The sequence below is a fragment of the Aurantibacter aestuarii genome, from assembly GCF_003008425.1.
Lineage (GTDB): Bacteria > Bacteroidota > Bacteroidia > Flavobacteriales > Flavobacteriaceae > Aurantibacter > Aurantibacter aestuarii.
Window position 1 is genome coordinate 57,672 of record NZ_PXOQ01000015.1, and the last position, 57,671, is coordinate 115,342.

Annotated in this window: 55 protein-coding genes, 1 other RNA gene and 1 pseudogene (2 of these 57 cut by a window edge); 22 read left to right on the top strand and 35 right to left on the bottom strand. The window is 31.4% G+C overall.

Translation table 11 applies throughout. The features are described from left to right. The 4 genes from C7H52_RS11515 to C7H52_RS11530 all read left to right on the top strand — a co-directional run. Window positions 1-758, top strand: the 3' portion of a protein-coding gene (locus tag C7H52_RS11515; protein ID WP_106464056.1) for a PPK2 family polyphosphate kinase. 115 nt of this gene lie to the left of the window's left edge; 758 of the gene's 873 nt are visible here — the last part of the coding sequence; its start codon lies beyond the left edge, outside the window; the stop codon is at window positions 756-758. Between the two features lie 197 nt (window positions 759-955). Beyond that, window positions 956-2,356, top strand: coding sequence for a M20/M25/M40 family metallo-hydrolase (locus C7H52_RS11520; protein ID WP_106464057.1), 1,401 nt, complete (start codon window positions 956-958; stop codon window positions 2,354-2,356). Window positions 2,357-2,361: 5 nt separating this feature from the next. Continuing rightward, window positions 2,362-2,775, top strand: a complete 414-nt coding sequence (locus C7H52_RS11525) for a hypothetical protein (RefSeq protein WP_106464058.1) — start codon at window positions 2,362-2,364, stop codon at window positions 2,773-2,775. After that, on the top strand, window positions 2,772-3,335 hold the full coding sequence (locus C7H52_RS11530) for a hypothetical protein (RefSeq protein ID WP_106464059.1): 564 nt from the start codon (window positions 2,772-2,774) through the stop codon (window positions 3,333-3,335). Before C7H52_RS11525 ends, C7H52_RS11530 begins: the two co-directional genes overlap by 4 nt. Window positions 3,336-3,352: 17 nt before the next feature. Here C7H52_RS11530 and C7H52_RS11535 read toward each other — a convergent pair whose 3' ends face one another. Together C7H52_RS11535 and lysA are read right to left on the bottom strand one after the other, a co-directional pair. Further along, complete coding sequence (locus C7H52_RS11535) at window positions 3,353-3,571, bottom strand: hypothetical protein (RefSeq protein WP_106464060.1); 219 nt, start codon at window positions 3,569-3,571, stop codon at window positions 3,353-3,355. 59 nt (window positions 3,572-3,630) lie between these two features. Continuing rightward, window positions 3,631-4,872, bottom strand: a complete 1,242-nt coding sequence (gene lysA, locus C7H52_RS11540; RefSeq protein ID WP_106464061.1) for a diaminopimelate decarboxylase — start codon at window positions 4,870-4,872, stop codon at window positions 3,631-3,633. Window positions 4,873-5,102: 230 nt separating this feature from the next. Between lysA and sucC the strand changes: the two genes are divergently transcribed. Continuing rightward, window positions 5,103-6,296, top strand: coding sequence for an ADP-forming succinate--CoA ligase subunit beta (sucC, locus tag C7H52_RS11545; protein ID WP_106464062.1), 1,194 nt, complete (start codon window positions 5,103-5,105; stop codon window positions 6,294-6,296). A gap of 68 nt (window positions 6,297-6,364) precedes the next feature. Here the strand turns inward: sucC and C7H52_RS11550 are convergent, their stop codons facing one another. The 5 genes from C7H52_RS11550 to C7H52_RS11570 form a co-directional block, all read right to left on the bottom strand. Next, complete coding sequence (locus C7H52_RS11550) at window positions 6,365-6,727, bottom strand: DUF1456 family protein (protein ID WP_106464063.1); 363 nt, start codon at window positions 6,725-6,727, stop codon at window positions 6,365-6,367. 146 nt (window positions 6,728-6,873) lie between these two features. Beyond that, window positions 6,874-8,877: an excinuclease ABC subunit UvrB gene (gene uvrB / locus C7H52_RS11555; protein ID WP_106464064.1), complete on the bottom strand. Its 2,004-nt coding sequence runs from the start codon at window positions 8,875-8,877 to the stop codon at window positions 6,874-6,876. 84 nt (window positions 8,878-8,961) lie between these two features. Then, window positions 8,962-9,543, bottom strand: a complete 582-nt coding sequence (locus tag C7H52_RS11560; protein WP_106464065.1) for a hypothetical protein — start codon at window positions 9,541-9,543, stop codon at window positions 8,962-8,964. Window positions 9,544-9,615: 72 nt separating this feature from the next. Next, window positions 9,616-10,293: a DUF2490 domain-containing protein gene (locus tag C7H52_RS11565; RefSeq protein ID WP_181256240.1), complete on the bottom strand. Its 678-nt coding sequence runs from the start codon at window positions 10,291-10,293 to the stop codon at window positions 9,616-9,618. A gap of 1 nt (window position 10,294) precedes the next feature. After that, on the bottom strand, window positions 10,295-10,861 hold the full coding sequence (locus C7H52_RS11570) for a hypothetical protein (RefSeq protein WP_106464067.1): 567 nt from the start codon (window positions 10,859-10,861) through the stop codon (window positions 10,295-10,297). Window positions 10,862-10,905: 44 nt separating this feature from the next. Here C7H52_RS11570 and C7H52_RS11575 point away from each other — a divergent pair, with 44 nt between their 5' ends. Beyond that, window positions 10,906-11,241, top strand: coding sequence for a tRNA-binding protein (locus C7H52_RS11575; protein WP_106464068.1), 336 nt, complete (start codon window positions 10,906-10,908; stop codon window positions 11,239-11,241). Between the two features lie 53 nt (window positions 11,242-11,294). Here C7H52_RS11575 and C7H52_RS11580 read toward each other — a convergent pair whose 3' ends face one another. Next, window positions 11,295-11,681, bottom strand: coding sequence for a PUR family DNA/RNA-binding protein (locus C7H52_RS11580; protein WP_106464069.1), 387 nt, complete (start codon window positions 11,679-11,681; stop codon window positions 11,295-11,297). Window positions 11,682-11,757: 76 nt separating this feature from the next. Continuing rightward, entirely contained in the window at window positions 11,758-13,512 is a 1,755-nt protein-coding gene (locus C7H52_RS11585; protein WP_106464070.1) for an ABC transporter ATP-binding protein, read from the bottom strand. Window positions 13,513-13,646: 134 nt separating this feature from the next. Here C7H52_RS11585 and C7H52_RS11590 point away from each other — a divergent pair, with 134 nt between their 5' ends. From C7H52_RS11590 to yajC, 4 genes are all read left to right on the top strand, one after another. Continuing rightward, window positions 13,647-14,747 (top strand): Glu/Leu/Phe/Val family dehydrogenase, encoded by a 1,101-nt coding sequence (locus tag C7H52_RS11590; RefSeq protein WP_106464071.1) that lies wholly within the window; start codon window positions 13,647-13,649, stop codon window positions 14,745-14,747. 115 nt (window positions 14,748-14,862) lie between these two features. Continuing rightward, entirely contained in the window at window positions 14,863-15,774 is a 912-nt protein-coding gene (gene nusB / locus C7H52_RS11595) for a transcription antitermination factor NusB (RefSeq protein ID WP_106464318.1), read from the top strand. 49 nt (window positions 15,775-15,823) lie between these two features. Beyond that, window positions 15,824-16,324 (top strand): DUF1573 domain-containing protein, encoded by a 501-nt coding sequence (locus C7H52_RS11600; protein ID WP_106464072.1) that lies wholly within the window; start codon window positions 15,824-15,826, stop codon window positions 16,322-16,324. Then, on the top strand, window positions 16,324-16,614 hold the full coding sequence (gene yajC / locus C7H52_RS11605; RefSeq protein WP_106464073.1) for a preprotein translocase subunit YajC: 291 nt from the start codon (window positions 16,324-16,326) through the stop codon (window positions 16,612-16,614). The genes C7H52_RS11600 and yajC overlap by 1 nt, the downstream gene beginning before the upstream one ends. A 63-nt stretch (window positions 16,615-16,677) precedes the next feature. Here yajC and C7H52_RS11610 read toward each other — a convergent pair whose 3' ends face one another. From C7H52_RS11610 to C7H52_RS11640, 7 genes are all read right to left on the bottom strand, one after another. After that, a complete protein-coding gene (locus C7H52_RS11610) occupies window positions 16,678-17,277 on the bottom strand; it encodes a YdeI/OmpD-associated family protein (protein ID WP_106464074.1) in 600 nt (199 codons plus the stop codon). A 131-nt stretch (window positions 17,278-17,408) separates the two neighbouring features. After that, on the bottom strand, window positions 17,409-18,980 hold the full coding sequence (locus C7H52_RS11615; protein WP_106464075.1) for a M28 family peptidase: 1,572 nt from the start codon (window positions 18,978-18,980) through the stop codon (window positions 17,409-17,411). 86 nt (window positions 18,981-19,066) lie between these two features. Further along, window positions 19,067-19,396 (bottom strand): FUSC family protein, encoded by a 330-nt coding sequence (locus C7H52_RS11620; RefSeq protein ID WP_106464076.1) that lies wholly within the window; start codon window positions 19,394-19,396, stop codon window positions 19,067-19,069. 7 nt (window positions 19,397-19,403) lie between these two features. After that, a complete protein-coding gene (locus C7H52_RS11625) occupies window positions 19,404-20,189 on the bottom strand; it encodes a DUF3108 domain-containing protein (protein ID WP_106464077.1) in 786 nt (261 codons plus the stop codon). Between the two features lie 44 nt (window positions 20,190-20,233). Continuing rightward, a complete protein-coding gene (locus tag C7H52_RS11630; RefSeq protein ID WP_106464078.1) occupies window positions 20,234-20,782 on the bottom strand; it encodes an RsmD family RNA methyltransferase in 549 nt (182 codons plus the stop codon). Next, window positions 20,779-21,603, bottom strand: coding sequence for a DUF3822 family protein (locus C7H52_RS11635; RefSeq protein ID WP_106464079.1), 825 nt, complete (start codon window positions 21,601-21,603; stop codon window positions 20,779-20,781). Before C7H52_RS11635 ends, C7H52_RS11630 begins: the two co-directional genes overlap by 4 nt. Beyond that, window positions 21,587-22,318 carry a hypothetical protein gene (locus C7H52_RS11640; protein WP_106464080.1) on the bottom strand — a complete coding sequence of 244 codons (732 nt, stop codon included), beginning with the start codon at window positions 22,316-22,318 and terminating at the stop codon, window positions 21,587-21,589. The genes C7H52_RS11635 and C7H52_RS11640 overlap by 17 nt, the downstream gene beginning before the upstream one ends. A 113-nt stretch (window positions 22,319-22,431) precedes the next feature. On the opposite strand from C7H52_RS11640, the gene C7H52_RS11645 reads away from it, so the two are divergent. From C7H52_RS11645 to C7H52_RS11675, 7 genes are all read left to right on the top strand, one after another. Continuing rightward, a complete protein-coding gene (locus C7H52_RS11645; protein WP_106464081.1) occupies window positions 22,432-23,859 on the top strand; it encodes an ATP-dependent DNA helicase in 1,428 nt (475 codons plus the stop codon). 76 nt (window positions 23,860-23,935) lie between these two features. Beyond that, window positions 23,936-24,664 (top strand): 3-deoxy-manno-octulosonate cytidylyltransferase, encoded by a 729-nt coding sequence (kdsB, locus tag C7H52_RS11650; protein ID WP_106464082.1) that lies wholly within the window; start codon window positions 23,936-23,938, stop codon window positions 24,662-24,664. Window positions 24,665-24,676: 12 nt separating this feature from the next. Further along, a complete protein-coding gene (locus C7H52_RS11655; RefSeq protein WP_106464083.1) occupies window positions 24,677-25,381 on the top strand; it encodes an HAD family hydrolase in 705 nt (234 codons plus the stop codon). Window positions 25,382-25,420: 39 nt separating this feature from the next. Beyond that, window positions 25,421-26,503 (top strand): iron-containing alcohol dehydrogenase family protein, encoded by a 1,083-nt coding sequence (locus C7H52_RS11660; RefSeq protein WP_106464084.1) that lies wholly within the window; start codon window positions 25,421-25,423, stop codon window positions 26,501-26,503. Window position 26,504: 1 nt separating this feature from the next. Then, the gene (locus C7H52_RS11665; protein WP_106464085.1) at window positions 26,505-27,053 is read left to right on the top strand and encodes a 1-acyl-sn-glycerol-3-phosphate acyltransferase; all 549 of its coding nucleotides are present in this window, start codon (window positions 26,505-26,507) and stop codon (window positions 27,051-27,053) included. Between the two features lie 203 nt (window positions 27,054-27,256). After that, window positions 27,257-28,306, top strand: a complete 1,050-nt coding sequence (locus C7H52_RS11670; protein WP_106464086.1) for a hypothetical protein — start codon at window positions 27,257-27,259, stop codon at window positions 28,304-28,306. Window positions 28,307-28,448: 142 nt separating this feature from the next. After that, entirely contained in the window at window positions 28,449-30,167 is a 1,719-nt protein-coding gene (locus tag C7H52_RS11675) for an FG-GAP-like repeat-containing protein (protein ID WP_106464087.1), read from the top strand. 4 nt (window positions 30,168-30,171) lie between these two features. On the opposite strand, the gene C7H52_RS11680 is transcribed toward C7H52_RS11675, so the two are convergent. The 3 genes from C7H52_RS11680 to C7H52_RS11690 are packed head-to-tail and all read right to left on the bottom strand — an operon-like array spanning window position 30,172 to window position 33,237. Then, window positions 30,172-31,725, bottom strand: a complete 1,554-nt coding sequence (locus C7H52_RS11680) for a hypothetical protein (protein ID WP_106464088.1) — start codon at window positions 31,723-31,725, stop codon at window positions 30,172-30,174. 57 nt (window positions 31,726-31,782) lie between these two features. Beyond that, entirely contained in the window at window positions 31,783-32,172 is a 390-nt protein-coding gene (locus C7H52_RS11685; protein ID WP_106464089.1) for an acyl-CoA thioesterase, read from the bottom strand. 33 nt (window positions 32,173-32,205) lie between these two features. Continuing rightward, window positions 32,206-33,237, bottom strand: coding sequence for a glutaminyl-peptide cyclotransferase (locus C7H52_RS11690; RefSeq protein WP_106464090.1), 1,032 nt, complete (start codon window positions 33,235-33,237; stop codon window positions 32,206-32,208). 88 nt (window positions 33,238-33,325) lie between these two features. Here C7H52_RS11690 and ffs point away from each other — a divergent pair. The 3 genes from ffs (at window position 33,326) to fsa (ending at window position 35,052) form a co-directional block, all read left to right on the top strand. Further along, window positions 33,326-33,424, top strand: an RNA gene (ffs, locus tag C7H52_RS11695) — signal recognition particle sRNA small type. Between the two features lie 136 nt (window positions 33,425-33,560). After that, window positions 33,561-34,367, top strand: coding sequence for an SDR family oxidoreductase (locus C7H52_RS11700; RefSeq protein ID WP_106464091.1), 807 nt, complete (start codon window positions 33,561-33,563; stop codon window positions 34,365-34,367). Window positions 34,368-34,395: 28 nt separating this feature from the next. Continuing rightward, window positions 34,396-35,052, top strand: a complete 657-nt coding sequence (fsa, locus tag C7H52_RS11705) for a fructose-6-phosphate aldolase (RefSeq protein WP_106464092.1) — start codon at window positions 34,396-34,398, stop codon at window positions 35,050-35,052. 82 nt (window positions 35,053-35,134) lie between these two features. On the opposite strand, the gene C7H52_RS11710 is transcribed toward fsa, so the two are convergent. After that, on the bottom strand, window positions 35,135-36,562 hold the full coding sequence (locus C7H52_RS11710) for a TlpA family protein disulfide reductase (RefSeq protein ID WP_106464093.1): 1,428 nt from the start codon (window positions 36,560-36,562) through the stop codon (window positions 35,135-35,137). Window positions 36,563-36,781: 219 nt separating this feature from the next. Between C7H52_RS11710 and C7H52_RS11715 the strand changes: the two genes are divergently transcribed. Next, window positions 36,782-38,401 (top strand): ABC-F family ATP-binding cassette domain-containing protein, encoded by a 1,620-nt coding sequence (locus tag C7H52_RS11715; protein ID WP_106464094.1) that lies wholly within the window; start codon window positions 36,782-36,784, stop codon window positions 38,399-38,401. A 51-nt stretch (window positions 38,402-38,452) separates the two neighbouring features. On the opposite strand, the gene C7H52_RS11720 is transcribed toward C7H52_RS11715, so the two are convergent. The 4 genes from C7H52_RS11720 to pheT form a co-directional block, all read right to left on the bottom strand. Next, window positions 38,453-38,698, bottom strand: coding sequence for a putative signal transducing protein (locus C7H52_RS11720; protein WP_106464095.1), 246 nt, complete (start codon window positions 38,696-38,698; stop codon window positions 38,453-38,455). A gap of 70 nt (window positions 38,699-38,768) precedes the next feature. Then, window positions 38,769-39,485 (bottom strand): hypothetical protein, encoded by a 717-nt coding sequence (locus tag C7H52_RS11725; protein WP_106464096.1) that lies wholly within the window; start codon window positions 39,483-39,485, stop codon window positions 38,769-38,771. A gap of 147 nt (window positions 39,486-39,632) precedes the next feature. Continuing rightward, a complete protein-coding gene (locus C7H52_RS11730) occupies window positions 39,633-39,833 on the bottom strand; it encodes a hypothetical protein (RefSeq protein WP_106464097.1) in 201 nt (66 codons plus the stop codon). Continuing rightward, complete coding sequence (gene pheT / locus C7H52_RS11735) at window positions 39,833-42,286, bottom strand: phenylalanine--tRNA ligase subunit beta (protein ID WP_394336022.1); 2,454 nt, start codon at window positions 42,284-42,286, stop codon at window positions 39,833-39,835. The genes C7H52_RS11730 and pheT overlap by 1 nt, the downstream gene beginning before the upstream one ends. 90 nt (window positions 42,287-42,376) lie before the next feature. On the opposite strand from pheT, the gene C7H52_RS11740 reads away from it, so the two are divergent. Then, entirely contained in the window at window positions 42,377-43,612 is a 1,236-nt protein-coding gene (locus C7H52_RS11740) for a peroxiredoxin family protein (RefSeq protein ID WP_106464099.1), read from the top strand. Window positions 43,613-43,685: 73 nt separating this feature from the next. On the opposite strand, the gene C7H52_RS11745 is transcribed toward C7H52_RS11740, so the two are convergent. From C7H52_RS11745 to C7H52_RS11795, 11 genes and pseudogenes are all read right to left on the bottom strand, one after another. Further along, the gene (locus C7H52_RS11745; RefSeq protein ID WP_106464100.1) at window positions 43,686-45,587 is read right to left on the bottom strand and encodes a DUF349 domain-containing protein; all 1,902 of its coding nucleotides are present in this window, start codon (window positions 45,585-45,587) and stop codon (window positions 43,686-43,688) included. An 85-nt stretch (window positions 45,588-45,672) separates the two neighbouring features. Then, window positions 45,673-46,404 carry a shikimate dehydrogenase family protein gene (locus C7H52_RS11750; RefSeq protein ID WP_106464319.1) on the bottom strand — a complete coding sequence of 244 codons (732 nt, stop codon included), beginning with the start codon at window positions 46,402-46,404 and terminating at the stop codon, window positions 45,673-45,675. A gap of 6 nt (window positions 46,405-46,410) precedes the next feature. Next, window positions 46,411-47,415 (bottom strand): annotated as a pseudogene (locus C7H52_RS11755) (DUF368 domain-containing protein); the annotation flags it as partial. After that, window positions 47,416-48,426, bottom strand: a complete 1,011-nt coding sequence (locus tag C7H52_RS11760) for a DUF368 domain-containing protein (RefSeq protein WP_106464101.1) — start codon at window positions 48,424-48,426, stop codon at window positions 47,416-47,418. A gap of 46 nt (window positions 48,427-48,472) precedes the next feature. After that, window positions 48,473-49,870 (bottom strand): tetratricopeptide repeat protein, encoded by a 1,398-nt coding sequence (locus tag C7H52_RS11765; protein WP_106464102.1) that lies wholly within the window; start codon window positions 49,868-49,870, stop codon window positions 48,473-48,475. A gap of 142 nt (window positions 49,871-50,012) precedes the next feature. Further along, window positions 50,013-51,197, bottom strand: coding sequence for an aspartate aminotransferase family protein (locus tag C7H52_RS11770; protein ID WP_106464103.1), 1,185 nt, complete (start codon window positions 51,195-51,197; stop codon window positions 50,013-50,015). 12 nt (window positions 51,198-51,209) lie between these two features. Continuing rightward, window positions 51,210-53,048, bottom strand: a complete 1,839-nt coding sequence (locus C7H52_RS11775; RefSeq protein WP_245918619.1) for an OstA-like protein — start codon at window positions 53,046-53,048, stop codon at window positions 51,210-51,212. Window positions 53,049-53,174: 126 nt separating this feature from the next. Beyond that, entirely contained in the window at window positions 53,175-54,449 is a 1,275-nt protein-coding gene (locus C7H52_RS11780) for an adenylosuccinate synthase (RefSeq protein ID WP_106464105.1), read from the bottom strand. Between the two features lie 7 nt (window positions 54,450-54,456). Continuing rightward, the gene (locus C7H52_RS11785) at window positions 54,457-54,909 is read right to left on the bottom strand and encodes a Fur family transcriptional regulator (protein WP_106464106.1); all 453 of its coding nucleotides are present in this window, start codon (window positions 54,907-54,909) and stop codon (window positions 54,457-54,459) included. A gap of 27 nt (window positions 54,910-54,936) precedes the next feature. Next, window positions 54,937-57,150 carry a RelA/SpoT family protein gene (locus C7H52_RS11790; protein WP_106464107.1) on the bottom strand — a complete coding sequence of 738 codons (2,214 nt, stop codon included), beginning with the start codon at window positions 57,148-57,150 and terminating at the stop codon, window positions 54,937-54,939. Between the two features lie 71 nt (window positions 57,151-57,221). After that, window positions 57,222-57,671, bottom strand: partial view of a hypothetical protein gene (locus C7H52_RS11795; RefSeq protein ID WP_106464108.1) — the final stretch only. 537 nt of this gene lie beyond the right edge of the window; only the last 450 of its 987 coding nucleotides appear in the window; its start codon lies off the right edge, out of view; its stop codon occupies window positions 57,222-57,224.

The following is a 57,671-nucleotide window of genomic DNA, read 5'->3' on the forward strand; positions in this document are numbered from 1 at the left end:
AAAAACTGGGCGAATTACAGGATACGCTATATGCACACGGCAAATATGCAGTGCTTATATGTATTCAAGGTATGGATACCGCAGGTAAAGATAGTTTAATCCGTGAAGTGTTTAAAGATTTTAACGCACGTGGCGTTGTGGTACACAGCTTCAAAGTACCAACCGAACTGGAATTAAATCACGACTACTTATGGCGTCATTATATCGCTTTACCAGAAAAGGGGAAATTTGGTGTGTTTAATAGAACACATTACGAAAATGTTTTGGTTACTCGCGTACATCCAGGATACATTTTAAATGAAGATTTGCCGGAAATTAAAAATGTTGGAGATATTACACCAAAATTCTGGACAAAACGTTTTGAACAAATCAATAATTTTGAAAAGCACATTGCAGAAAATGGCACTATAATATTTAAATTCTTTTTAAACCTTTCTAAAGACGAGCAAAAAAACAGATTGTTACGCCGCCTAGATAAAAAAGAAAAAAATTGGAAGTTTTCTGCTGGAGATTTAAAAGAACGAAAACTTTGGGATTCATATCAACAATGTTACCAAGACGTTTTAAATCAAACCTCAAAAGATCATGCGCCATGGTATAGCATACCAGCCGACTCTAAAGAAGCAGCACGAGTTATTGTTGCAAATATCCTTTTAGACCGTTTAAGCGAATATAAAGATATTAAGGAACCGGAGCTAGATGCAGAAACCAAAGCAAATATAGAGTTGTACAAATCACAGTTAAATAACGAAGTTTAATTTTTTGGGCGTTTTTGTTTGTTTACCGCTATCGCTAAAAACAAACAACGGCGTTTTCCATTCTATCTTTTTTTGCCATTTATTAAAGCAAAAAAAGGATGCCATTACAACCGCTAACGCAAAGAATACAAAACCTTAAAGTAATTTTAAGGTTTTTTTAATTTTAATAGTATCTTTAAACATATTCAATAAGACTTATGAAATTATTTACATTACTTCTACTTACTTCTTTTACAGTAGTCTTACATGCACAAACAGACAAAGAGAAAATCAGAACCATTTATACACAATCTTTAACTAATGGACAGAGTTACCAGTGGTTAGATCATTTATCTAACGCTATAGGAGGAAGACTTTCAGGCTCAGAAAATGCAGAAAAAGCGGTACAATACACCAAAGCTGAGTTAGAAAAATTAGGATTGGATAAAGTCTGGTTACAACCTGTTATGGTGCCAAAATGGGTAAGAGGAGAAAAGGAAGAAGCTTATTTTCAAATAGGTTCGGATATTGTAAATGTTAATATTTGTGCTTTAGGAGGTTCTATTCCAACGCCAAATCTTGGTGTTGAAGCTCAAGTCGTAGAAGTTCAAAATTTTGAAGAATTGGAAACCTTAGGTACTGATAATATTAAGGGGAAAATAGTATTTTTTAATCGTCCAATGCAAGCCGATCTTATACAAACTTTTAACGCGTATGGCGGTTGTGTCAATCAGAGATATTCTGGAGCGATGGAAGCGGCAAAATACGGAGCAGTTGGCGTTATTGTACGTTCAATGAATTTACGCGAAGACGATTTTCCTCACACTGGAAGCATGTCTTATGGCGATTTACCAAATCATCAGCGTATTCCTTCAGCAGCAATTAGTACTAATGATGCTAATAAATTATCTAAAGCTTTAAAAACGAATAAAAATCTTCAGTTTTATTTCAAACAAAGCTGCGAGCAATTAGAAGATGTACAGTCTTACAATGTCATAGGAGAAATTACAGGAAGTCAATTTCCGAATGAATATATTTTGGTAGGCGGACATTTAGACTCTTGGGATTTAGGAGATGGTTCTCATGACGATGGTGCAGGAGTAGTACAATCTATGGATGTCTTAAGGTTATTAAAAGAAAGTAATATTAAGCCAAAAAGAAGTATTCGTGTAGTGCTTTTTATGAATGAGGAAAATGGGTTACGTGGAGGAAACAAATATGCTCAAGTCGCTAAGCAAAATAATGAAAAACACATTTTTGCATTAGAAAGTGATTCAGGAGGTTTTACACCAAGAGGCTTTAGTTTCGATTGTGATCAGGCAAATTATAATCAAATATTAAGTTGGCAATATTTATTTAAGCCTTATTTAATTCATTATTTTGAAAAAGGAGGAAGTGGTGCAGACGTAGGACCATTAAAAACAGAAACTAATGTATTAGCGGGTTTAAGACCAGACTCTCAAAGATATTTCGATTACCATCATGCTGAAAATGATACATTTGATGCGGTAAATAAAAGAGAATTGGAGCTTGGTGCAGCAACAATGACCAGTTTAGTATATTTGATAGATACTTATGGAATTAAAACTATTAAAGAAGAAAAGCCTTTAAAGAAGTAAATGGTTTGAAGCAGTTTAAATTTCATAAATTAAATACATTAACTCAAGCAATTCCATTGGCTATTGCTATTACATTACTATTTATAAGTTACTTTGAAATTTTAGACGTTGAGTATTCAAAACTAAACAAACTTTGTAAAGTTTTAGCCTATGCAATTATAGCTTTACATTTTACTCAAACGTTATGGTATAAGCACTATGTAAGCTATAACAAAAAAGGTATAACCATCCGATTAAACAGAAATATTTTACAAGAGCGCACTTTTCAATTTAAATATTTAGAAACTATCAGTGTAACTAATGGTGTAATTTCGTTTCATTACAGACAGCAACCTGAAGAAATAGATTTATCCGATTTTCAAGAAAAAGATATTAATAAAGTATTCCAGCTTTTAACTAATTCCGGTAATTTAATATGAAAAACCTAATCATTCTTTTAATTTTATTAAGTGTAAGTAGTATAAGTGCTCAAGATAGCAAGCTGCCATTTTATGAACTGCCAGAACATCCTCAAAAATACACAGCAGGAACAGTTGCAGCTAGACAAGTTGAGGCTTTAGGATTTCGATTTTATCATGCTACTGAAAATTTATCTGTTGCCGATTTAAAGTATAAACCAAATGAAGAAGCTAGAACTACATTAGAAACAATTCAACACATCTACGATTTATCAAAAATTGTGTTGAATGCAACTCTTTATTCACCAAATAAAAATGAAGAGGTAAATTTGTCGTATTTAGATTTAAGGGAACAAACTTTAAGTAATCTAAAAAAGGCTTCTGAAGTTTTAAGAGAAACAGAAGATTTAAGTACAATGTTTATCATTTTTGGAGATAACAAAATTCCATTTTGGAACGCTATTAACGGTCCAATTTCAGATGCTATTTGGCACTGTGGACAAATTTCATCTAACAGACGAAGTTCTGAAAACCCGATTAACCCAAAAGTAAATCACTTTATGGGTACAGTCAGAAAATAAAATTAATTAGAATAATTCTAATCCTTAGATTTTTCGTCGTGAGTTAAATTATTATGGTCAATATTAGTGCTGTGTGTTCGTACGGCATCTTTATTTTTTGTTTTTTCATTTTTAATTTGTTGCTCTGTACGGTTTTTAGCGTCCTTTTTTGCTTTTAAGTTTTTATTAAAATAAACACCGTCATCATGCATATCTGCAGGAGCGGAGTGAGACTGGAAATGTGGTTTTTTAGACATAACTTTTATTTTAAAGATAATTTAATTTAAGTTATGGTCTTGTTAAGAGACTTGTAAAATTATAACACATTAACGGTTTCTAAGGGTTTAATAGTTCCAAAATCCACCTCGACTTGGTGTTTTATTAAATCTTCAAATCTTTCGCGTTCCCTAATCAAATGAGCTTGACCTTCATAAATTAAAACTTCAGCAGGTCTATATCTTGAATTATAGTTGCTAGCCATAGAGTAACAGTAAGCTCCAGCATTTTTAAAACACAAGATGTCATCTTCATTAATTTCATTAATGCGTCTATTGTTAGCAAAAGTATCTGTCTCACAAATATAACCAACCACACTATAAAAGCGTTCACGACCATTTGGGTTAGAAATATTAACAATATCGTGGCTGGAACCATAAAGCATTGGTCTTATTAGGTGATTGAAGCCAGAGTCTACTTGGGCAAAAACTGTTGAGGTCGTTTGTTTTACAGCATTTACTTTTGCTAAAAAGCAGCCAGCTTCACTAACTAAAAATTTTCCAGGTTCAAATGCTAAAGTCAATTCTTTGCCATAATTTTTACAAAATTCGTTAAAACGAAGTGATAGTTTCTCGCCTAATTCTTCAATATCTGTTTCAATGTCATTTTTGTGATACGGCACTTTAAAACCAGAGCCAAAATCTATAAACTCTAAGTTTTTAAAATGTAAAGCGGTATTAAATAATATTTCACTAGCATATAAAAATACGTCAATATCCAAAATATCGCTTCCTGTATGCATATGGATCCCATTTATAGTCATTTTAGTGTTTTCTATAATGCGTAAAATATGTGGAATTTGATGAATAGAAATACCAAATTTACTGTCAATATGACCTACCGAGATATTGGTGTTGCCACCAGCCATAACATGAGGATTAATACGGATACAAACTGGCGTATTGGGGTGTTTGGTACCAAACTGCTCCAATATGGAAAGATTATCTATGTTTATCTGTACCCCAAGTTGTGCAGCTGTTTCAATTTCATGCAAAGAGACTCCATTTGGTGTAAAAATAATTTCCTGAGCTTTAAAACCAGCATGTAAACCTAGCTGTACTTCTTGTATAGAAACCGTATCTAAACCAGCTCCAAATGATTTCATAAGTTTTAATATACTTACATTAGATAATGCTTTCACAGCATAGTTTATTTTTAAAGATTTTACCGATTGAAATGCGCTTGTAAGGCGTTGGTATTGTTTTTCAATTAACGCAGCATCATAAACATATGTTGGACTCCCGTAAGTATTTGCTATTTCTAATAATTGACTGTAAGACATAATTTTTTTTGTCAAAATTATCAGTTTTATATGTAAGCCAATGGGTTTATAGTAAAATTAGACATATTTATAACATATTGTTAATTATATAACAATTAAAACCTTTTCTTTTATTAAACTTATTTTAATAATTAAATATTAGGGTAAGTAAAACCGATTATTTACTTTTGTTTATCAAAATTTTTAGAGTTTTTTCGTTAAGAGAACACAACACATAAATCTATTTAAAGATGAATTTACACGAGTATCAAGGAAAAGAATTATTAAGCAGTTATGGTGTACGTATCCAAAGAGGTATTGTTGCTCAAAATGCTGATGAAGCAGTAACTGCAGCTAAAAAGTTAACCGAAGACACAGGAACGGGTTGGCACGTTATTAAAGCACAGGTTCACGCAGGTGGACGTGGTAAAGGTGGCGGAGTTAAATTAGCTAAAAACCTTGATGAAGTTAAAACTATTGCAGGTCAGATTATAGGTATGGATTTGGTAACACCTCAAACTTCTGCGGAAGGTAAGCGTGTACACCAGGTATTAGTTGCAGAAGATGTGTACTATCCTGGAGATAATGAGCCAGAAGAATATTATATGTCTGTATTACTAAATAGAGGTACAGGTCGTAATATGATTATGTATTCTACAGAAGGTGGAATGGATATCGAAACAGTTGCTGAAGAAACACCACATTTAATTTTTACAGAAGAAATAGATCCTTCAACAGGAATTTTACCTTTCCAAGCTAGAAAAATTGCTTTTAATTTAGGATTATCAGGTGTAGCATTTAAAGAAATGACCAAATTCGTAACGTCTTTATATACGGCTTATGTAAAATCAGATTCGTCTTTATTTGAAATTAATCCGGTTTTAAAAACAAGTGATGATAAAATCATGGCTGTAGATGCTAAAGTAACATTAGATGCGAATGCGTTATACAGACATAAAGATTTAGCAGAATTACGTGACTTACGTGAAGAAAGCCCGATTGAAGTTGAAGCTGGAGCTTTAGGGTTAAACTATGTAGACCTAGACGGAAATGTTGGTTGTATGGTAAATGGAGCTGGTTTAGCTATGGCAACTATGGATTTAATTAAGCAAGCAGGTGGAGAGCCAGCAAACTTTTTAGATGTTGGTGGTACAGCAGATGCAAAACGTGTAGAAGAAGCATTCCGTATTATATTAAAAGATGATGGAGTAAAAGCGATCTTAATTAATATTTTTGGTGGTATTGTACGTTGTGACCGTGTGGCACAAGGTGTAGTAGATGCTTATAAAAATATGGGAGACGCTATTAAAGTGCCAATTATTGTTCGTTTACAAGGAACAAACGCAGATATTGCAAAAGAGTTAATTGACAATTCTGGTTTAGATGTAATGTCGGCAACAGAGTTTCAAGAAGCAGCAGATAAAGTACAAGCGGTATTAGCTTAAGCTTTTAATTTTATAATATAAAAAAGCAACCTTTTTGGGTTGCTTTTTTTGTTTGTGAAATATAATTTCTAACTCTTTTTCTTTCCGTAGTTTTTAAATTCCGGTTTAAAAGGCTTTCCTTCTTTAGTTAAATCTTCTGATTGATTTTTATATAAATTTTTGGCATTCGAACCTAAAGGTTGATCCGTTCTTTTAGGTTTTTCACCCTTTTTAGGCATTGGTCCTCTTAAATGAATAATTAGTCCATTTAAAAAATTACGTAAAATCTGATCGCCACATTCCACGTAGTTAGGATGATCTTCACGCTGAAATAAAGCATTTAATTCACTTTTAGAAACTCTAAAATCAACAAGTTTTAAAATATCAATAATGTCCTGATCTTTTAATTTATGTGCTACTCGTAATTTTTTAAAAATGTCATTATTTGTCATAACGGTAAAGATAAATAAATTTCAATTTTATAGGTTCTCGATACCTTTTAATTTTCCGCTATCGCTTCAAATTAAAACACTCGAACTGACATCAAATTTAATTTCAGCATAAATAACCAACAACCAAAAACTAACGTCAATCACATCTATGATTTTAAGCTCTCAAGTTTTTCCTGATAGCCTTTAATCTTATCTCGTAGTTGTGCAGCCACCATAAAATCTAGTGCTTTTGCAGCTTTCTCCATTTCTTTTCGGTTTTCACGAATTTTCTTCTCTAATTCAGGCTTACTTAGATATTCGCTTTCCGGTTCTGCAGCTTTTAATGCCTCTAATTCGTAATGACCTGTACTTACAGAGTTTTTAGACAAAACACTGTCCAAGCTCTTATTAAGTGCCATAGGAATTAAGTTATGCTCTGTATTGTATTTGATTTGTTTTTCTCTTCTGTACTCAGTCTCATCTATGGTTTTTTGCATACTGTTGGTAATCTTATCGGCATACATAATAGCTTTACCATTTAGGTTTCTTGCTGCACGTCCAACGGTTTGAGTAAGGGAACGATTGCTACGTAAAAAACCTTCTTTATCGGCATCTAAAATGGCAACTAAGGATACTTCCGGTAAATCCAAACCTTCACGCAATAAGTTAACACCAACTAAGACATCATAAATTCCTTTTCGTAAATCCTGCATAATTTGTACACGCTCTAAAGTATCTACATCACTGTGAATATAGTTTACACGGATATTTATTCGGCTTAAGTATTTGGTTAATTCTTCTGCCATACGTTTGGTAAGTGTAGTGACTAAAATACGTTCGTCTTTTTCAATGCGTTGCTGCATTTCTTCAATTAAATCATCTATCTGATTTAAACTTGGGCGTACTTCAATGACCGGATCTAATAAGCCAGTAGGACGAATAACCTGCTCAACATAAACTCCATCGGTTTTTTCCAGCTCATAATCTGCAGGCGTTGCAGAAACATATATCACTTGATTTTGTAAAGCTTCAAACTCTTCAAATTTTAAAGGTCTGTTATCCATAGCAGCGGGTAATCGAAATCCATAATCCACAAGATTAACCTTACGACTATAATCTCCACCATACATGGCATGAACTTGAGAAACGGTAACGTGACTTTCGTCCACCACCATTAAATAATCGTCAGGGAAATAATCTAATAAACAGAATGGTCTTGTCCCTGGTTGTCTACCATCTAAATATCTCGAATAATTTTCAATACCAGAACAATAGCCTAATTCACGAATCATTTCTAAATCAAACTCGGTACGTTCTTTTAAACGTTTCGCTTCAAGATGTTTACCAATGTCTTTAAAATAATCATGTTGTTTGACTAAGTCATCCTGAATTTCTCTAATAGCACCTTTTAAGATGTCTGGAGAAGTTACAAACATATTTGCCGGATAGATATTCAAACGGTCATATTCTTCTATAACTTCATTGGTTTGAACGTCAAACTGTTCTATCATTTCAATTTCGTCTCCAAAAAAATGAATCCTAAAAGCATCATCTGCATAACTCGGGAACACATCTATAGTATCACCTTTTATTCTGAAATTACCATGTTTAAAATCGGCTTCTGTTCTAGAATAAAGACTTTGCACTAGGTTATGTAATAATTGGGTTCTAGAAATTTCCTGATCTCGTTCTATAGAAATTACATTTTTTTGAAATTCTATCGGGTTACCTATACCATATAAACATGACACTGAAGCCACCACAATAACATCGCGACGACCAGAAAGTAGGGAAGATGTAGTGCTTAAACGAAGCTTTTCAATTTCTTCATTTATACTTAAATCTTTTTCAATATAAACTCCAGAACTAGGTATAAAGGCTTCGGGCTGATAATAGTCGTAATAACTTACAAAATACTCGACTGCATTATCTGGAAAAAACTGTTTAAACTCACTGTACAGTTGAGCGGCTAAAGTTTTATTATGAGCTAAAACCAATGTGGGCTTTTGCACTTTTTCAATAACATTAGCTATCGTAAATGTTTTTCCAGAACCTGTAACGCCTAAAAGTGTTTGATATTTTTCTTTTTGATTTATACCATCCACCAATTGTTTTATGGCATTGGGCTGGTCTCCGGTTGGTTTAAATTCTGATTTTACAGTAAATTTCATGTAGGCAGTAAATTATATGCTAATTTACAGAATATATGAATGCTAAATTCTTGTAGAATTGTTAAGGTATTAGAGAAATATAAATTATTGCGCCTCTTTTTCTAAAGGAATACTAAAACCGATAGTTGCAGCACCATTGGCAACATCAATATTTGTATAGATTAGATATTTTATGGCAAGTTCAAAATTATGTCTTTTTCCTAAAGCTAACCCTAGAGAAACAGGGATATGTAAAAAAGCACCATTTTTATTTACGTTTTCAAATTGATTTACAGTTTCTACACTTCCAAATGAAAGTCCTATTCCAGATTCTATAAAAGGAGCTACATAAGGAATTGGTAAAACCAACCTAAATTTTCCACCAGTAAAAAATGCGGACATATTTATCCTAGATGCAGGAAAGGCAGGGTTGAAAAATTCTTTATCATCATCAAAATTGGTAGAAATATAACCTACATATGGTCTTATACCAAACCACCTAGAAATACCTATGACATATTCTCCTTGTACAAATAACCCGTTGGCTGTTGTTGGTACATCTTCATAAAGAGAAAAGGTATTTCCATATCCTAAATTTATATCTATAAACTTTCCCTCATTAGGTTGAGCTTGACTAAATTGAACTACTGTGAAAAGGAAAATGACAAAAAGAATAGCTGACTTCATACGTTTTAAAATAAAAAAGCAAATATAAAAAGTTTATAATTTTAACGCTTTAATAAAAAATAAGATTGTTTGTTAAATTTTCACATAATAATTCAAAACCACAAAATAACGTTGTCTGCTAGGTTGAATTAAAATTCCGTCGGTTCTGTAATCCAGACCTAATTCTATTTTATTAGAACTTTTAAAATTATAGCCTATGGTTGGTGTGGCTCGAAATTCTAAATCTTGAGTGTCTTCTTCTAAAATGAAAAGACTTTCAAAACCTATTTTAATGTAGAATTCTTTTGGGTTTATGACGTTACCACTTAATGGTTTATTATAAGTGAAGCGATACCTAAAACGATAACTGTCTGGAGTGTTTGGAGCAAATGTCTGATCTGCAGCAAAGCGGTGAGCAAGCTGAAAACTATAATAATCTATGACCATATTAAACTGCTGAATACTCCTTTTTTCAATAACAGTACCAAACCGAAATTGAAAACCTGCCGATAACTGATTACTTAAGCCAACTTTTTTAGAGCCAATAAAAGCAGCATCAGTATGGATGTAGTCTAAACCGGTTTTTTTTTCTAGACCAGAGTTATCATAAAAGAAAAGTCTGTTTTCAATTTTTGAAGTTAATTGCCAGTCTTTTTTCAACTCTTTAGAAATGGTTAGCGCAGGTAAGGTACCCCCTTGTAAACGCTCTTGTGAAATGAGTTGACCAATAGATAAACTTATAAATAATATATATAGTAAAAAGCTTTTCATTTTAAAACTGCAAAAATAATTGGTTCTGTTCTTTGAGTTGTTGCATTGAAACTTTTTCGCCATTAGAATTTATTAAAATCTCATACCGATTTTTAGAAGTCTCTGTTTTTCCTAAAATAATTAACTCTAAAAAACAGTCCTTGGGAACCGTATTTGTTTCAAAAAACAATTGGAGTTGTTCGGGATGATATTTGCGAAAATGAAGCTGTGTTTTTAAGATTCTAAAGTTACTAAACTCTTCTCCTAAAGTTTGTTTAATTTTAGTTTCTAATTGTTTTTCTAGTTGTTTAAATCTTATTTGAACTTCAACATCTTCAAGAGTACCATCGGTCGAAAACTCTACACTAATATGTTTTTTAAACTCACAAAATTTAGCTTCAAAGCTGGAATGATTTTGATTTTTTTCAAAATACCATTTTAGACGTTTGGCTTTAAAATGTTTTTTAATAAAATGTTGTGCGTTTTCTGGGACAGAATCTGCAGGGATGCGTTTTTCTACTTCTATTTTGGTTTGTGCTATACCACTTGTTGTGAAAAGAATTAAAGCGATGAACAAAACAGACTTCATATTATGGAAATTATTATATTTAGTTGTACAAATATAAAAGGTTCATGAAAACTTCTATAACATTTGAAGACTTTAAAAAAGTAGATATTCGTGTGGGTACAGTGGTAAAAGTTGAAAAATTTGAAAAGGCTAAAAAGCCAGCTTTTCAAATTTATGTAGATTTTGGAACTCTTGGGGTATTAAAGACATCTGCTCAATTAACTGTTCTATATAAGGAAGACGATTTATTACACCAACAGGTTTTGGCGGTTGTTAATTTTCCTAAAAAGCAAATAGCAAATTTTATGAGTGAGTGCTTAATTCTAGGAGCTGTTAATGGTGCTGAGGTGACTATTTTAAATCCTGAGTTTAAAGTTCCAAACGGAACAGTAGTGTCATAAAAAAAGCGTTTCAGTTTAAATTGAAACGCTTTTGAAGTTATAATGGTTTAGAATTAGATGTCGTCAAAATCTACATCTGTAAATCGGCTTGTTGTAGTGTTTGCTGAGGTAGTTGCTTCAGGACTATCCACATCAGATTCTTTTTTGTAATCTTTTTGATGTCTTTCACTAATCACTTCATCTCCTTTTTCAGAAATAACGTAGTCAGTCATTTCTTTTAAAATTTCATTAAACTCAGTGAAATCTTCTTTGTATAAATAGATTTTATGCTTTTTATAATGAAATGAACCATCGTCATTAGTAAATTTTTTACTTTCAGTAATGGTTAAATAATAATCACCAGCTTTTGTGGCTCTCACATCAAAAAAATAAGTACGTCTTCCTGCACGTAATACTTTTGAATAAATTTCCTCTTTCTCCATCATCTCATGGTTACTCATCGTAAAAATTGTTTTATAAGTTTAATCAAAAATCTAAAAAAAAAATACAGTAAACAATAATTTCCTTGAAAATCGACTAAGAATCTTTTTCGCTAAGTTGCTTCTCGTATAACTTATGGTAATAACCGCCTGCTTTTGTAAGCTCTTTATGAGTTCCTTTTTCGGCAATACGACCATGATCTAATACAATAATTTGATCGGCATTTTTAGCTGAAGAGATTCTATGTGTTACAATAATGGTGGTTGTTGCCGTGGTTAGTTCTTTAAGATTGTTTAAGATTTTTTCTTCGGTTTCCGTATCTACAGCCGACAAACAATCGTCAAACAACAACAGTTTAGGAGATTTAATTATAGCTCTGGCAATAGAGATGCGTTGTTTTTGTCCACCAGAAAGGGTAATTCCTCGTTCTCCTAAAATAGTATCATAACCATCCTTAAAATTGATGATGTTTTTATGCACATAAGCGTTTTTAGCCGCTTCAACAACTTCGGCTTCTGTAGCGTTTTCTTTACCAAATTTAACATTGTTATTTATAGTATCGCTAAACAAGAAGGCGTCTTGTGGGACGTAGCCTATATGCTCTCTAAGGTCATAAAGGTTTAAATCTGCTATATTTTTAGAGTCTATTAAGACTTCCCCTTGGTTAGTATCATACAATCTACTTACCAAATCTAATATGGTAGATTTTCCAGAACCTGTTTTGCCAATAATAGCAAGTGTTTCACCTTTTTTTAAATCGAAACTAATATCTTTTAAAGCAGTAATATTAGTGTCGTCATATGTAAAGGTTACATTTTTAAAAGAGATATCACCGTCAATTGGAGTGGATAATTTTGTGGTGTTTTTAATTTCAGGTTCCACCTGTAAAAATTCATTAATTCGTTTTTGAGAGGCTTCCGCTTGTTGTATAATAGAAGTTACCCAACCAACCGTAGCAACTGGCCAGGTTAGTAAATTTACATAGATAATAAACTCTGTAATAGTACCGAGAGAAATTTCATTATTCATGTACTGTTTTCCACCTATATAAATAACGATAATATTACTTATTCCAATTAATAACATCATTAAAGGAAAAAAGAACGCTTGTATTTGTACTAAACTTATTTGTTTCTCTTTACTTTCTTTTGAAAGTTCTGTAAAGTCCGTTAAAGTGTGGTTTTCGATATGGTAAGCTTTAATAACAGAAATCCCACTAAAGGTTTCTTGGCTAAATGTGGAAAGCTTCGAAAGGTATTGCTGTACTATTGTACTTCGTTTATGAATCTCTTTACTAATTTTATAGATTAAAAGAGATAGAATGGGTAAAGGTATTATGGTATATAATGTAAGAGTAGGTGCTGCTTTAAACATAAAGATTAATGCTACTAAAAATAGGGTGATTGTATTAATACTATACATAATTGCTGGACCAGTATACATCCTTACTTGGCTAACATCTTCACTAATCCGGTTCATTAAATCTCCGGTTCTATTTTTCTTATAAAAATTTAATGACAGTTTCTGGTATTGCTTATAAATTTCATTTTTTAAATCAAACTCAATATAGCGGGACATATTAATAATGTATTGTCTCATATAAAATGTCATAATTCCTGTAATAATGGCTGTTCCAATAATTAAAAGAATATTTTGTAAAAGTTCTGCTTTAAATATGGCAATGTCTTTTACATCGGACTTCAAATAGCGGTCTATAACATCTACAGTGCTACCAATTAATTTAGGTACAAAAACGGTGAATAATTTAGAAATAGCAGTAATTAAGATTCCAAGAATTAACTGCTTTTTGTAGGTTTTAAAAAATTTATTGAGGTATTGTAACTCTTTCATTAAAAAATTATATTAACAATATCTTATTTTAAGATGCATTTTTTTGTGTAAAAAGTAATATTACTTTAATTTTGCGTACATTTTTTTCAAATAATGTAAGTTTATAAATAATTTAACTTTAATATGCACTAAGTATGAGTTTAGAGGTTTTAACTCCAAATGAATTAACAAATATGGATCCTGTTTTTGGACAACTGTCTTTTGATGACCATGAACAAATTGTTTTTTGTAATGACAAAGATACAGGTTTAAAAGCAATTATAGGTATTCATAATACGGTTCTTGGACCAGCTTTAGGAGGCACCAGAATGTGGCAGTATAGCAATGAATATGAAGCTTTAAATGATGTGCTTCGACTATCTCGAGGTATGACTTATAAGTCTGCTATTACAGGTTTAAATCTTGGAGGAGGAAAAGCCGTAATTATTGGAGATGCCAAAACTCAAAAAACACCAGAATTAATGCGTCGCTTTGGTGAATTTGTTCACTCTTTAAGTGGTAAGTACATTACAGCTGAAGATGTAGGTATGGAAACTAGCGATATGGATACTGTAAGAGAAGTTACACCATACGTTACTGGAATATCAGAATCTAAAGGAGGCGCAGGAAATCCATCACCAATTACCGCTTATGGCGTTTTTATGGGAATGAAAGCTGCTGCAAAATTTAAATTTGGTTCAGACGATTTAGAAAATAAATCGGTGATTGTTCAAGGTATCGGACACGTTGGAGAAAGTCTTGTCGAGCACCTAACCAACGATGGAGCTAAAGTAATTATTTCTGATATTAATGAGGAGCGTTTAGAAGCTGTAAAAGCTAAGTATGGTGCAGAAATCTATACTGGAAATAATATTTATACAGAACCTGTAGATATTTATGCACCATGTGCATTAGGAGCAACTATAAATGATTTAACAGTAAATAAAATTCAAGCAAAAATTATTGCAGGTGCTGCAAATAACCAGTTGGCAAATGAATTATTTCACGGTAGAATTTTAAAAAATAGAGGTATAGTTTATGCTCCAGATTTTTTAATTAATGCTGGTGGAATTATAAATGTGTACGCAGAATTAGAAAACTACGGTAAAGCTGAAATTATGCGTAAAACTGAAAATATTTATAATACAACTTTGGAAATCTTAAATTCTGCAGAGGCAGATAAAGTAACTACTTTAGAAGCTGCTTTAAGTATTGCAAAAAATAGAATTGAAGAAAGAAAAAAAGAAAACCGTTAGTAAACACTAATTAAAGTATTATTTTTGCAAAGCGATAGTGATTTACTATCGCTTTTTTTACTAAAAAAAGATCTTTGAAAAGATGTTAAATAGAAGACACATTAGAATTAAAGTTATGCAGGTTCTTTACGCTTTTAGTGGAAGCGAGAGTGATGATTTTACTAAAGACCAGAAATTTTTAATGAATAGTATTGATAGTATGTATGAACTTTACGTATTGATGCTGTCGTTAATGGTTAAAGTTCAAGAAAAGGCAGCATTACAATTGGATAAAGATAAAGCCAAGCACTTTGCGTCTAATGAAGAGAAAAATCCAAATTTGAAATTTGTTTCCAATGAGGTTTTAACTGCGCTAAAAAACAATGTGGCTTTTAAATTGAAACAAGAGAATTTAAAAGTAAACCATTGGGATTTAGACGGAGAATATGTTGATATAATATATAGCGCTTTAATAACTAGTGATGTCTACAAAGAATATATGAAAACCAAAACAAGTAGCTTTAAAGAAGATAAGCTTTTTGTTGTTGACTTCTTTAAAGAAATTGTAGCGCCAAATGATAAGTTATACGACTATTTAGAAGATAAAAATTTAACATGGTTAGATGATTTGCCTATTGTTAACACAGCTATTGTAAAATTACTTAAAAAAGTAAAAGTAGACTCTCCAGATGTACACTTTACTCCAAGACTTTATAAGGATACTGAAGATAAAGAGTATGCTATAAACTTATTTAAACGCACATTATTAAATCAAAATGCTTTAAAAGTAGAGATTGGAGCTAAAACGAAAAACTGGGATGCCGATCGTATTGCAGCTATAGATAAAGTACTTATTAGTATGGCACTGTGCGAAATACAAAAATTCCCTTCTATACCAACAAAAGTAACTATAAATGAGTATTTAGAAATTGCAAAAGAATACTCTACACCAAAGAGTAGCATTTTTATAAATGGTATTTTAGATAAAATTGTTAAAGAATATCAAGCCGAAGGAAAGCTAAATAAAATAGGAAGAGGCTTGATGTAAACAAAAATATTATTATTTTTACAGTTCAATTAATTAAAAAATAAATAAAATGAAAAAAGTATTTTTAGTGTTAAGCGCAGTTTGTTTAATGGCTTTTACGTCTTGTAAAGACGATGCAGCATCTAAAATTGATGATAATAATGTAGCTGAAGCTGCTGAAAGAGATGCTCAAGCTGGAGATTTTCCTGTAATTACCTTTGATAAAATGGAGCATGATTTTGGAGAAATAATGGACGGTACTCCAGTTGAAACTGTTTTTAGCTATACAAACACAGGTAAATCACCTTTAGTTGTAACAAACATCAAAAGTACATGTGGATGTACAGTACCTCAAGATTGGTCTAAAGAGCCTTTAGCTCCAGGTGAGTCTGATAAATTTACAGTTAAATTTAACGGTAAAGGAAATGGTAACACTATGAAAGCAATTACAGTTACAGCAAATACTGAAACAGGAAGCGAAGTAGTTAAGATAAAAGCTTTTGTTAAGCCAGATCCAAATGCACCACAAAAGGGAGCAGCTACACCAATGCAAATGCCAGTTTCTAAGTAATGGACAGCATTCAACAGTTTTTACCAATTATAGCAATGTTTGCTGTGGTTTATCTTTTTATGATAGCACCGCAGATGAAGAAAGCTAAAAATGAAAAAAAGTTTGCTGCGGAATTAAAACGTGGCGATAAAGTGATATTAAAAAGTGGTTTACATGGAAAAGTAGCCGAGCTTTACGATAAGGACAACAGTTGTATTATTGAAACAATGTCTGGAAAGTTAAAGTACGATCGTTCTGCCATTTCTATGGAATTGAGTAAATCGCTAAATAAACCAGAAGCTAAGTCTTAATTACTACTTGTTTAAAAATTATAGAAAACGCTTTAAAATTAAATTTTAAAGCGTTTTTTGTATTTAACAGTTTTTGTATTTATCATGTAAACCTTCTCCATTAAGAATTTGCGGTATAATTTTTTCTAACCGGCTTTGTTTTGTGGCTTCTCGTTTGGCAGAAACTATATGGTCACAATATTCATTTTGTTTGCTTTGAGATAATTTTTCAAAAGCTTTTTGCAGCTCTTCATTATTGCTTAAAGCGTCCTTTAACTCTTTTGGTTGCGCTTTTTTAGTAGTGGTTCTTTTAGGCTTTAGTTCTTTACCTAATTCCTGATTTTTTATGGCTTCATCAATATAACTTTTAATAAGTGCTAAGTTAACGTCATCAGCACTATTAAAACGAACTTGTCGTAATGCTTTCGTTTTCTCTTCTTGTGCGTTGTATAATATATTGGCTTTATCTTTTAAGAAAACACCATTAAAAAACCATAAACAAAAGTGATTTTTAAAGGCGCCTAGACCAACTACATTTTTATTGTTTAAGCTGTAAACCGGAGCGTTCCACTTTATATGTTCCATTAATTGAGTGGACAGCAAAAGGGCTCTTAAAGTTTCTAATTCTGTTTTATAATGTGAATTGTTTTCGATATACTCTTCTACAGAAGTTACTTTTTTCATGAGTTTAGTTTTTATAAATATAAAAAAACCTCAAATTCTTTATATTGAATTTGAGGTTTTCTTTGTCCGATTGTGTTTCAAACAAATTTTTATTTACATCTATACAAAATAAATGTTCTAATAAAGAATTATTAATTTGCTTTATCTACAACTAAACGGTCTTCACGATTAGCAATTTCCCATGCGGTATAAAAAATTAAACGCGTACGGTTTTCTAATAAATCATATTGAATTTTATCTGGCGTATCACTTGGTTGGTGATAGTCATCATGTGTTCCATTAAAATAAAATATAACAGGAATGTTGTTTTTTGCAAAGTTGTAGTGGTCACTTCTGTAGTAAAAACGATTAGGATCATTCTCATCGTTAAAGGTGTAGTCTAACTCGATATTCATGTATTTTTTGTTAGCTTCTTCAGAAATGTTATGCAAGTCTGTACTTAATTTATCGCTACCAATTAAATATAGGTAGTTACGATTAGTGCTTTCTCTTTTTGGGTCTGTACGACCAATCATATCGATATTTAAATCGGCTACAGTATTTGCTAATGGGAAAATTGGATCAATATCGGTATAGTATTGTGAACCTAATAAACCTTTTTCTTCACCTGTTACGTTTAAGAACAGGATAGAGCGTTTTGGTCCTTTTCCGTCTGCTTTAGCCTTAGCAAATGCTTCTGCAATCTCAAGAACAGCTACAGTACCAGAACCATCGTCGTCTGCTCCGTTATAAACTTTTCCGTCTTTTATACCTTCATGATCTAAGTGTGCAGAAATAACAATAACTTCGTCTGGTTTTTCGCTTCCTTTAATATAGGCCGCTACATTTTCAGATTGTATTGGCTTAGCATTGCTTTTGAAATCTAGATTGATAGTTGCTGGAACTGTTTTAGATGTATTATTTGTAGTAATATCTTTTACTAAAGCTTCTGCCAGTTTAGTGTTAATTAGAAAGTAGTATGTGCTTTCACCTTCTTCAACAAGAGACATTCTTCCGCTAGTTGTTCCAAATCTGTTAGCTGCCATAGCATATACTTGTGGATAATAAAATAAAACTGCTTTTGCTCCATTCTCTAAAGCTGCATCTCTTTTATTTGCAAATTCTTGTCTAAAATTTGACCATTTAGAAGCTTCTGTGGTTCCTGTTATAGTATATATACCTGATTCATTTTTAGGCTCTCCAGATTTAATTAAAACTACTTTATCTTTAACATCTAAATTTTTATAACTATCATAAGCCTCGTCACTAATACCGAATCCTGCATAAACAAATTCATTAGCGTTTAAAACACCAGTTTTAGAATTTGAAACCGATACATAATCATCTATATTTTTAAAAGTTTCTCCATTAACTGACATAGTGATTGTTGGTACGTCCATTACCTGCAACTCTACAGTTTGGAAATAATTTCCATCTGCTTTGGCAGCAGGTACTCCAAAACTTTCGTAATATTCTTTTAAAAAATTTACAGCTTTCTTTTGTCCTGGTTCACCAGTTTCTCTTCCTTCAAATTCATCGGAAGCATAAGTGTAAAGTGAGGCTTTTAATTCTTCTTTGGTAATGGTGTTTGCATAAGTTACAACATCATTATCATTCATGTTTGTTTCGGAACTCTCTTTGCTAGTTGTGTCTGCACCATTTTGAGTGCTTCCACAGGCATAAAGTAATCCTGAAGTCAATACTACTGCGATTAGTTTTTTCATATAAATTGGAATCATTGATTTTATGCTATAAAATTAAGTTTTATTTAAGGTTTTAGCATTTGGTTTAGGTTTGTTTTAACAAATATTTACTCTGTTATTTCAATATTTAAAAGCTCTTCTTTAGCTTCTTCAACTTTTTCAACTTCACGTTGTTCTAAATCTTCTGTATTTCCTACTTCAACTTTAGTAAAAATAGTTTTATATAAACTTAGAGAAAATGAAAGTATTACAATTAAGAAAATAAGTTGTATAGTTTGAGTAGACGATACTTGTTTTTTTGCAAGAATTAAAGCGCCAATACCACATAAAAGTGCTAGAATACCTGGAAATATAGCAAGTTTGAAAACTGGAAGTACAGACAACACAGCACTTAAAATTGCAGAAATTAAGCCTAAGATTATAAGTGTTTTTTTCATAAATAGTTTAGTTTTTTAAACCGTTTGCGGATTTTATTTTTAATTCTCCGTTTCCTACAGCAATTTTAAACTTAGCATAAACAGGTATTTTATTTTCATCTGCAGTTAACCAAATTAAATTATCGTTGTTTCCTTTAAAAATACTTGTACCAGAAACATTTATAGCTAATTTATAACACAATTTACTTCCTAATGCTGTATTAATAGTTTCTTTTGCTAATAACTTAAAACTGCATTTAACCTCTTTATTATCAAATAACACGATAAAAGTGTCACTTGCACCAATGGGTGCTTTCTTAATATCTAATGTTCTTAGGTAATAAAGAGTAGAGATAATGTCTCTGGTATTATTACTAAAGCTATTATTAAAGTTTTGATCCCAAAAACCACTTTCAAAATTTTTAGATTTTTTTCTTAGTAGCGCTTTGACAGTTCGAGAACTGTAATCAAAATTATATTTTACAAATTTGTAATGTCCGCCTTCATCAATTTCTCTGTTATATAAGTAAGGTTTTATAGTTTTAGGATTCACATAACTTTCATACAAATCTCTTATTTTAAAATAACTGTCAAAACTGCTGTATGTAGTTGCTGTAACTTTTAAACGCATTAACTCACCAGAATTTGTGTTTAATTTACTGGTTTCCATTTTTACTTGTGCAACCTCAGTAAGTACTCCAGACATATTATAGGATGCTGAAAAGGTTAAATCTTCTCCAAAAGTAAGAGCATTATTTTGAGAAAATGCTTGAGTAGATAAAATTAAAGTGAAAAGAAATAATAAGTGTTTCATATAAAGGTTGTTTTAGCAACTAATGCATTTTTTGTGCCGAAAAATTATGCGTCATCTTTTTTGGAAAAAAAACTGAAGCAATTTCCACCATAAATTTTACTGTAATTAAAATACTCTAAAGTGTCTAATTTAGTGTATTTGCTATGTTCAACAATTAAAACACCATTTTCTGCAAGTAAATTTTGGTTAAAAACCAGTTCTGGTATTTTAGAAAATTGTTCTAAAGTAAAATCATAAGGTGGATCGGCAAAGATAACATCATACGTTTTGTTGTTTTGTTCTAAAAATTTATAAACATCACTTTTAACTGTATTAATAGACATTTCAAAAACATCGGATGTTTCATTAATAAATTTGATGCATCCAAAGTTTTCATCTACAGCGGTAATATCTTGTGTGCCTCTTGATGCAAACTCATAGCTAATATTTCCAGTGCCAGAAAATAAATCTAACACACTAATATCATCAAAATAATACGTGTTGTTTATAATGTTAAACAAGGCTTCTTTTGCCATGTCTGTAGTTGGTCTAACAGGAAGCTTTTTTGGAGCTGTTAAACGTCTTCCTTTGAATTCGCCCGATATTATTCTCATGACAATGCACTAATTAGGTTAAAATAACGATGTTTATGAGTTATTTCTTGCTTAAAGGTATAATTAAAATCAAGTTCTAGTAAACTCACATGTCTTATGTATTTATAAATTATGTGATAAACAGCATCATCAGTATTAACATGTCCTAATAGTTTTACTTGAATAAGCTCTGGATTAAGCTGAAGTTGTTCAAATGTAAATAGTACATAATACAAGATGTCTTCAGGTGTTTGGTATTCAAAATGATTGAAGAATAAAAGTTTTTCAGCCTCAAAAATAATTAGATCAAACTGATAATTTGAAATGTTAACATAAACCTGTTTAGAGGTATTATTTTTCTCTAAAACTGAAAGTTTATCTACAAGAATGCTAGAAGAATGCATAAATGTAAAGCTTCCAAATTTATCAAATATGTAATTATTAATGTTTGTAAAAGGAATATAAACACACTGTAATTCTAAATAATTTAATGGGTCAACTTCAACGAGATCTGTTGCTAAAATTTTAGTGTTGAATTTTAAATAATCGGCGACACAATCTTTATTAAAAATAGAAGAAGGAACTAGGGTAGACCAATTATTTTGATGTAATACAATAACATCTGTAAACGAATCTCTTAATATAGCGTGATTGTCGAAAACATTTTGAGTGGCTTCTAAAAGAGATTCTGGATTTTTAAAATCATCAAATACTACATTTTCAATATGAGTTATTTGATTAGAATCTTTATCTAGTACACAAAAAGAAAGTCCACTCAAATTAATTTGAATGGACAATACTTTATTGTTATTAATATGTTCTGTATTATTCGTTACTGCCATAAGTTTTTGGCCAGTTACCTATAGTTTTAACTTCATCCATAGATCCAACTTTAATTGCATCTCCATTTACACCTTCTACAGATATAACTTGGTTTTCTTTTAAAATTAAATCGTTAGGTTGGTCATGTAATATTTTTCTCTTCTTAACAGAAGCTTCAAATACTGGGATTTTTGTATCAGAAGTAGTTAAATATCCAGCATCTAATTTAAATTTTGTGCCTTCTTTAGCAAAAGGAACATTCATCATTGTTTTATAACGATTTGAACTTTTAAATAAAGAGTCTTTAACAGATGCATAACCTAGTGTATCTACTAAAACAATTTCTTTATAAGTGGTAACACCACCGTAACGTTTTGTTAATTCTTCATCAACAATACTAGAATCTCTTCTTTGAGTTAATGTGAATTTTCCTGTTTCAATAAATTTAATTAAACTGTCATAGCTTTTTGTAAACTTTCCATTTACTTCTTTATAAGCTAATTCAGAATCTCTAATGTCTATTAATTTTTCAATAGCTTTGGCATATCGCTCTTCTTTTATTTCATTAAATTTAATTTCCTCGTAAACCGACATGTAGGTAAAGTAACCTAATGCAATAATAACAGCCCATAAAACAATATGCACAACTGGTCTTAGTTTATTAGGAACAAATTTATCAATTAACCAAACTATAGCAATTGTTAAAACAATAGCAAGAATAATGTATAGAATCATCTTTTAAATTTATTTATGTTTCAACAAATCTACAATTTTTTTTTATTCGTAAAAACCTAAAATCCGTTAAATTCAATTTATATTTACATTCCTATCAAATTTAACCGGATTATATGACGAGTCAAGAATTCTATGTGCTTATTAAACAGGACTTTCCGTTTTCTCCTACGCAAACACAAAGTGAATTACTTCTGCATTTGTCTCAATTTATTTTCGATAAGTCAAAAAATCAACTGTTTTTATTAAAAGGTTATGCCGGTACTGGTAAAACTACTGTAATAGGTACTATTGTTAAAAATTTATGGAAAGCAAAATATAGCTCTGTTTTAATGGCTCCAACAGGTAGGGCAGCTAAAGTAATTTCAAATTACTCCAAAAAGGAAGCTTTTACAATACACAAAAAAATTTATTTCCCAAAAAAAGAAAAAAACGGCGGTGTCAAATTTGTATTACAACCCAATAAGCATAAAAACACCGTTTTTATTGTGGATGAGGCCAGTATGATTCCAGATACACCTGGCGACTCAAAACTTTTTGAAAATGGTTCTTTGTTAGATGATTTAATGCAGTATGTATACCAAGGACATAACTGTAAATTATTGTTAATTGGAGATACAGCGCAATTACCACCAGTAAAATTAGATTTAAGTCCTGCTTTAGACGAAAATACTTTGGCTTTAAATTATAATAAGGACGTTAAAAAAATAGAACTTACTGAGGTTGTAAGACAAGGATTAGATTCAGGGATTTTATTAAATGCTACAGAGTTGAGAGAGACACTTGCAGGTCATTTTTTCGATAGTTTTAAATTTAATATTTCTGGAGCTAGTGATGTAGTTAGATTAGTAGATGGTTACGAGATTATGGATGCCATTAATGATGCTTACAGTAATTTAGGTTATGAAGACACAACAATTATTGTACGAAGTAATAAACGTGCTAATCTTTATAATAAGCAAATTAGGGAACGTATTTTGTTTAATGAACATGAAATTTCTTCTGGAGATTATTTAATGGTTGTAAAAAATAATTACTTCTGGATTAAGCCTAGTACGGAAGCTGGTTTTATTGCTAATGGTGATATTGTTGAAATTCTTGAAATATTTAGCATTACAGAATTGTACGGATTTAAATTTGCAGAAGTTAAAATAAGAATGGTAGATTATCCAAAAATGAAACCCTTTGAAACTGTATTGCTACTGGATACTATAAGTTCAGAGTCCGCTTCGCTAACGTATGAAGAGTCAAACCAACTCTATCAAAAAGTACAAGAAGATTATAAAGATGAAAGCAGTAATTATAAGCGTTTTTTAAAAATTAAAAGTAATAAGCACTTTAACGCTTTACAGGTTAAATTTTCTTACGCTATTACTTGTCATAAGTCCCAAGGTGGACAGTGGAACACCGTATTTGTAGAGCAACCCTATTTACCAAATGGAATAGATAGAGATTATTTAAGATGGTTATATACCGCCATTACTCGAGCAAAAGAAAAACTGTATCTTATAGGTTTTAAAAATGATTTCTTTGTTGATGATTAAAAGATTTTAAACAGGAATTAACAATTTGCCACATATAAAATCTTATTTTTGAATACGGTTTTAAAAAATTTCGATAATGAAAATAATAGCAATGATACCTGCCAGATATAGTGCCAGTAGGTTTCCTGGTAAGTTAATGCAGGATTTAAACGGTAAGCCGGTAATTACTAGAACTTATCAAGCTACAGTAAATACTAATTTGTTTGATGATGTTATTGTTGTTACGGATAGTACTATCATTTTCAACGAAATTAAGTCTGTTGGAGGTAAAGTCATGATGAGTAAAAAAGAACATGACTGTGGAAGCGATCGAATAGCAGAAGCTGTTGAAGATTTAGATATAGATATAGTTATAAACGTACAGGGCGATGAGCCATTTACAGAAGTAGAATCTCTTAAAAAATTAATACAAGTTTTTAAAGATGATACTTCTAAACAAGTAGACTTAGCATCTTTAATGGTGCATATCACAGACGAGGACGAAATAAAAAACCCTAATACGGTAAAAGTTATTACAGATCAAAACAATTTTGCGCTTTATTTCTCTAGAAGTCCAATTCCTTATCCGAGAGATACAGAAGTAGAAACGCAATATTTTAAACATAAAGGTGTGTACGCTTTTCGTAAGCAAGCCATTATGGACTTCTATAATTTGCCAATGTTAATGCTTGAGGCATCAGAAAAAATAGAATGTATCCGTTATTTAGAATACGGAAAACGTATAAAAATGGTAGAAACTCATGTTCAAGGTGTTGAAATTGATACACCAGAAGATTTAGAACGCGCTAAAAAAATTTGGAAATAAGATTTGGAGTATTTGAATACAACGTACCAACATATTAAAGTTATAGGTTTTGATGCAGACGATACTCTATGGGTTAATGAAACTTACTTTCGTGACGCTGAAGAGGAATTTGCAGAATTATTAAGTCAGTTTGAAACAAAAAATAAAATTGATCAAGAACTTTTTAAAAAGGAAATAGAAAATCTGCCAACTTATGGTTATGGTGTCAAGGGTTTTACACTTTCTATGGTCGAAATGGCGTTAGAACTTTCTAATTTCAGTATTTCAAATAAAACAATAGCTCACATTCTTAATATAGGAAAGCGTATGCTTAATCAAGAAGTTGAATTGCTACCAGATGTAGAAAATACCTTGAAAAAATTAAGTAATAAGTTTAAGCTTATTGTGATTACCAAAGGAGATTTACTGGATCAAGAAAGAAAACTAGAAAAATCTAATTTGTTAGAGTATTTTCATCATATAGAGGTGGTAAGTGATAAGAAGGAAGAAAACTATAAAAAAGTACTAAATCACTTAGAGATTCATCCTTCAGAGTTTTTAATGATAGGAAATTCTCTAAAATCAGATGTGTTACCATTAATTCATATAAATGCAAATGCAATTCATATTCCATTTCATACCACTTGGCAACATGAAGAGGCTCAGGTAAATACCGAAATGAGTAAGAAATACTTGACATTAAAAAGCATAAATGAATTATTAGAATTATTAGATTAATAAAAAAAACGATATTTTTATCGAGATATTAAAATATAAATGAATTATAAGAATTTTCCAATGGTGTCCAAAGTTGTCTTTGGAAGAGGTAGTTTTAATCAATTAGGTGATATTTTGGAACCTAAACGATTAAATACGGAAGCACCATTTATATTTTTTGTAGACGATATTTTTAAGGGAGATGCCTGGCTGTGTTCGCGCATTCCATTATCATACAACGATAAAATTATTTATGTTTCTACGGTTGAAGAACCTAAAACTTCTCAAATTGATGCCTTAGTAGAACAAATAGTGTTAGATTTTGCGTTAAAGCCATCTGGAATAATTGGTATTGGTGGCGGTAGCACTTTAGATATTGCTAAAGCAGTGTCCCTTATGCTTACCAATGATGGAGAATCTTCAAAATACCAAGGCTGGGATTTAATTAAAAATCCAGGAATATTTCATGTAGGTATTCCAACTATTTCTGGAACAGGAGCAGAGGTGTCTCGAACTACAATTTTAACTGGTCCAAAATTAAAACTAGGTATAAATAGTGACTTTACGCCATTTGACCAAGTAGTATTGGATCCAGAGCTTACTAAAAATGTTCCTAAAGATCAGTGGTTTTACACTGGTATGGATTGTTTTGTTCATTGTATTGAATCTTTAAATGGAACTTACCTAAATGCATTTAGCAGAACTTATGGAGAAAAAGCGTTAGAGCTTTGTGAAGCTATATTTTTAGGCGATGAGTTGACAGAAGAAGAAGCTCAAGACCAATTAATGATGGCAAGTTGGCATGGTGGTATGAGCATTGCTTACTCTCAAGTTGGTGTAGCTCATGCTTTAAGTTATGGTTTAGGGTTTCTTTTAGGAATAAAACACGGTATTGGAAACTGTATTGTATTCGATCATTTAGAAGAATTTTATCCTGAAGGTGTTAAAACATTTAAGGCGATGAAAGCAAAGCATCGTATTAATTTACCTCAAGGTATTTGTAGTCAATTGTCTAATGAGGAATTTGATACTATGATAACCGTTGCGTTAAGTTTAGAACCTTTATGGGAAAATGCAATAGGAGCTAATTGGAAGTCTGTAATTACAAGAGATAAGCTAAGAGCTTTATACCAGAAAATGTAATATGAGATGGTTAGCTCGGATTATTTATTTTAAAATTTTAGGCTGGAGATATACGGGAAATTTAAACTTTTCAAAAGATACCGTAAAAAAGGCTGTAATTATTTCTGCACCTCACACTAGTTATTCAGATTTTTTTATTGGTCTTTATCTAAGAAAAATCATTGGGGTTAAAACCAACTTTGTTGCCAAAAAAGAACTATTTACTTGGCCGTTTGGTTATTATTTTAAAATGGTTGGTGGTATTGCCTTAGACCGAACATCTGGTCAAAATAAAGTAGAGGCGATATCTAAATTATTCAAAAACAAAGAAGAATTTCGATTAACATTAGCGCCAGAAGGTACACGAAAAAAAGTTTCCGACTGGAAAACAGGCTTCTATTACATTGCTCAAAAAGCAAATGTCCCTATTATTATGTTTACATTAGATTTTGAAAACAAGGTTAACCATATTTCTGAACCTTATTATCTTACTAATAATTTTGAAAAAGATATGGCTTACTTAAAATCTTTTTTTAAAGGTGTTAAAGGAAAAATTGAAAAATATTCTTAATTAGATTTTTTTAATAAAACTTTAATAATTTATGTTAAATACGTTATAAAGTCACAAAGTAATTCTGTTTTATATAAAATGATTATCCATATTGCGTAGAGGTTATGTAGGAAAGTTAAAATGCTGTTAAAGCTTTAAACCATTAAAACCTACAAATAAACCATTACGTACATAGACTAACAAATCAATTAAAAACAAGTATTATGAAAAACAAAACAAAATTTTTAGGAGCTGTATTATTTACAGCATTGGCATTCGTTTCATGTAGTGATGACGATGATGCAACAGTAGTAGTGGGTACACCAACTCCAGGAGTTACTGCGCAAACAAGATTATTTGCCACGAGTAATGGAGGAAGTTCAATTGTGAATTACAATTTAACAGATTTAAATAATATAACAACTAAAACTTTTATAACAGCAAATGCTAATGCAGATGGTGTATACTATGATGCAAGTACGGACCTAGCAGTGGTTGCTAACAGAAACACTAATAGTTTAGATGCCTATAATAGTATCAACATAAATAATAGTGGTGTTGCTGTTGTTTCGGACTTTAGTTCTACAGCAGATATGTCTTCTCCAAGAGAAGTTACAGTAAAGGGGAATTTTTATGTTGTTGCAAATAGCAATCCAGATGGATTGGATGCTACTGCAGATGGAGAATTTTACATTTATCAAAAGAGCGGTAATTCGTTCACACTACGTAATGTAGTGTCTGTTGCATTTGATGTATGGAGTGGAGTTTTTGTAGGTGACGATTTTTATGTAGTTGTTGATAAAACAGGTGATTTAGCAGTTTTTAATAACTTTTTAGCAGCTAATACAGTAGATGCAACTGTAGCTCCTTCAAAGAGAATTACAATAGAAGGAATTACAAGAACTCACGGTATTACATTTGATGCTTCAACAGGAACTGGAATTATGACAGATATTGCTACAGTAGGAGTTGCTGGTGCAGAAGCTGATGGTGGATTCCACGTTATTGCTGATTTTGAATCTAAAGTTGCAGCTGTTGCAGATGGAGGAACTTTATTAATTGCAGGAAATCAAGTAAGAGTAGCTGGTTCTAATACAATGTTAGGTAACCCTGTAGATGTAGCATTCGACGGTTCTACTGGAATTGTATATATAGCAGAAGCTGCAAATGGAAAGATTTTAGCTTTTAGTAATGTTTCAGCAGGAGGAAATTTAACTCCAATTGTTGATAACGATTTATCAGGAGCTTCATCGGTATATTTATCTAAAGAATAATTATATCATTATATAATGTTAAAAGAGCCTCATTTTTTGAGGCTCTTTTTTTATATATGATTTCATCAGATTAAAATTGAACTTTATCGAATTTTATTGAAAGATTTAGTAATTAAACCTACATTTAAATAAATACTTAATTATGAAGCAATTTTATATTTTGTTTTTATTTGGATTAGTTACGCAAGCACAAGTTAATTTTGTTAATAGAGCTGTAGATATGAATATGCAAATCTCTACAGGAGATTCTCAATATGGAAGTGGTGTTTCTTTTCAAGATTTTGATAACGATGGTTTAGATGATATAACTTTAGGTACAGAAACAGGACAACCTATTTTTTTTTATAAAAACATGGGTAATTCGTTTCAACTACAAGCGTTAAATATACCTGCAAATACCTCTCAGCATAAACAAATTAATTGGGTAGACATAGATAATGATGGTGATAAAGATTTGTTTGTAGCTAGTAATGTCGTTGGGAATAAGTTATATATTAATGACGGTAGTTTTAATTTTACGGATATTACCAATACAACAGGTTTACCTACAGCGAATATCTTTACAAACGGAGCGTCTTGGGGAGATTATAATAACGATGGATTTTTAGACGTTTTCTTATCTAACAGAGACTCTAGTGGTGTTAATCCTAATATGCTTTTTAAAAATAATGGAAATAACACCTTTACTAATGTTTCAAATAGCTCTGGAATAGGAGAGTACTCGGTACTTTCTTTTTGTTCTGCTTTTTTCGATTATAATAATGATGGCTTTCAGGATATTTATATCGCTAACGATCGGGTAATTTATCCAAATATATTATATAAAAATAATGGAGACGGGACTTTTACAGATGTAAGTACAGTTTCTGGAGCAGGGATTTCAATAGACGCTATGTCTACTACTATAGATGATTTTGATAGTGATGGTTTTTTAGATATTTATGTTACCAACACACCAAATGGTAATGTGTTTTTAAGAAATAATGGAGATGAAACCTTTACAAATATTGCTTCTGCTACCGGAACTACATTTAACAGTATTGCTTGGGGCTCTGTTTTTTTAGATGCTGAAAATGATGCCGATTTAGATTTATACGTAAGTGGTTCTTTAGATGGTTCTAACCCAAGTTTACCGTCTGCTGCATTTTACCTTAATAATGCAAATAATACATTTACATTAACTACAAATTGTGGATTTTCTGGAGATAATTTAGAAAGTTTTTCAAATGCTATTGGCGATTTTAATAATGACGGTTTGTCTGATATTGTGGTAAATAATGCAAATAATAATAATATTTTACTTTGGAAGAATGAATCTGTAACGTCTAACAATTTTCTTAAAGTTAAACTACAAGGCACTTTAAGTAATCGTGATGGTGTAGGTTCAAAAATTGAAATTTCTATTAATGGAGAAAAGCAGTATAGATACACTTTAAATGGTGAAGGTTATATTGCTCAAAACGCTTCTACTGAAATTTTTGGACTTGGACAAGCTACACAAGTTGATTATATAAAAGTAACCTGGTTAAGTGGTGTTGTAGATATATATAATAATATCGCTTCAAACCAAACCGTAACTATTATAGAAAATACTAGTATTTTATCTACTCAAGACTTTTCTTCTAAAGCATTAAGCTTGTTTCCTAATCCAGCAACTGATAATCTTTTTATTAAAGGTTTAGCTGAAGAAAGCCAAATTTCTGTTTTTAGTATTTTAGGTCAAAATGTTATGACTGTTGATAATAAGCAGTTAAAAAATGAAGCATTAAATATTAGTAGCTTGGAAAAAGGCATTTATATGTTAAAAATTACTACTCAAAACTCTAATCAGACAAAATACCTTAAATTTATTAAAGACTAATTTCTTAAAAATCAGAGTTTTGATAAGCTCCTAGATCTGGAGCAGCTGTTCTGTCATTTGTTAAGATATCTTGTGGCACCTGAGTGGCAAAAGTAGCATTTCCTTGATTAATCGCTGGAGAAGTCGTGCTAATAATCATTTGGTTTTTTTCAGTGTTTCTAAACTGTGGGTCAAAATTATATATATTTCCTTCGTAAAGCGATGTATTAGAAAAAACATAATTAGCACCACTAAAACTAGTGTCATTTACAGGGAATTTAATTAGACAATTGGTAAATTTAAAATTAAAAGTTACACTATTGCTGTCGTCTTGTAACTCATCTACAATAAACTCTGCTGTATCGTTACCATAAATAATACAGTTATTAAAGTTCGCTTCAGTTAAGTCTGCTAAAAATATAGAAGTATTTGTTTCTAAAAAGTTATTAATTAGAAGTGCGGGTAATTGTCTGGAGCTATTTGTCCAATAGTTACCAATAGTACTGTGAGTAACATTATATTTTCCGCCAAGTGTGGCAGCAAAGCTGGATTGACCAGAATTGTTTATAACTAAATTTTCAGCTCTAATAGAGGTGTTTCTTCCTAAAATTCCAAAATTACTAGAATTGTAAATCTGAGTGTTTGTTATGGTAAGCTTGTCATTTGGTGCGTCAGCATTTTCATCACTTAAAATAGCCACAGTTGCGTTTTTAATAGTGGCGTAATTAATGGTATTATTAACACTATTTTCAAAAAACCATAGTGTTCCCCATTGTCCAGCTACATCGCTAAAGCCAGGTTCTAAGCGGTCGCCCTCAAAGATAATTTCATTTTCTAAATTTTCTTGATCTAAACTATGGGCGCCATTTGCATTTAAGGTCGCATTTTCCGATACTAAAATGCCTGAATTGGCATGAAAATGCACACGAGCTCCAGCGTTTATTGTTAGCGTTTGTCCATTAGGAACTGCAGCATACCCATAAATTACATAAGGTTTTTCATTTGTAAACGTTAATTCTGTAGGGTCAAGTTCTCGACCTTCAATTTCGGTTTCCAAAACTTCTCCATTTACATTTAAAGTTAGGGTTTCAACTATATTATTAGCATCTCTATCTGGAAAAATAAATACCGCGTCTTTAACCAAAGTAACCAGATCCACTTGCTGTAGATTAGATCCAGAGTCAAAAAGAATTTGGTCTGTATATAAAAATTCGGTAGCAGGTAAAGGGTTTTGAGACGTGTCAAATGTTGTTTCTACAAAAATAAATAAGCTGTCTTTTGCTAAAAGCTCTACATTTTCAAAGCTTTTTCCAGGAACACCATCTACATTTAATCGGTAACCAGAACTTTCTCCATTGGCTAACCTTATGGTTGGAATAGAAATATCATCTCCACTAGGATTGTAAACCTTTAAATTGTAAGTACTAGAACCAATATTTGCAAATATTGTGTCTAAGTAAACCGTTGTTTTAGAAAATTGAAGATTTCCAGAACTTGGTGCAAACTCAAAATCTTTTCGGCAAGAGCTCCAAAGTAAAATAAATGAGGTAAAAAAAGAAATGTATAGCAATCGTTTCATAAATGTAAAACCTAAGGGTACTTACAAATATAACTTTTTAAAAAAGTAAATATTATTTTATTTGAAACAATTCATAATCTCTGGAGTAATTCGGTTTGGTTTTTTAGTGATTTGATTGAATAAACACCAGGTAGTAATCGAGCTGGCTAAAAGTGTTTGTGTTTTTTTATTATAAAACTCCACAATTCTTTTTGAGGTTACACCGCTATTTTCCTTTATATAGGTCTTAACTTCTATAACGTCGTTTAAAAAACCTGGCTTTTTATATGTAATATGATGTTCTAGTAAAACCCAGAAGTAATTTTTGTTTATAGTTGGCGTTACTGCATCTTCCCAATGTGCAATAGCGATATCTTGTACCCAACTAACATATTGGATATTGTTAACATGTTGTAGGTAGTCTATATGTTCTGGTTGAACTGTTATATTTGAAGTGAATTCTTTCATCTAAATTTGAATAACTCTATTTGGGCTTAAAACTTATTCAATAATTTTAACTTCAAATAATTTATCCCAGCGTTTACCGGTAACAAAAATAGTTTTGGTCTCTGGATTGTAAGCAATGCCATTTAAAACATCTAAACCTTCATGCTTGGTCACTTTGTTTTTAAGCGATGTAAAATCTATAATGGCTTTGGTAGCTCCGTTTTTAGGATTTACAATAACCACACCATCACGTTGATAAATATTTCCATAAATCTCACCATCAATCCATTCTAATTCATTTAAAGCACCAATTTTACCTTTATTAGTATAAATCTGGATATAATCTTCTTCAACTAAATTTTCGGCATTTAATGTCCATATTTTTTCTGTGCCATCACTTTTATAAAGCTTAGTACCATCATTACAAAGACCCCAACCTTCTTTACTCTTACCGTAATTAAAACTGTTTTTGCGTTCTAGAGTTTCTAAATCATATATAAACCCTTTTCCTTTTTGCCAAGTTAACTGGTAAATATTATCATTTAGAATTGTTAACCCTTCACCAAAATAAGCTTGATCTAGATCTATGGTTTTAAGGACTTCTCCAGTTTTATAATCTAATTTTCTTAATTTGGACTCTCCGTATTGCCCAGTACTTTCGTATAAAACCCCATTCTTAAATTCTAATCCTTGCGTATAAGAAGTGATGTCATGTGGATAAGTGTTAATAATTTCAAATTTTAAAACTTTTGGAGCAGCATCATTTAAAATGGTAATATTTGTTTTTAAGGTGTCAAGTTCATCTTCATAAGAAACGTGAGCCTCTACAGTATGTAAACCTAATTTAAAACTAGTTAAAGCGGTACTTTTTTCGATAGTTTTGCCATCTAGTAAAAAAATAGTACCCGATATTGTATGATTTTTAGGGTTTTTAATAGAAAGTTCTAAAAGTTCATTAATGGCAATTGTTTCATTTTTAGCGTTTGTTTGAAGGGCAAAGTCGCTTTTTTTATTTGAATTTGATTCGCCACAAGACTGTAATACTAGGGCTAAAATTATGATTGTAAGTGATTTATAAAGTTGCATAATAATAAGTATATAAATAGCAAGGTATTTATTAAAATTCACTTTAAAAAATCATTGTGAAAATATTAAAAGGTTGTATATTTGCAACCGGCAAGTCCTACACAACCAGCTCCTGTTGAATCCTCCAGGTCGGGAACGAAGCAAAGGTAAATGGTCGTAGCGGTGTGATGTAGGTAGCTTGCCTTTTTTTGTGTCTTAAATTTAGCTTTAGCTAAAACAATATATAAAGATTTGAAAACGGTTCTGTTTTTAAATCTTTTTTTATTTATACGTATTTCTGTCTAAAACCTTATTAATTTTGCGCTATTATAAAATTATCTAATATGAGGTCTAAAGTCGTTTTAATAACAGGTGGTTCTTCTGGAATAGGAAAATCTATTGGTGAATATTTACATGATAGGAATTACAAAGTTTATGGAACAAGCCGAAACCCTTCCAGCTATCCAGATTCTAAAATTAAATTGGTTGCTTTAGATGTTAAAGAGTCTACTTCAATACAAAAAGCCATTCAAGGGGTTATTCAAATTGAAGGTGCTATTGATGTTTTAATTAATAATGCAGGTGTTGGAATTACAGGACCTTTGGAAGAAATTCCGGAAGAACAGATACAGCATAATTTTGAGGTGAACTGTTTTGGTCCCATGCGTGTTATAAATGCAGTGTTACCACAAATGCGCTTACAAAACTCTGGTTTAATAATTAACATTACTTCTATAGCTGGATATATGGGGTTGCCTTATCGGGGTGTTTATAGTGCAAGTAAAGGAGCTCTAGAGTTATTAACCGAAGCGTACCGTATAGAGTTAAAAGATTTTAATATAAAAATGGCAAATCTTGCACCTGGTGATTTTGCCACTAATATTGCTGCGGGACGTTTTCATGCACCAATTTTAACAGATTCGCCCTACTATAGGCCTTATTCCAAAGTACTAAAAGCAGTAGATGAAGATGTCAATAAGGCAAATAACCCTTTACAAGTAGCAAAAAGTATTGAAAGCATAATAACCACCAAAAACCCTAAAACGCATTATAAAGTTGGAGCTTTTATGCAGAAAGCTTCTATAATTTTGAAATTTATTTTACCAGATAAAGTATATGAAAAAATGCTTATTAACCATTATAAATTGTAATTTTATATTCTCATAAAAACATATTAACATGAAATTTTTTATAGACACCGCAAACTTAGACCAGATAAAAGAAGCTCAAAATATGGGGATTTTAGATGGTGTAACCACAAATCCATCCTTAATGGCCAAAGAAGGCATTACAGGGCATGATAATATTTTAAAACATTACGTCGACATTTGTAAAATTGTGGAAGGCGATGTTAGTGCTGAAGTAATTGCAACAGATTTTGAGGGCATGGTTAAAGAAGGCGAAGCGTTAGCGGAGTTAAATGACCAAATTGTAGTAAAACTACCAATGATAAAAGATGGTATTAAAGCCTGTAAATATTTTAGCGATAGAGGAATAAAAACCAATGTTACTCTGGTTTTTTCTCCGGGCCAAGCACTACTGGCAGCAAAAGCAGGTGCAACTTATGTATCTCCTTTTATTGGTCGTTTGGATGATATTTCTACAGATGGACTTAATTTAATAGCAGAAATTCGTCATATTTATGATAATTACGGATTTCAAACAGAAATTTTAGCTGCTTCAGTACGTCACACCATGCATATTATAGACTGTGCAAAATTAGGTGCAGATGTTATGACTGGTCCATTAAGTGCTATAGAAGGCTTACTTAAGCATCCACTAACAGATATTGGTTTAGCTAAATTTTTAGAAGATCATAAAAAAGCTAATCAATAAAATTATATTATTGATCATAGTACAAAAAGAGCTTCAATTTTATTGAAGCTCTTTTTGTTTAAATATTAAAAATATTGATTACTTAATGATTTAATAGTTCAACAAGTTGCTGCTCAAAATCTACCGAAAACATATTGGCTTTTGGGTTAATGATTTTAGCATTTTTATCGACTAAAAACACATTATTAATAGGTTTAATAGCTAAAAGATCTTTAGCATTTAAAGGGTTTTTAAAGTGAAATTCGTTGTATTGTGTCAAGCCGTTTTGTTGTAATATAGCAGCTTGCTTTTTACTTGAAATATTATCGGTATTTATTGCTATAAATTTAACCTCAGGATATTTTTGCATTAATTCGGCTGCCTTTTTATGCGAATCAATTAAATGGTATTTATTATTTGCCGTCCAAAAATATAAAACAGTAGGCTTTGTAATTTCGGAGCTTAACAATTCTTCTTCATCCAGCTTGTTAATTATTGTTAACTCTGGTAATTGCAGACCTGGTTTAAGACGTTTGTAGGAGTTAATAATTTTAGCAGCCTTGTCTATATTGTCTGGGTTAGTATTAATCCTTTTAAATGCAGTTAGCATTTGGTCAAAATCCTCAACGTTTTTAGAATCGTTTAGATAACGTATCATATAATAATAAGAAATATCATTTTTTATTGGTTGGAATGATATTTTTTGGTCAATAAGTTTAAAACGATCTAAATTATAATGAAGAGATGTGTTATTATAAGTAGAATCTTTTGAATGACTAAAATGCTCTTGTAAAGCTAATGTGTTAAAATGAAATCTTAAAAACGTTTTATAAGGGTAATAATTTTGAATTTTTTCATTATTATAATTAATGTCTTTTCTATAGTCAAAAAAAGTAGCATCTAAACCATTTAAAACTTCAATCTCATCTTTGTCAAGTCGTGCAAATGGATAAAACTCTTTACTAAAATAGTTTTGGAAATTTATAGTTGCAGTCGCCAAAGCATTAAAATCTTCACTAGTATTGTTTTTTGAGCTAAACTGTTTTAATCGGCTTAATTTTTTATCCCGGATACTATCAATTTTATCTCTAAAGGTATTACATGGTAACTGACTAAACTTTAAAAAAACTTCTTCTTCTTTTTCATTTTCTAAAAATTGGTTGATAAGAAAGTTATTTTCTTTACTACCAATACCTGTGAATGTTAAGGACTCATCAAAGTCTATAGTATTTAATCTAAATATTAAACTATCTCCTTTTTGTATAAAAACAGACTGCGCTTCTCTACCATCAAAAAAATTGTATAGACCTGGTTCAAAATTTTTAAATTGATGCAAAAAACTTCCTGTCGCATCCAAACTAAATGTATCTATAATTGTGTTTTTATAATCTCTTAAAGTTATTTGATTAGAGTTTTTGTTTTTTATGGTTCCTCCAAAATAGGTGTTTTCACTGCGTTTCTCATTTTCTTTACTACAAGTAAATAAAAGAGGAAATAGGAGAAGTAAGTAGAGTAGAGGTCTAAGAGTCATATCTGGGTTTAAAATTCTATTACAAATTTAATTTTTACAAGTTTTTATGTTGTTAAAGCGCTGTTAAATCTTAGTTTACACTAATTTATGCATACAATTCAGTATGTTTTTTCTACTTTTGCAGCAAATTTATAATTTCATATTTTTTTAATTCTTTTTATTTTTTAAATAAATGATCTAAAGAGAATTTTAATTAAGAAAAAACACGACACAATATTTATGTTATCAGTTTCAAATCTATCTGTTCAATTTGGTAAACGCGTCCTTTTTGATGAAGTCAATACAACCTTTAATAATGGTAATTGTTATGGGATTATTGGGGCAAATGGTGCTGGAAAATCTACTTTTTTAAAGATTATTTCTGGACAAATTGAGCCAACATCTGGTCATGTTCATTTAGAACCGGGTAAACGTATGTCGGTTTTAACACAAGACCACAACAAGCATGATGAAGACACTGTTTTAGAAACCGTTTTAAAAGGAAATAAACCTTTATATAAACTAAAGTCTGAAATAGACGCATTATACGCGGATTATACCGATGAAAATGCAGAAAAAATCGGAGAGCTTCAGGTTCAATTTGAAGAAATGAACGGTTGGAATGCAGACAGTGATGCTGCTTCCATGCTATCTAATCTTGGTATTAAAGAAGAGTATCATTACACATTAATGGGCGACTTGGATGGTAAACAAAAAGTACGTGTTTTATTGGCACAAGCTTTATTTGGAAATCCAGATGTGTTAATTATGGATGAGCCTACAAACGATCTTGATTATGAAACTATTAACTGGTTAGAAAATTTCCTTGCTAATTATGAAAATTGTGTGATTGTGGTTTCTCACGACAGACACTTTTTAGACGCGGTATGTACTCACATTTCGGATATTGACTTTGCTAAAATTAACCATTATTCAGGAAATTATACTTTCTGGTATGAGTCTTCTCAGTTAGCTGCAAGACAACATGCGCAACAAAATAAAAAAGCTGAAGAAAAGAAAAAAGAACTTGAGGAATTTATTCGTCGTTTCTCTGCCAATGTAGCAAAAAGTAAACAGGCTACCAGTAGAAAGAAGATGATAGACAAGTTAAATATTGAAGATATAAGACGTACCAGTCGACGTTATCCTGCTATTATTTTTGATAGAGATAGAGAAGCTGGAGATCAGATTTTAAATGTTGAAGGTTTATCGGCTTCGTTAGATGGAGAGGTATTATTTAAAAATATCGATTTAAATTTAGCAAAAGGAGATAAGGTTGTCCTATATTCTAGAGATTCAAGAGCAACAACTGCTTTTTATGAAATTTTAAATAATAATCAAAAAGCAGATTCTGGAGAATTTGCTTGGGGCGTTACTACAACACAGTCGTATTTACCTCTAGATAATAGTTCGTTTTTTACAGATGAATCCTTAACATTAGTAGATTGGCTACGCCAGTGGGCTCAAACTGAAGAGGAACGTGAAGAGGTTCATATACGTGGGTTTTTAGGAAAAATGATTTTTAGTGGTGAAGAAGCACTAAAAAAATGTAATGTGTTGTCTGGAGGAGAAAAGGTGCGTTGTATGTTATCTCGAATGATGATGACCAGAGCTAACGTTTTAATGCTAGATGAACCTACAAACCATTTAGATTTAGAAAGTATTACAGCATTTAATAATTCATTAAAAAACTTTAAAGGGACAGTGTTGTTTACAACTCATGACCACGAATTTGCACAAACTGTCGCAAATAGAGTTGTAGAGCTTACTCCTAATGGTGTTATAGACCGTTATACTACTTTTGATGAGTATATGCAGGATAAGAAAATTAAGGAGTTAAGACAAACCATGTACGCTTAAACTCTTATCTATAGTTATAAAAAAAGCCCGAAACACATGTTCGGGCTTTTTTTATGACTTTTCAAGAGAACTTTTAATTCCTTCTATAATGGTTTTAGCTTGAGATAATTCATCATTATGTACGTAGAGTTCTTGAGTTCCGGTTCCTGCTAGTGCAGTACCAAAACCTGCGAGTCTACCAGACTCTGTTTCGTCCTTTACTATAGGACTTATATTAATTTCCTTTAACGCATTCACCATTTGTTGAACAACTAAAAAATGGCCTGTATAAACTAAAGTATAATTTGATTCTGACATAATTCATCTATTTTATAGTATAAGTTAATCAAATCAGCTAAATACAATACTTTATTTAATTAAAATTTAACTAAGCGTTATAATATTTACTGTTCCAATTAGCACTACTAACATTTTTTCCCTGAGAAAACGCGTAAAAAATGGTAACGCCAACCACCGATTTAAACATGAATAAAAATAGAATTATAAATTGAGCACTTTGCGTGTCGCTATTTAAAATTTTATAATTAAATATATAAGTTATCAAGAAACTTAATAATAAGGCAGAAATTAAAACATTCTCTAAATTTTTAAATGGAAGCATACTTAGTTTTCGTAGTGGATGCAAATCATTTCCCCATTTATGGATTAAATAATAATAACCATTACCTATTGGAGCAAACAGAAGTGGATCGTCTGCATTTTCTAATTTAAATAATTTTGCAGGCGCTATAATTTTAAATCCGGAAAGCTTGGTATTATGAGATTTTTCTAAATACTTTATTTTTTGAATAGCTTCTAATGGAAATTCATTTTTAAAGTATTTAGTATCTAAAAATCGTAACCTGTAATCTATACAAATAGACTTTATACTATTAATATGATAGATGTTTTTGGTTTCAAGTAAATCAAAATTGAAATGGTTTTCTTTTGAAAGCTTACCACCGGATTGTAGAGTTTTACTAATTTGAAGTTCCTTAGCTGTGTCTGCTTTTAAAATAGCTTCAACTTGTTCTAATAAATTTGATGTTTCTTTAGATTGCTGTCTTGCTAATTGGGTTTCTAAGTTAACTGGTTGTAAAGCCATAGCTGTAATTTTTAAATTAAAAATAACAGATATTCTCCTTAAAAACAAGACTTTAACTTTTTAGTCTATTTTGTTTAAGGCTTTAAAAACAATGTGTTTCTAAAGCCTTATTTTATCAAGAGTATTAAAATTGAACATTAAACAATTTTAATGTTTTGGAGCTGTAAAAAATTTGTATAGGTTATAAAATCCAAACCCAATAAATCCAAATGTTAGTACAATTCTGTATGTTTCATATTCAGCACCAAGCATATAATGTTGGTATAAACGATAACTCCCAAAACCAATTAAAAATAGACCAATAATTAAATCCCATTTATTTTGAGGTCGTTGCGGTTTTGTTTCCATTATCGTAATTCAGCTTTTAATTTAGTTGTAAAATTATCTTGCAGTTTAGACATTACTTTATCTACCTGCTTATCGGTTAATGTTTTGTGTTCATCTCTAAACGTAAAGCTAACTGCGTAACTTTTCTTACCATCAGGAAGATTTTTACCTTCATAAACATCAAATAAATTAACGTCTTTTAAAAGTTGTTTTTCTGTTTGTTTAGCAATGGTGTAAATGTCTTCAAAACTTACCGCTTCATCTAAAAGTAAAGCAAAGTCTCTTCTAGATTCAGGATATTTAGGAATATCTGTGAACTTTATTTTATTGCGTTTTGCTATTTCAAGAATATTATCCCAATTAAAATCGGCATAATATAAAGGCTTGCTAATATCAAAATGTTTAAGAATTTGTTTTTTTACTGCACCAAATTGTACAATTTCAGTTTTACCTAAATAATAGGCTTGCCCATCTGTAAAAATATCTTGAGTTACAGGTTTAGCGTTATAACGATTTATACCTAAACGTTCAAGAATTAAAGAAATAACACCTTTAATATAGAAAAAGTCGGTTTCACTTTTTGGAGAATTCCAATTTTCTACAGTTTTGTTTCCTGTAATTAGTAAGGATAAGTGTTTAAATTCTTCTCGTTTGTCTCCAAAATTATGGTAGGTTTTACCAAATTCAAAAAACTTTAAATCGCTATTTTTTCTATTACTGTTATGTCTTACAGCTTCTAATCCAGAAAATAATAAAGATTGTCTTAATACCGATAAATCATTGCTTAAAGGATTTAGCATGGTAATATTATGCTCTTCCTTTAAAAGCTTGCTTAAAGAAATATAATTTGGTGTGGTTAATGAATTAGCCATCATCTCGTAAAAGCCGATTCCAGCTAAATGATTACCAATAATATTCTGAATTTTATGATCGTCAAAACGTGAAGAGTTTGCTATAGAAGCATTTAACTTAGAAGTCGTCTCAATGTTATTATAGCCATAAACACGTAAAATTTCCTCAATCACATCTGCTTCACGGGTCACATCATTTCTGTAGGCAGGAATGGTTAAGCCTAAACCTGTTTCCGTGACGTTATTAATTTTAATTTCTAAAGAAGTCAAAATAGATTTTATAGTTTCTCTAGGTATTTCCTGACCAATTAATTTATTAGTGTTTTCAAAACTTAATCTTACCTGAAAATCTTCAATTTTATTGGTGTAAATATCTGTTAATTCACTAGAAATTTCTCCGCCTGCTAATTCTTTAATAAGTAGTGCAGCACGTTTTAAGGCATATTCGGTAATATTTGGGTCAATGCCTCGCTCAAAACGAAATGAAGCATCTGTATTTAATGCATGTCTTTTAGCCGTTTTACGTACACTTACCGGATTAAAATACGCACTTTCTAAAAAGATGCTTGTAGTTTCAGCTGTAACACCAGAATTTAAACCACCAAATACGCCTGCAATACATAATGGTTTTTCGGCATCACATATCATTAAATCTTCCTGATCTAATTCACGTTCAACACCATCTAAAGTTGTAAATTTCGTGCCTTGTGCTAAGGTTTTAACTTCTATTTTCTGACCTGTAATTTTTGACGCATCAAACGCATGTAAAGGTTGCCCTAAATCATGTAGCACGTAATTAGTTGCATCTACCACATTATTTATAGGTGCCAATCCAATAGCTTTTAATCGATTTTGAAGCCACTCTGGAGAATCTGAGACTTTTAAGTTAGAAATAGTAACACCACAATATCTAGGTGCTTTTTCTTTATCCAGAACATCAACATCTATTTTTAAAGTTCTACTATCGACCTGATAAGCACTTACCGATGGTGTAATTAATTCTATATTTACGCCTTTTGCCAATAAACCAGCTTTTAAATCTCTTGCAGTACCAAAATGACTCATGGCATCTGCACGGTTAGGTGTTAAGCCAATTTCAAAAACCTGGTCATTTTCAATTTTAAAAAGGTCTGCACATTTAGTACCTACTTTCACATCTTCAGCTAATACCATAATGCCATCATGAGATTTACCTAGACCTAATTCGTCTTCGGCGCAAATCATACCATGACTTTCTTCACCTCTAATTTTGCCGTTTTTTATGGTCCAAGCTTCACCTTCTTCAGTATAAAGTGTTGTGCCAATAGTCGCAACAGGTACTTTTTGTCCGACAGCAACATTAGGAGCTCCGCAAACAATTTGTAAAGGTTCGTCTGTTCCAATGTTTACAGTGGTTACTTTTAATTTATCGGCATTAGAATGCTGTTCGCAAGTTAAAACTTCACCTACAACAACACCTTCCAAACCACCTTTTACACTTTGGTAATTGGCAACACCTTCAACTTCTAAACCTAAATCGGTTAAAAGTTCACTGGTAGCATCTGTATCCCAATCTGTTTGAATAAATTGTTTAAGCCAATTATAAGAAATTTTCATGTTTACTAACTTTAAGACCGCAAATATAATAATTGTTTGAGCGGTATAAAATTGAAAGTTTCTTTTATTTGTAAGTATTTTATCGTTATTTCGATGAATTAAAAAAACTTTATAAAAATGAAATACTTATATATTCTGTTTGCAGTATTTGTGTTAAGCGCATGTAAGGAATCTGCTAAAGAAAATCTAGAAACAAGCATGACCGAAAACCGTTTGTTAGAAACGACGTATAGAGGAGAATTAAAAGTAAACGACTCTTTAAATTTGCCGTTTTTGTTTAAAGTGTTAAACGATTCTACTTTGGAGGTTTATAATGCTGAAGAGGTAATTACAGTTGATGAAATTACTTACGAAAATGATTCGGTTTTTATTAAACTGCCTGTTTTTGAAGGTTTTATTAAAGCAAAGATAGATGAAGATAAATTGACAGGTGCTTTTGTTATGCCTGAAAAAGAACGTGTTATGGCGTTTTCCGCAAGCTCAAACACTAATCGTTTTGAAGAAGAAAAAGCAGCGACACAGTCATTAGAAGGTGTTTGGGAAACCACTTTTAGTCCAGAGAGTACAGAAGGCCAATATATGGCAAAAGGTATATTTAAGCAAAACGGACAAAAAATTACAGGGACTTTTAGAACTACAACTGGAGACTATAGATTTTTAGAAGGTGTTATGAATGGTAATGAGTTTGAGCTGTCTACGTTTGATGGTGCACATGCATTCTTTTTTAAAGGTACAGTAAATGGAGAACAACTTAAAGGACAGTTTTACTCTGGAAACCATTGGAATGAGCCTTTTATTGCTAAAAAAAATGAGGCTTACGAATTACCAGATGAAAACAGTTTAACGTATTTAAAAGATGGTTATGAAACTATTGAGTTTTCTTTCCCAGACGAAACCGGAAATATGGTTTCTTTGAATGATGAGCGTTTTAAAAATAAAGTGGTTTTGTTACAAATTATGGGAACTTGGTGTCCTAATTGTTTAGATGAAAGCAGATATTTAGCAGATTATTATAAAACCAATAACAATGGTTTAGAGATTATTGGTTTAGCTTTTGAGTATGTTAAAACTGAAGAAAAAGCCTTTAATAACATTAAACGATTAAAGGACCGTTTAGGGATTACTTATCCTATTTTATTGGCGCAAGTAGGTTCTTCTAGTAAAGAAAAAGCTAACGATAAACTGCCTATGCTAAATCAGGTTTTAAGTTATCCAACAACTATTTTTATAGATAAAAAAGGTAAAGTTCGTAAAATTCAGACTGGTTTTAACGGTCCAGCTACGGGCGATAAATATGTTGAATTTAAAGAAGAATTTGAGAGTTTTGTGAATCAACTCAAAGCAGAAGAGTAGAAGTTGAAGCTTATAAATAAAAAAAGCCTTTAAATAATGTTTTAAAGGCTTTTTTTGTAGCATATACTAGAATCTATTCTTCATTAGAAGCTTCGTTTTCTGCTCTTAATTGTTTTATGGTTTTATACTTCTCTTCCCAAATACTAAGACCTTCTTTGTGTTTTGCAATGTTTTTATGTACATCTTTAACTAGCGGATTATTACTATCTACATTACTAAAAAACTGTAAATTGTTTTCTAACTGATTAATCTCTCCACTAATTTCATCTATTTTCTTTCTTATGAAATTTTGTTCATTGTCTAATAATCTAGAATCGCTAGCTGTAGCGAAATCTTGAATTTTAGTCTCAAATTTAATCATTTCAGCTTCAGACTTATTAATATCTAACGTATTAAATAATTTATCTAAAACGGTACTAAAATCACTTTCTACTTGGCGTTTGTTACGAGGAACTCGACCAATATTTTTCCATTGCTCTATGTAATTTTTAATGGTAGCTAAATCGGCTTTTTGATCTCCGGAAAGCGTATGAGCTTTGACTTCTTTTAAAAGTGTTTCTTTTTCTTTAAGTGCTTTTTCTTCAGCTTCAGAAGACTTATTACTTTCTGCTTTTAGTCTATCAAAATAGGCGTTACAGGCACTTTTAAATTTTTTCCAGATTTTGTCGCTATCCTTTCTTGGTACATGACCTATATTACGCCAATCACTTTGTATTTTTTTCATTAGAGGTGTCGTAGCAGCAAAATCATCATTCATTTTATTTGCTTCTGCAATTGCTACTAATTCTTGTTTTTTAGCAAGATTCTCTAATTGTTCATTTTTTAAACTCTTGTAAAAATTATTTTTATGCTTATTAAATTCTCTTACAGCTTGTTTAAATTTATCCCAAGTTGCTTCATTAACTTTAATAGGAACTTTTCCAGCTTTAAAAAATTCTTCTCTTAAAGCTTCTACTTCTTTAATTTTTGCTTGCCAAGCTTTGTGAGAACTTACTTGGTCTTTAGCGATGTCTTCAATTTTAGCAATTATAGCGTTTTTGTTTTCTAAATTTTGAAGATATAATTCGTCTTGTTTTTTAAAATACTCTTGACGTTTATCGTTTATTTTTTGTGATACTGCTTTAAAGCTTTCCCAAATAGTTTCACGATGTTCTCTTGCTACAGGACCTAAATCCTCTTTCCAAAGTTTGTGTAAATTTTGTAATTCTCTAAACGCTCTGTTGCTATTATCATCTTGAGCCAATTCTTCAGCACGAGCTATAATTTTTAATTTCTTATCTAAATTATGCTCAAAATCTTTATCTCTTAAGTCTCTATCTAAGTGTAGTAAATCATAAAAACGCTCTACATTAAAATGATAGCTATTCCAAGCGTTGTTATATTTATCTCTAGGAATTGGTCCAGCATTTTTCCATTGGTCTTGAAGGTCTTTAAATGCTTTATACTTAGCATTCATGTCGCTGTCATTTTCAGTAACTTCTTTTATAGACTCAATAATTTCTAAACGTTTACTTAAATTATCTTTTAAGTTGCGTTCAAGATTTTTATAATAGGTTTGAGTTTTCTGGCGGTATTCTTTATAAGCTGTATTAAAACTTTTCTTTAATGGTGTAGAATAATGAAAGTCTATTTCATTACCACCATTTGCAAGAAATTCTTCTTTTTTTTCCTCTAATAAGTCATTAAATTTAGAATCAAAAGCTGTTTTAATGTCTTGAACATGTTTTTTTATGGCTTGAATTTTATAATTCTTAACCAGATCTTCTAAAATAAGAACTAACTCGTCTAGAGATAAACTATCGTAGTCTTTATCTTCAATATTATGACGTTCGTTAACACCTTCATCTTCTGCATCTTCTGCATTTGAAGAATCAATTTCATTAATTAAGTCGTCAGAATTTTGTGTGTTTTCTTGAGCTACTGCGTTTTCTAATTCGTTTCCATCTGCATCTTGCAGGTTATCTTTCTCGGACATGTTAGTCTTATTTAGTTAGTACTATATTTTAGACCTTAAATATAGTATTAACAAAGAAATTTACAAAGCAAGAATGCTAATTCGTTTATCTATTCCAAATTTCCCAAGATTTTTCAGCTTGTATTCTCAACATTTCACCACCATTTACAATAGTTGCCCCTTGAGATTGTCCTTTTGCTAAAAATGCGCTTACCTCAGGATTATAAATTAAGTCGTACATAAGATGTCTTCGGGTAATATTAAAATAGGGAATATTTGGACAAGCAGTTATATTAGGATAAGTACCTAATGGGGTACAATTTATAATTAATGTATGTTTTAAAATAACATCTGCAGTAATATTTGTATAGTTTAATTGGCCTTGAGTAGGCTTTCTAGAAACAAACTTATATTTAATATTTAAACGATCTAAGGCATAAGCAACAGCTTTACTTGCACCACCGGTTCCTAAAATAAGTGCATGCGTGTGGTGTTTCTGTAAATATGGTTTCAAAGAATCTTTAAACCCGTAATAATCGGTATTATATCCTTTTAATGTACCATTTTTCATCACTTTAATACAATTTACCGCTCCAATTTGCGCTGATGTACTATTAAGTTGGTCTAAGAATGGTAAAATTTCTTGTTTATAAGGTATAGTAACATTTAAGCCACTTAAATTTTCATTACTAATAAGTTCTTTAATATTATCGATATTTTCGATATCAAAAGTTTTATACTTTGTGTTTTTTATATCTGAATTTTTAAATTTTTCTGTGAAGTATAATTCAGAAAATGAGTAGGAAATGTCCTTGCCAATTAAGCCAAAGTTGTTCATGGTTGGTTTTAGTTTTAATTCTACATAACCTAAACCTAAAACTATTACTGCACCAAGTATTATAAATACTATGGCTATAAACGTTTCAGGATTAAGTTCGGGTAAATACCTTTCATAATTAATTATAATTGGTTGCCCTTTACTATCTATTAACGTATTTTTTAGCGAGTCGGTTTTAAAAATTGCAAATTTAAATGGCCAAACCACTCCTAAAGACCCTATAATGAAACCTAAGATGGATGCTGTTGTGACACTTTTGTAATGTTTTAGTATGTAGTTTAGTACGTGTGAAAAAGTTACCAAACCTACCAGAGATCCAAAGGTAAATACCACCAAAATTTTTAACATTTTCACTCTGTATAGATCTTTGTAAAATGAAAAGTCTCCGCTTAGAAGCTCATAAACTGTATCAAACAAAGCATTAACAGAGTCGACTAAGAGTAAAACATAATTTCCTAAAAGAATTAATATGAAAGAGCCAGAAAACCCCGGTAGTGTCATGCCTGAAACTGAAATGATACCACATAGAAAAACAAAAAATAAATTATCATTTTCTGTAGCAGGATCCAGAAAACTGATACTTACCCCTAAAATAATTCCTATGGCAACAGCAGAATATGTTGTTATTTTCCAGTCCTTAAAATCTTTAGCGATATAGAAAATGGATCCAATAATCATCCCAAAAAATACACTCCAAACATATACTTCGTAATGCTTTATCCAGTAGTCTAATAATTTTGAAACACTAAAATAACTAATCAGCATTCCCAAAAACAAAAGAGATAAAAACTTACCATTTACATATTTATAAAAAGCAGAAAATTCTTTTTTTAAAAGTAATCGAAAAGCATGTGCATTAAATCTTTGAAGCGAAAAAATAAATTCTTCATAAAAACCTGCAACAAACGCCACTACACCACCTGAGACGCCTGGAACCTTATTTGCGGCACCCATAGCTAATCCTTTAAGAATTAAGATGGTTTGGTGTTTTATGCTATGAGTTTTTTCCATTTATGATGCTCTACGACCTAGCTTTTCTAAAATGAATATAGTTAAAAAACCGGAAATCATTAAAACTATGGCAATACCTAATTCTGATGAAATGCCTCCATTAATTTGAGCGTATGTGGAAGGTAATACACTCTGTTCCAAAACCGTTTTATAAGTATCAAAATCTTCCATGTTTTTTTGATAGATTGCTAAAGTGCCCAAATTTGAGACTTCAGAAAAGGAAATGGTATTTCCTGAATGTTCATTTAAGACAGAAACGGTTTCTTTCCATGGCCATATTTTATTTAATGAACCAAAGATGAACCCAGTGAGAAGTGCGAGGGTAGTATTTTCATAATTCTTAAATAACCATTTTAAAATATGACTAAAACTCAATAATCCAACTAAAGCACCAGAAGCAAACAATGTAATTTTTTTTATATCGAAATCATGAAAAGCATCACTTAATGTTTTATAGGCACCTAAAATTACTAATATAAAAGATCCAGAAATCCCTGGTAGTATCATAGCGCAAATGGCAATTGCACCAGCTATAAATAAAAAATAAGCGTTAGTACTACTACCAAGGCTAGGTAATATCGTTATATAATAGGCTAAGAAAGCTCCAATTATTAGCATAATAAAGGTTACCGGACGCCAAACTTTAATTTGTTTAGCTACATAAATAATACTAGCTATTATTAAACCAAAAAAAAAGGACCAAATAAGAATAGGCTTGTTTTCTATAAGGTATTTAGCTAAACGCATAAAAGAAACAAAGCTTATAAGAATACCAGTAAGTAAGGCTAAAAGAAAGTTACCGTTTAATTGTTTCCAAAAAGCAGATAACCCTTCATTTTTAAAGGTTTTTAGTAATTTTAAATTTATATTACTAATGGTGGCAATAAGTTCTTCATATATACCAGAGATAAATGCAATAGTACCGCCAGAAACTCCAGGTACAGCATCTGCAGCACCCATAGCGATGCCCTTTAAACTAATTATAAGATAATCTTTAAAATGTCTTTGCATGTAAAGGTTTTTAAAACCTAAAGGTATGCAAAATATAAAAAAGTGATTATGCCAATTTAAACTTTTTTAGCGCATTGATGTAAAATGGAGATTTTGCTACTGAAGGAAATAATTCATCGATAATTATAATATGTTCAGCATCAAAACGAATCGCATTCGTTAGGTGATAAGTTGCTTTTTCGTTTTCATTTAACAAAAAATAAATACCAGCAAGTCTAAATTCTATTTCTGCGTTCTCAGGATAAAATTCCATAGCCTGCAACAAGTTATACATTGCTGCTTCTGGTTCTCCAAGTTCTATTAAAATATCTGTTCTTATTAACCAGGTTGACAGTTCGTAATTACCTAATTCTAATGTTTTTTTGTAACCGCGTTCTGCCTCTTCAAGAAAACTAAGTTTATGATTTATACGGGCATAGAGTTTCCAATATGCAATATTTTCAGCATCAATTTCTATAGCTTTATTAATATAATAGAGTGCTTTCTGGTAATTTTTAGCTCTAAAGTAAAATTTGGTAATTGCTAACCAGCCTTTATCTAATAAAGGATCTTCATTAACTGTTTTATAATAATAGTCTAAAGCTAATTTTTTATTGCCTAATTTTTCATGACAATTGGCTACACGCAATAGCGCGTAAGATGTTGGATCGTCTAGCTCTAAGGTAATAGTGTAATTTTCAAGCGCTTCATTTATATGGCCTAATCGCTCCAAAACTTTACCTTTTTCCATATAAGCTCCTAGAAATGTATCGTCCGATATAATTGCGTAATCATATGCTGCCAATGCTTTAGGGTAATCTTTTAACTGGTAATATTGTTTTCCTAATTGATGCCAAGCAACTTCACAATATGGGTTTGTATTTAAATAATTATTTAAAAACTCAATAGCCGGTTCAACTTGTTCTAAATATTCAAAACAATACATAATGTTGTAAAGTGAGGCATAGTCAAATTCATCTAAGTCCAAACATTTCATAAAATATTCTCTTGCATTTTCAAATTGCTCCAAGAATAAATACTCCATTCCAATTAGTGAATAAATATCTGCTTCTTCTTCACTTAACTCAATTGCTTTAAGTAAAAATTTTATAGCTTCTTCGTGCTTATCTTCTTTAGATAGTAAATTAGCTTTTTGAATATAGACTTCTTCGTTAGACGGTTCTAAATCATGTAAATCGTCTAATAATTTATTTGCCTTAACAAGATTATCTTCAAAAATATATACTTCTATTTGAAACAACTTTAAGTTAGTAGAGGTTGGATGTTGGTCAAGTCCCATTTTAATAGCTTTTTTAGCTAATGCAACTTTACCATTGTTAAGATAATGATGTATAATGTTTTCAAATTCTTCAGAGTCAAAAAACAATAAACTATTGGTTTTTAACATCGATTCGAATTTTGAAATCGAAATTTTGTTATTAGGTTCTTCCTGACTAAATTCCATATGCATGAGAATTAATTACAATCTTAAAAATAGAGTGTATTTAGGTTCTAGTGGCGTATTTGCTTAAATGTTTTTAACAAAGTAATAAACAAAACCCCATTTTTTACTTCCTTTTGATTGGTTTTAAGGACTTTAATACTATTTATTTAGAGTCTATAGTATTTAATATTTCAATAATAATGCCAATACCTTCTAAGAGCTCATCATTTGAAATGGTTAATGGCGGTGTTATGCGAATTGCTTTTGTTTCGAATAATAACCAGAATAAGATTAATCCTTTTTCTTTTGCTTTTAAAATGACTTCTGTTGCTATGTCTGCGGAAGGTACTAAGGCAGCAAGCATTAATCCTTTACCTCTAATCTCTGAAATTAGCGGATGTTTTAAATGTGTTCTTATAAATAATTCTTTCTCCAAAGCTTCTGCCATTAAGTCACTTTCGCAAACTTCTTTTAGTGTAGCTAACGCAGCTGAAGCAATCACAGGATTTCCTCCAAACGTTGTGATGTGACCTAATTTGGGTTTGTCTTTTAATAAGCTCATTAACTCTTCCGATGCTGTAAAAGCTCCTATGGGTAATCCGCCACCAAGTCCTTTGCCTGTAACAACAATGTCGGGAATCACGTTATAATGCTCAAAGCCATATAATTTTCCTGTACGTCCTATACCTGGCTGGATTTCATCTAAAATTAGTAGTGCACCAACTTCTTCGCATTTCTTTTTTATGCGTGCTAAATAGTTATTTTCAGGTTGAATAAAGCCTGCTCCACCTTGAATAGTTTCTAAAATAACACAAGCAGTTTTTTCTGTAATATGTTTAAGATGAGGTAAATAGTTAAAGGTAATATGGCTTACATCGGGAAGTAATGGTCTAAACGGATTTTTACGCTCTTCAAAATCCATTAAACTTAAAGATCCCATAGTATTACCGTGATAGGCGTTGTGTGCGGCTATAATCTGACTTCTTCTAGTAGCACGACGCGCTAGTTTTAGAGCACCTTCAATTGCCTCAGTTCCGGAGTTGACCAAATAGGTTTGGTTTAAGTTTTCAGGAGAGTGCTTTGCTATATATTTTGTAAGATCTACCGCAGGTTTTTGGATATATTCCCCATACACCATCACATGCATATAGCTATCCACTTGTTTTTTTATGGCTTCAACCACTTTAGGGTGAGAGTGACCTAAACTACAAGCAGAGACACCTGCTACAAAATCGAGATGTCGCTCTCCATTTGAGGTGTAAATATAACTGCCTTTAGCATGAGAAATTTCTAAAGCTAAGGGGTGAGGTGTAGTTTGAGCTTGGTACTTAAAAAAATCTTCTGTCATTAATGGATTTTCTTATTTTTTAGGCTTTACTGTTTTTAAAACAGGTTTTTTAGGTAGACTATCCAGCGCTTTGTCCGCTTCAATAATATCGATTAACAGAGGTTTCTCTGGTATGGCGCGTGAGGCTTTCCCAACTTCATCTTCTTTAATTAGTTCTTTATCTTCAGCAAATTTATTAGCATCTTCAACACGTTTTAAAAGTGCTTCATCAAAAAACTCTTCGCCTTCTACTGCGTCTTTTAAGCCTTCAATTTTAGGTAAGTCTACGGGAGCGTCTTCGCTAAATAAATCTTCAACACTTAAAGGTCTTTCGGTTTCACGCCATTCAAAACCTTGTAAAATACGCTCTTTCTCGGGCATGTCAGGTTCTGGAGTTAATTCTGCATCAGGGTTTAAAATACGTGTAAAGGTTAATATGTCTCCATCCTCGAAGGTTAAGAGTAAGTTGGCTGAATACCCTTTATCTATCCCAATAAGTTCTCCATCTTCATTGGTGGCATAAAAAATCGATTCAGCATTTTTCAAAATATCGACTTTATCCAAATCATTATTTTCATTAAAAGTTCCAATGAGACGTTGTCCTTTAATTTGATTATAGGCATAATCCAACACAGAATCTTTACTGATGAGAAAGGCGTTTTTAAAAACGATGAGCGAGTCCACTTTCTCTGTTTTAGGATTGGACTGAATATGAATAGTATCGCCAGTCATTTGACTTTTTATATGCCATAAAATGGGTTTCTTAGTTTTTGTAAAGGCATCTACAATCCCATTATTTATGGTGATTAATTGAGTTAATCCGGTTTGGTGGTTAACATGAATAGAATCGGCTTTACCACTTAAGTCGGATTTAAACAATTTTACATTTTTAAAACCTCTGGTAATACGTTTATTTTCTTTACCTGTAACCATTAAGGTGTCGGCATGAATATAAATGCTATCATTTTCTTGGACTGTAATTGCCAAAGCACGACGTGTAATAAAAACAGAATCCTTAGCTTTATAAACTTCGGCATAATGACCTTTTACGATGCTATTGTTTGTGGTGTCTGTAACCACAATATTATTGGTTGCCGATGCAAAGTCTTTGGCTCTGTCAAAATATAAGCTGTCTCCAGTAATTTCTCGGTTGTCGTAATCTATTTTAGCATTTTTGGTAAAATAACCCGTGTCATTTTTAGTATTATAAAAACCACGTTCGCTATAAATTTTACTGGTTTCTCCAACAATGGTAGATGGCCCATAAGTATACGCATAACCACTTTCAGAATAGAAATCCAGTTGTCTAGTGTTTAAAACATATTTTGGGTTTACGAGTTTTACCCGATTTAAAAAGCGGTATTTTTTGTCATTCATGTAGTAACGTCCTATACGACTGGTAATGGTTCCAGAAGTATCTCTAACTACAGTACCACCAGACTTATAAAAAGCTTCCTGTTTTTCACGATTAAAATATAAGGTATCTGTAGTTAATCTTGAATTAGGCTCGGTTAAAACAACATTCCCACTAGCATAGGCTAATTTGGTTTTCCCGCTATATTCTGCATATTTAGACGTTAGATTTATACTATCGCCTTGTTGCATGTTAACGTTTCCATAAGCTTCTATAAAGTCTTCTTTACCATAAAATATGGCTTTGTCACAAAACATGTCTATGCCATCGTGATAAATATGTACTTGGCCTTGATTACTTCTTGTTAAAATACTAGCTCCGGGAAAATTTTCTTCATCTCTTTCTCCAAAAGCTCCGGAGTCTTTAATTTCAATTCTTTTACGTTCTTGAGCTAAACCATTATTAGCAGAAAAGCAAAATAAGAGAAAAAGAAGTATATAGGTTTTAAACTGTTTCAAAGTATACATATTTGTGTCAAAAATAACGATAATAATGTTTTGGTATTGTTTAGAGTCTTGTTTTAATACAAAAAAACCTGCCCATAGAAACTAAAAGCAGGTTTTGATATGATGTATGAAATCAAGTTAAGATCTAAAAATAGTTTGTTTTCTATCTGGTCCAACTGAAACAATAGTAATAGGAATTTCTAATTCTTTCTCTAAGAATTCTATATAATCATTTAATTCTTTAGGTAATGTAGAAGCATCAGACATTTCTGTTAAATCTTGGCTCCATCCTTTAAAATCTGAATAAATAGGCTCTACATTTTCTGGTTCAATATTATAAGGTAAGTGAGAAATTTCCTGACCTTTATAATTATAAGACGTACATACTTTTAAGGTTTCGAAACCAGAAAGTACATCGGCTTTCATCATCATTAATTGAGTTACTCCATTAACCTGACATGCGTAGCGTAGCGCAACTAAATCTAACCAACCACAACGTCTTGGTCTTCCAGTGGTAGCTCCAAATTCGTTACCAATTCGAGCCATATCTTCACCATTCTTATCAAAAAGTTCAGTTGGAAATGGACCAGAACCAACACGAGTTGTGTAAGCTTTAAATATTCCAAAAACATCTCCAATTTTATTTGGTGCAATACCTAATCCTGTACAAGCTCCTGCAGCTGTTGTGTTACTTGAGGTTACAAATGGATAAGTTCCAAAATCGATATCTAAAAGCGAGCCTTGAGCACCTTCTGCTAAAATTGAGTCTCCAGCTTTTTGAGCTTGGAAGATAAATTCTTCAGAATCTATAAAGGTTAATTCTTTTAAAGTTTTAACCGCTGCAAAAAATTCTGTTTCTAATTCTTCTAAATTATAATCTATTTTTACATCGTAAAATGCAATCATAGACTCATGCTTATCGGCTAAAGCACGATATTTTTCTTTCCAATCGCTTAATTCTAAATCTCCAACACGTAAACCATTTCTACCGGTTTTATCCATATAAGTTGGTCCAATACCTTTTAAAGTTGAACCAATTTTAGCTTTACCCTTAGACGTTTCACTTGCTGCGTCTAATAAGCGGTGAGTTGGCAAAATGATATGCGCTTTACGAGAAATTAATAAATTTTTCTTGTAATTAACGCCTTGTTCGTCCAGTTTCGTTAATTCATTTTTAAAAATAACCGGGTCAATAACCACACCATTACCCACAAGGTTAATAGCCTCCTCATGAAAAATTCCAGAAGGAATCGTGTGTAAAACATGCTTTTTACCGTTGAAAACCAATGTATGACCAGCATTTGGTCCACCTTGGAAACGTGCAATAATTTTGTATTTTGAAGTTAAAACATCGACGATTTTACCTTTTCCTTCGTCGCCCCATTGTAATCCTAGTAGTAAGTCTACTGCCATTTGTAAGTTATTTAGTGTCTTTACGGTGACCGTAAAAATATAATGAATGATTGGTTATATTGATATTGAAAACCTCTTCTATGGTTTTTTTTATGGTTTGTATTCGGGGATCACAAAATTCAATAACCTCTCCAGTGTCTGTTAAAATAACGTGATCGTGTTGTTTATCGAAATATGATTTTTCATAGTGCGCCTGACTCTGACCAAACTGATGTTTGCGTACTAAAGCACATTCTAAAAGTAATTCTATAGTATTGTATAAAGTAGCACGGCTAACGCGATACTTTTTATTTTTCATTTTAATGTATAAAGACTCAATATCGAAGTGTTCTTCACTTTCGTATATCTCTTGAAGAATAGCGTAACGTTCTGGCGTTTTACGATGACCTTTGTCTTCTAAAAACTTTGTAAAAACGTTTTTTACAATATCCTGATTTTTTAATGTAGTCGTATCGCTCATAATTGCGTTTGCAAATTTACATAATTTTTAGACTCTATTTACCTTATGAATCCCATTAATTTTTTTAAGATTATCAATTAGTTTTTTAAGCATGTTTTTATTTTTTACAATCACATTAATTTTACCAGACACAAACCCGTCTTCACTTTGAAAACTAATACCATTCATATTAACATGCATGTTAGACGAAATTACTTTTGTAATCTCATTTAAAAGTCCAACCGTATCTATACCAGATATTTTAATTTGTGCTGTAAACTCCTGTTGAGAAGAATCTATCCATTTTGCTGAAATAATTCTATAGGCATAATTAGATTGCAGACTTACTGCATTTGGACAACTCTTTTTGTGAACTTTTACACCATCATTAATGGTAATAAATCCAAAAACAGAATCTCCAGGAATTGGGCTACAACAATTTGCAATTTTATAATCCAGTTTTTCTTCTTCTTTACCAAAAACCAGTAGATCATACTTGTCTGTTACTTCATCTTTATCTAAATCTGGATTAGCAACTGTGTTTTTTCGGGTAATTTTATTTTTTAAGAAAGACACTAATGCGTTACTTCTTGAAGCTGCATATTCCTTTAACATTGTACTGTCAATAGTACTTATACCAACGCGGTAAAATAAATCTAAACTGGTTTTAAGTTTGAAATGGTTAACCATTTCATTAACAGACTTTTCATTTAAAGTTATTTTAAGCTGTTTTAATTTTCGTCTTAAAATTTCTTTACCTTCTTCAGCAATTTGTTTTTTCTCCTCTTTTAGAAGCGACTTTATTTTACTTTTTGCTCTCGAGGTAGATACATAATTTAACCAGTTTGATGTTGGCTTAGCATTGTCTGACGTAATTACTTCAACTTGGTCACCACTCTTAAGTTCTGTGCTAAGCGGAACAAGTTTACCATTGACTTTAACCCCACGTGTTTTCATACCTATTTGGGTATGAATACTAAAAGCAAAATCTAGTGGAGTAGCGCCTTTTGGTAAGGATTTTAAATCACCTTGCGGCGTGAAGACAAAAATTTCTTTGGAGTATAGGTTTAATTTAAACTGCTCTACAAAATCTACAGCATTCGTACTACTGTTTTCTAGTGCCTCTTGTAAACGGTTAATCCATAAGTCTAAATTATCCTCTTTATCGTCTGCATTTTTGTATTTATAGTGAGCCGCATAACCTTTTTCGGCAATTTCATTCATGCGTTCACTTCGGATTTGTACTTCAACCCAACGACCTTTTGGTCCCATAACGGTAATATGCAGCGCTTCGTAACCTGTAGATTTAGGTGAAGAAATCCAATCTCTTAATCTAATAGGATTTGGGATGAAGTGATCTGTAACTATCGAATATATTTTCCAGGCTAAGAATTTTTCGTCTTTAGGTTGAGATTTATAAATTATTCTTACCGCAAATTTATCGTACACTTCATCAAAAGAAACACCTTGTTTGTCCATTTTCCGCTTAATAGAAAAAATAGACTTCGGTCTTCCTTTTATAACATAATTTAAATTTTCTTCATCTAAAGATGTTTTAATTATGTTGTTAAATGTTTCAATATATAAGTCTTGTTCTTCCTTACTGTCTTCTAATTGCCCTAAAATTGAGTTATAGATTTCTGGCTCTGTATATTTTAAACCTAAGTCTTCTAACTGGGTTTTGATATTATACAACCCAATTCTGTGTGCAAGTGGCGCATAAATATATAGTGTTTCACTAGCTATTTTTTCCTGCTTATCTGGACGCATTGAATCCATAGTAAGCATATTATGTAAACGGTCTGCAATTTTAATAATGATAACACGTACATCATCATTTAAAGTTAAAAGCATTTTTCTAAAATTCTCAGCCTGTAAAGACACATCTTTGTCTTGTTGTAGGTTTGAAATTTTAGTTAGTCCATCTACTATTTTTGCAATGGTCGGGTTAAAAAGTTCTTCAATAGTTTCTACAGTGTAGTCTTCATTATCTTCAACCACATCATGCAATAGAGCAGCAGCAATAGAGGTCGCGTCCAGACCAATTTCCTGAGCTACAATTTTTGCAACTGCAATGGGATGAAATATATAAGCTTCTCCACTTTTACGACGCTGGTCTTTATGTGCTTCTACTGCAACTTCAAAAGCTTTACGAATAAGTTTTTTATCATCATCGCTAAGAGATTGATAACTTACCCTAAGTAATTCTTTATAGGCTTTGGTAATTGCAGCATTTTCTTTTTCTAAATCGATCTCTGTCATAGGTAACGTAAAAGCTTATTTAAGCTACTAAAAGTACATTTTTTAGCTTAGATATTTTAGACTTTATAAAATTAATTTTCGTAGTAAACTTTGGCTTTATATCCAATCCCGTAATTATTCATACCGGTTGCCAATAAATTAGAATTTGAGATGTTTTTCTTATCAAATAATATCCAATTCCCATCATTTAAAAAGATGCGTTTTACAAAGGTGCGTTTTTCAGGAATTTGGTCTGTAAACGGTAATAATGGTCTAAATGTAGTAGATACTTTTACAATCCCGCGACGGGTTTTAACTTCTTGATATTTTTTATTAGGCAATAATTTACCTTTATCGTCTGTAAAGCCTAAAACCTGTGCCGAAATAAAGATACCGTCTTTTGGGATAAAAATGTTTTGATCTGTTATGTCTAAGGTGTAGAATTCTTCATTTTTTTCGGTTGCTACAAAAACCATTTTAGCATAGGTTAATGCTTCTCCAGGAAAACCATCCTTATTTTTATAAAATTGCACTCGAAATAA

Bases quoted from the DNA above. Each gene is read 5' to 3' on its own strand.
- C7H52_RS11520 (WP_106464057.1), top strand. From the start codon at position 956: ATGAAATTATTTACATTACTTCTACTTACTTCTTTTACAGTAGTCTTA.
- C7H52_RS11530 (WP_106464059.1), top strand. From the start codon at position 2,772: ATGAAAAACCTAATCATTCTTTTAATTTTATTAAGTGTAAGTAGTATA.
- C7H52_RS11535 (WP_106464060.1), bottom strand. From the start codon at position 3,571: ATGTCTAAAAAACCACATTTCCAGTCTCACTCCGCTCCTGCAGATATG.
- lysA (WP_106464061.1), bottom strand. From the start codon at position 4,872: ATGTCTTACAGTCAATTATTAGAAATAGCAAATACTTACGGGAGTCCA.
- sucC (WP_106464062.1), top strand. From the start codon at position 5,103: ATGAATTTACACGAGTATCAAGGAAAAGAATTATTAAGCAGTTATGGT.
- C7H52_RS11550 (WP_106464063.1), bottom strand. From the start codon at position 6,727: ATGACAAATAATGACATTTTTAAAAAATTACGAGTAGCACATAAATTA.
- uvrB (WP_106464064.1), bottom strand. From the start codon at position 8,877: ATGAAATTTACTGTAAAATCAGAATTTAAACCAACCGGAGACCAGCCC.
- C7H52_RS11560 (WP_106464065.1), bottom strand. From the start codon at position 9,543: ATGAAGTCAGCTATTCTTTTTGTCATTTTCCTTTTCACAGTAGTTCAA.
- C7H52_RS11565 (WP_181256240.1), bottom strand. From the start codon at position 10,293: ATGAAAAGCTTTTTACTATATATATTATTTATAAGTTTATCTATTGGT.
- C7H52_RS11570 (WP_106464067.1), bottom strand. From the start codon at position 10,861: ATGAAGTCTGTTTTGTTCATCGCTTTAATTCTTTTCACAACAAGTGGT.
- C7H52_RS11575 (WP_106464068.1), top strand. From the start codon at position 10,906: ATGAAAACTTCTATAACATTTGAAGACTTTAAAAAAGTAGATATTCGT.
- C7H52_RS11580 (WP_106464069.1), bottom strand. From the start codon at position 11,681: ATGAGTAACCATGAGATGATGGAGAAAGAGGAAATTTATTCAAAAGTA.
- C7H52_RS11585 (WP_106464070.1), bottom strand. From the start codon at position 13,512: ATGAAAGAGTTACAATACCTCAATAAATTTTTTAAAACCTACAAAAAG.
- C7H52_RS11590 (WP_106464071.1), top strand. From the start codon at position 13,647: ATGAGTTTAGAGGTTTTAACTCCAAATGAATTAACAAATATGGATCCT.
- nusB (WP_106464318.1), top strand. From the start codon at position 14,863: ATGCAGGTTCTTTACGCTTTTAGTGGAAGCGAGAGTGATGATTTTACT.
- C7H52_RS11600 (WP_106464072.1), top strand. From the start codon at position 15,824: ATGAAAAAAGTATTTTTAGTGTTAAGCGCAGTTTGTTTAATGGCTTTT.
- yajC (WP_106464073.1), top strand. From the start codon at position 16,324: ATGGACAGCATTCAACAGTTTTTACCAATTATAGCAATGTTTGCTGTG.
- C7H52_RS11610 (WP_106464074.1), bottom strand. From the start codon at position 17,277: ATGAAAAAAGTAACTTCTGTAGAAGAGTATATCGAAAACAATTCACAT.
- C7H52_RS11615 (WP_106464075.1), bottom strand. From the start codon at position 18,980: ATGAAAAAACTAATCGCAGTAGTATTGACTTCAGGATTACTTTATGCC.
- C7H52_RS11620 (WP_106464076.1), bottom strand. From the start codon at position 19,396: ATGAAAAAAACACTTATAATCTTAGGCTTAATTTCTGCAATTTTAAGT.
- C7H52_RS11625 (WP_106464077.1), bottom strand. From the start codon at position 20,189: ATGAAACACTTATTATTTCTTTTCACTTTAATTTTATCTACTCAAGCA.
- C7H52_RS11630 (WP_106464078.1), bottom strand. From the start codon at position 20,782: ATGAGAATAATATCGGGCGAATTCAAAGGAAGACGTTTAACAGCTCCA.
- C7H52_RS11635 (WP_106464079.1), bottom strand. From the start codon at position 21,603: ATGGCAGTAACGAATAATACAGAACATATTAATAACAATAAAGTATTG.
- C7H52_RS11640 (WP_106464080.1), bottom strand. From the start codon at position 22,318: ATGATTCTATACATTATTCTTGCTATTGTTTTAACAATTGCTATAGTT.
- C7H52_RS11645 (WP_106464081.1), top strand. From the start codon at position 22,432: ATGACGAGTCAAGAATTCTATGTGCTTATTAAACAGGACTTTCCGTTT.
- kdsB (WP_106464082.1), top strand. From the start codon at position 23,936: ATGAAAATAATAGCAATGATACCTGCCAGATATAGTGCCAGTAGGTTT.
- C7H52_RS11660 (WP_106464084.1), top strand. From the start codon at position 25,421: ATGAATTATAAGAATTTTCCAATGGTGTCCAAAGTTGTCTTTGGAAGA.
- C7H52_RS11665 (WP_106464085.1), top strand. From the start codon at position 26,505: ATGAGATGGTTAGCTCGGATTATTTATTTTAAAATTTTAGGCTGGAGA.
- C7H52_RS11670 (WP_106464086.1), top strand. From the start codon at position 27,257: ATGAAAAACAAAACAAAATTTTTAGGAGCTGTATTATTTACAGCATTG.
- C7H52_RS11675 (WP_106464087.1), top strand. From the start codon at position 28,449: ATGAAGCAATTTTATATTTTGTTTTTATTTGGATTAGTTACGCAAGCA.
- C7H52_RS11680 (WP_106464088.1), bottom strand. From the start codon at position 31,725: ATGAAACGATTGCTATACATTTCTTTTTTTACCTCATTTATTTTACTT.
- C7H52_RS11685 (WP_106464089.1), bottom strand. From the start codon at position 32,172: ATGAAAGAATTCACTTCAAATATAACAGTTCAACCAGAACATATAGAC.
- C7H52_RS11690 (WP_106464090.1), bottom strand. From the start codon at position 33,237: ATGCAACTTTATAAATCACTTACAATCATAATTTTAGCCCTAGTATTA.
- C7H52_RS11700 (WP_106464091.1), top strand. From the start codon at position 33,561: ATGAGGTCTAAAGTCGTTTTAATAACAGGTGGTTCTTCTGGAATAGGA.
- fsa (WP_106464092.1), top strand. From the start codon at position 34,396: ATGAAATTTTTTATAGACACCGCAAACTTAGACCAGATAAAAGAAGCT.
- C7H52_RS11710 (WP_106464093.1), bottom strand. From the start codon at position 36,562: ATGACTCTTAGACCTCTACTCTACTTACTTCTCCTATTTCCTCTTTTA.
- C7H52_RS11715 (WP_106464094.1), top strand. From the start codon at position 36,782: ATGTTATCAGTTTCAAATCTATCTGTTCAATTTGGTAAACGCGTCCTT.
- C7H52_RS11720 (WP_106464095.1), bottom strand. From the start codon at position 38,698: ATGTCAGAATCAAATTATACTTTAGTTTATACAGGCCATTTTTTAGTT.
- C7H52_RS11725 (WP_106464096.1), bottom strand. From the start codon at position 39,485: ATGGCTTTACAACCAGTTAACTTAGAAACCCAATTAGCAAGACAGCAA.
- C7H52_RS11730 (WP_106464097.1), bottom strand. From the start codon at position 39,833: ATGGAAACAAAACCGCAACGACCTCAAAATAAATGGGATTTAATTATT.
- C7H52_RS11740 (WP_106464099.1), top strand. From the start codon at position 42,377: ATGAAATACTTATATATTCTGTTTGCAGTATTTGTGTTAAGCGCATGT.
- C7H52_RS11745 (WP_106464100.1), bottom strand. From the start codon at position 45,587: ATGTCCGAGAAAGATAACCTGCAAGATGCAGATGGAAACGAATTAGAA.
- C7H52_RS11750 (WP_106464319.1), bottom strand. From the start codon at position 46,404: ATGAACAACTTTGGCTTAATTGGCAAGGACATTTCCTACTCATTTTCT.
- C7H52_RS11760 (WP_106464101.1), bottom strand. From the start codon at position 48,426: ATGCAAAGACATTTTAAAGATTATCTTATAATTAGTTTAAAGGGCATC.
- C7H52_RS11765 (WP_106464102.1), bottom strand. From the start codon at position 49,870: ATGGAATTTAGTCAGGAAGAACCTAATAACAAAATTTCGATTTCAAAA.
- C7H52_RS11770 (WP_106464103.1), bottom strand. From the start codon at position 51,197: ATGACAGAAGATTTTTTTAAGTACCAAGCTCAAACTACACCTCACCCC.
- C7H52_RS11780 (WP_106464105.1), bottom strand. From the start codon at position 54,449: ATGGCAGTAGACTTACTACTAGGATTACAATGGGGCGACGAAGGAAAA.
- C7H52_RS11785 (WP_106464106.1), bottom strand. From the start codon at position 54,909: ATGAGCGATACGACTACATTAAAAAATCAGGATATTGTAAAAAACGTT.
- C7H52_RS11790 (WP_106464107.1), bottom strand. From the start codon at position 57,150: ATGACAGAGATCGATTTAGAAAAAGAAAATGCTGCAATTACCAAAGCC.